General features: G+C 67.6%; 45 protein-coding genes (1 of these 45 cut by a window edge). 26 read left to right on the top strand and 19 right to left on the bottom strand.

Translation table 11 applies throughout. The annotated features are described in order from the left end of the window. The first annotated feature begins 37 nt into the window (after positions 1–37). Positions 38–394 carry a PilZ domain-containing protein gene (locus AC07NN_RS18890; protein WP_494644517.1) on the top strand — a complete coding sequence of 119 codons (357 nt, stop codon included), beginning with the start codon at positions 38–40 and terminating at the stop codon, positions 392–394. Between the two features lies 1 nt (position 395). Here AC07NN_RS18890 and AC07NN_RS18885 read toward each other — a convergent pair whose 3' ends face one another. From AC07NN_RS18885 to AC07NN_RS18875, 3 genes are read right to left on the bottom strand one after another with little or no spacing between them, the layout of a single operon-like run. Further along, positions 396–1,376 carry a transglutaminase family protein gene (locus AC07NN_RS18885; protein WP_494644513.1) on the bottom strand — a complete coding sequence of 327 codons (981 nt, stop codon included), beginning with the start codon at positions 1,374–1,376 and terminating at the stop codon, positions 396–398. Between the two features lie 9 nt (positions 1,377–1,385). After that, the gene (locus AC07NN_RS18880; RefSeq protein WP_494644511.1) at positions 1,386–2,330 is read right to left on the bottom strand and encodes an alpha-E domain-containing protein; all 945 of its coding nucleotides are present in this window, start codon (positions 2,328–2,330) and stop codon (positions 1,386–1,388) included. Further along, positions 2,327–3,850, bottom strand: a complete 1,524-nt coding sequence (locus AC07NN_RS18875; protein ID WP_494644506.1) for a circularly permuted type 2 ATP-grasp protein — start codon at positions 3,848–3,850, stop codon at positions 2,327–2,329. Before AC07NN_RS18875 ends, AC07NN_RS18880 begins: the two co-directional genes overlap by 4 nt. A gap of 270 nt (positions 3,851–4,120) precedes the next feature. On the opposite strand from AC07NN_RS18875, the gene AC07NN_RS18870 reads away from it, so the two are divergent. The 7 genes from AC07NN_RS18870 (at position 4,121) to AC07NN_RS18840 (ending at position 15,738) form a co-directional block, all read left to right on the top strand. Beyond that, positions 4,121–5,905, top strand: a complete 1,785-nt coding sequence (locus AC07NN_RS18870; RefSeq protein ID WP_494644504.1) for an autotransporter assembly complex protein TamA — start codon at positions 4,121–4,123, stop codon at positions 5,903–5,905. A 23-nt stretch (positions 5,906–5,928) separates the two neighbouring features. Next, complete coding sequence (locus tag AC07NN_RS18865) at positions 5,929–10,107, top strand: translocation/assembly module TamB domain-containing protein (protein WP_494645022.1); 4,179 nt, start codon at positions 5,929–5,931, stop codon at positions 10,105–10,107. A 100-nt stretch (positions 10,108–10,207) separates the two neighbouring features. Next, entirely contained in the window at positions 10,208–11,452 is a 1,245-nt protein-coding gene (locus tag AC07NN_RS18860; protein WP_494644500.1) for a hydrolase, read from the top strand. After that, a complete protein-coding gene (locus tag AC07NN_RS18855; protein WP_494644497.1) occupies positions 11,452–12,456 on the top strand; it encodes an arginine N-succinyltransferase in 1,005 nt (334 codons plus the stop codon). The genes AC07NN_RS18860 and AC07NN_RS18855 overlap by 1 nt, the downstream gene beginning before the upstream one ends. After that, entirely contained in the window at positions 12,453–13,907 is a 1,455-nt protein-coding gene (gene astD, locus AC07NN_RS18850; protein WP_494644492.1) for a succinylglutamate-semialdehyde dehydrogenase, read from the top strand. The genes AC07NN_RS18855 and astD overlap by 4 nt, the downstream gene beginning before the upstream one ends. Continuing rightward, a complete protein-coding gene (gene astB, locus AC07NN_RS18845) occupies positions 13,904–15,244 on the top strand; it encodes an N-succinylarginine dihydrolase (RefSeq protein ID WP_494644490.1) in 1,341 nt (446 codons plus the stop codon). Before astD ends, astB begins: the two co-directional genes overlap by 4 nt. Next, the gene (locus AC07NN_RS18840) at positions 15,241–15,738 is read left to right on the top strand and encodes a GNAT family N-acetyltransferase (RefSeq protein ID WP_494644488.1); all 498 of its coding nucleotides are present in this window, start codon (positions 15,241–15,243) and stop codon (positions 15,736–15,738) included. The genes astB and AC07NN_RS18840 overlap by 4 nt, the downstream gene beginning before the upstream one ends. On the opposite strand, the gene AC07NN_RS18835 is transcribed toward AC07NN_RS18840, so the two are convergent. Then, positions 15,735–16,535 (bottom strand): LytTR family DNA-binding domain-containing protein, encoded by an 801-nt coding sequence (locus AC07NN_RS18835; RefSeq protein WP_494644485.1) that lies wholly within the window; start codon positions 16,533–16,535, stop codon positions 15,735–15,737. The two genes, AC07NN_RS18840 and AC07NN_RS18835, sit on opposite strands and share 4 nt — an antisense overlap. A 135-nt stretch (positions 16,536–16,670) precedes the next feature. Here AC07NN_RS18835 and AC07NN_RS18830 point away from each other — a divergent pair, with 135 nt between their 5' ends. Beyond that, positions 16,671–17,888, top strand: a complete 1,218-nt coding sequence (locus AC07NN_RS18830) for an acyltransferase family protein (protein WP_494644483.1) — start codon at positions 16,671–16,673, stop codon at positions 17,886–17,888. On the opposite strand, the gene phhA is transcribed toward AC07NN_RS18830, so the two are convergent. Continuing rightward, complete coding sequence (gene phhA / locus AC07NN_RS18825; protein ID WP_494644481.1) at positions 17,843–18,727, bottom strand: phenylalanine 4-monooxygenase; 885 nt, start codon at positions 18,725–18,727, stop codon at positions 17,843–17,845. The two genes, AC07NN_RS18830 and phhA, sit on opposite strands and share 46 nt — an antisense overlap. Positions 18,728–18,808: 81 nt before the next feature. Then, the gene (gene hspQ, locus AC07NN_RS18820) at positions 18,809–19,138 is read right to left on the bottom strand and encodes a heat shock protein HspQ (protein WP_494644479.1); all 330 of its coding nucleotides are present in this window, start codon (positions 19,136–19,138) and stop codon (positions 18,809–18,811) included. Between the two features lie 175 nt (positions 19,139–19,313). On the opposite strand from hspQ, the gene AC07NN_RS18815 reads away from it, so the two are divergent. The 7 genes from AC07NN_RS18815 (at position 19,314) to guaA (ending at position 26,705) form a co-directional block, all read left to right on the top strand. Next, positions 19,314–20,423 carry a Ppx/GppA phosphatase family protein gene (locus AC07NN_RS18815; RefSeq protein WP_494644476.1) on the top strand — a complete coding sequence of 370 codons (1,110 nt, stop codon included), beginning with the start codon at positions 19,314–19,316 and terminating at the stop codon, positions 20,421–20,423. Continuing rightward, the gene (locus tag AC07NN_RS18810; RefSeq protein ID WP_494644471.1) at positions 20,420–21,130 is read left to right on the top strand and encodes an RlmE family RNA methyltransferase; all 711 of its coding nucleotides are present in this window, start codon (positions 20,420–20,422) and stop codon (positions 21,128–21,130) included. The genes AC07NN_RS18815 and AC07NN_RS18810 overlap by 4 nt, the downstream gene beginning before the upstream one ends. A 378-nt stretch (positions 21,131–21,508) precedes the next feature. Continuing rightward, on the top strand, positions 21,509–21,793 hold the full coding sequence (locus AC07NN_RS18805) for a hypothetical protein (protein ID WP_494644468.1): 285 nt from the start codon (positions 21,509–21,511) through the stop codon (positions 21,791–21,793). Positions 21,794–21,958: 165 nt separating this feature from the next. Beyond that, positions 21,959–23,422 (top strand): IMP dehydrogenase, encoded by a 1,464-nt coding sequence (gene guaB / locus AC07NN_RS18800; protein WP_494644464.1) that lies wholly within the window; start codon positions 21,959–21,961, stop codon positions 23,420–23,422. Between the two features lie 3 nt (positions 23,423–23,425). After that, on the top strand, positions 23,426–23,821 hold the full coding sequence (locus AC07NN_RS18795) for an MAPEG family protein (protein ID WP_494644461.1): 396 nt from the start codon (positions 23,426–23,428) through the stop codon (positions 23,819–23,821). Continuing rightward, positions 23,821–25,098, top strand: a complete 1,278-nt coding sequence (locus AC07NN_RS18790; RefSeq protein ID WP_494644459.1) for an RsmB/NOP family class I SAM-dependent RNA methyltransferase — start codon at positions 23,821–23,823, stop codon at positions 25,096–25,098. The genes AC07NN_RS18795 and AC07NN_RS18790 overlap by 1 nt, the downstream gene beginning before the upstream one ends. A 47-nt stretch (positions 25,099–25,145) precedes the next feature. Beyond that, positions 25,146–26,705 carry a glutamine-hydrolyzing GMP synthase gene (gene guaA / locus AC07NN_RS18785; RefSeq protein WP_494644456.1) on the top strand — a complete coding sequence of 520 codons (1,560 nt, stop codon included), beginning with the start codon at positions 25,146–25,148 and terminating at the stop codon, positions 26,703–26,705. 93 nt (positions 26,706–26,798) lie between these two features. On the opposite strand, the gene AC07NN_RS18780 is transcribed toward guaA, so the two are convergent. Together AC07NN_RS18780 and AC07NN_RS18775 are read right to left on the bottom strand one after the other, a co-directional pair. Beyond that, positions 26,799–28,145, bottom strand: a complete 1,347-nt coding sequence (locus AC07NN_RS18780; RefSeq protein WP_494644454.1) for an MFS transporter — start codon at positions 28,143–28,145, stop codon at positions 26,799–26,801. Beyond that, a complete protein-coding gene (locus AC07NN_RS18775) occupies positions 28,142–28,687 on the bottom strand; it encodes a hypothetical protein (RefSeq protein ID WP_494644451.1) in 546 nt (181 codons plus the stop codon). Before AC07NN_RS18775 ends, AC07NN_RS18780 begins: the two co-directional genes overlap by 4 nt. Positions 28,688–28,819: 132 nt before the next feature. On the opposite strand from AC07NN_RS18775, the gene AC07NN_RS18770 reads away from it, so the two are divergent. Next, a complete protein-coding gene (locus AC07NN_RS18770; protein WP_494644449.1) occupies positions 28,820–29,719 on the top strand; it encodes a LysR family transcriptional regulator in 900 nt (299 codons plus the stop codon). Here the strand turns inward: AC07NN_RS18770 and AC07NN_RS18765 are convergent. After that, a complete protein-coding gene (locus AC07NN_RS18765; protein ID WP_494644446.1) occupies positions 29,716–30,573 on the bottom strand; it encodes a CPBP family intramembrane glutamic endopeptidase in 858 nt (285 codons plus the stop codon). The genes AC07NN_RS18770 and AC07NN_RS18765 overlap by 4 nt on opposite strands. Positions 30,574–31,155: 582 nt before the next feature. On the opposite strand from AC07NN_RS18765, the gene AC07NN_RS18760 reads away from it, so the two are divergent. From AC07NN_RS18760 to AC07NN_RS18725, 8 genes are all read left to right on the top strand, one after another. Further along, positions 31,156–31,836, top strand: coding sequence for a FadR/GntR family transcriptional regulator (locus tag AC07NN_RS18760; protein ID WP_494644444.1), 681 nt, complete (start codon positions 31,156–31,158; stop codon positions 31,834–31,836). A gap of 200 nt (positions 31,837–32,036) precedes the next feature. Beyond that, positions 32,037–32,498, top strand: coding sequence for an RNA polymerase sigma factor (locus AC07NN_RS18755; RefSeq protein WP_494644442.1), 462 nt, complete (start codon positions 32,037–32,039; stop codon positions 32,496–32,498). Beyond that, positions 32,498–33,448 carry a FecR family protein gene (locus tag AC07NN_RS18750; RefSeq protein ID WP_494644439.1) on the top strand — a complete coding sequence of 317 codons (951 nt, stop codon included), beginning with the start codon at positions 32,498–32,500 and terminating at the stop codon, positions 33,446–33,448. Before AC07NN_RS18755 ends, AC07NN_RS18750 begins: the two co-directional genes overlap by 1 nt. A 107-nt stretch (positions 33,449–33,555) precedes the next feature. After that, positions 33,556–36,705 (top strand): TonB-dependent receptor, encoded by a 3,150-nt coding sequence (locus AC07NN_RS18745; RefSeq protein ID WP_494644437.1) that lies wholly within the window; start codon positions 33,556–33,558, stop codon positions 36,703–36,705. A gap of 62 nt (positions 36,706–36,767) precedes the next feature. After that, on the top strand, positions 36,768–39,659 hold the full coding sequence (locus AC07NN_RS18740; protein ID WP_494644431.1) for a glycoside hydrolase family 31 protein: 2,892 nt from the start codon (positions 36,768–36,770) through the stop codon (positions 39,657–39,659). 28 nt (positions 39,660–39,687) lie between these two features. Further along, entirely contained in the window at positions 39,688–41,529 is a 1,842-nt protein-coding gene (locus AC07NN_RS18735) for a glycoside hydrolase family 71/99 protein (protein WP_494644429.1), read from the top strand. A gap of 44 nt (positions 41,530–41,573) precedes the next feature. Further along, entirely contained in the window at positions 41,574–43,475 is a 1,902-nt protein-coding gene (gene uidA / locus AC07NN_RS18730) for a beta-glucuronidase (RefSeq protein ID WP_494644426.1), read from the top strand. A 112-nt stretch (positions 43,476–43,587) separates the two neighbouring features. Then, the gene (locus tag AC07NN_RS18725) at positions 43,588–44,370 is read left to right on the top strand and encodes a hypothetical protein (protein WP_494644424.1); all 783 of its coding nucleotides are present in this window, start codon (positions 43,588–43,590) and stop codon (positions 44,368–44,370) included. A gap of 30 nt (positions 44,371–44,400) precedes the next feature. Here AC07NN_RS18725 and AC07NN_RS18720 read toward each other — a convergent pair whose 3' ends face one another. The 10 genes from AC07NN_RS18720 to AC07NN_RS18675 form a co-directional block, all read right to left on the bottom strand. Next, positions 44,401–45,183, bottom strand: coding sequence for a glycoside hydrolase family 19 protein (locus AC07NN_RS18720; RefSeq protein WP_494644422.1), 783 nt, complete (start codon positions 45,181–45,183; stop codon positions 44,401–44,403). 4 nt (positions 45,184–45,187) lie between these two features. Beyond that, positions 45,188–47,809, bottom strand: coding sequence for a type VI secretion system ATPase TssH (gene tssH, locus AC07NN_RS18715; RefSeq protein ID WP_494644419.1), 2,622 nt, complete (start codon positions 47,807–47,809; stop codon positions 45,188–45,190). Between the two features lie 29 nt (positions 47,810–47,838). Further along, complete coding sequence (gene tssG, locus AC07NN_RS18710) at positions 47,839–48,855, bottom strand: type VI secretion system baseplate subunit TssG (protein ID WP_494644418.1); 1,017 nt, start codon at positions 48,853–48,855, stop codon at positions 47,839–47,841. Continuing rightward, positions 48,819–50,660, bottom strand: a complete 1,842-nt coding sequence (gene tssF / locus AC07NN_RS18705; protein ID WP_494644416.1) for a type VI secretion system baseplate subunit TssF — start codon at positions 50,658–50,660, stop codon at positions 48,819–48,821. The genes tssG and tssF overlap by 37 nt, the downstream gene beginning before the upstream one ends. A gap of 4 nt (positions 50,661–50,664) precedes the next feature. Beyond that, positions 50,665–51,147 (bottom strand): type VI secretion system baseplate subunit TssE, encoded by a 483-nt coding sequence (gene tssE / locus AC07NN_RS18700; RefSeq protein WP_494644414.1) that lies wholly within the window; start codon positions 51,145–51,147, stop codon positions 50,665–50,667. Between the two features lie 62 nt (positions 51,148–51,209). Further along, the gene (locus tag AC07NN_RS18695) at positions 51,210–52,004 is read right to left on the bottom strand and encodes a type VI secretion system accessory protein TagJ (protein ID WP_494644411.1); all 795 of its coding nucleotides are present in this window, start codon (positions 52,002–52,004) and stop codon (positions 51,210–51,212) included. A 23-nt stretch (positions 52,005–52,027) separates the two neighbouring features. After that, complete coding sequence (locus tag AC07NN_RS18690; protein ID WP_494644409.1) at positions 52,028–52,513, bottom strand: Hcp family type VI secretion system effector; 486 nt, start codon at positions 52,511–52,513, stop codon at positions 52,028–52,030. A gap of 54 nt (positions 52,514–52,567) precedes the next feature. After that, entirely contained in the window at positions 52,568–54,052 is a 1,485-nt protein-coding gene (gene tssC, locus AC07NN_RS18685; protein ID WP_494644405.1) for a type VI secretion system contractile sheath large subunit, read from the bottom strand. Positions 54,053–54,094: 42 nt separating this feature from the next. After that, positions 54,095–54,646, bottom strand: a complete 552-nt coding sequence (tssB, locus tag AC07NN_RS18680) for a type VI secretion system contractile sheath small subunit (protein ID WP_494644402.1) — start codon at positions 54,644–54,646, stop codon at positions 54,095–54,097. 106 nt (positions 54,647–54,752) lie between these two features. Then, complete coding sequence (locus AC07NN_RS18675; protein ID WP_494644400.1) at positions 54,753–55,739, bottom strand: type VI secretion system protein TssA; 987 nt, start codon at positions 55,737–55,739, stop codon at positions 54,753–54,755. Between the two features lie 195 nt (positions 55,740–55,934). Between AC07NN_RS18675 and AC07NN_RS18670 the strand changes: the two genes are divergently transcribed. Continuing rightward, positions 55,935–57,671, top strand: the 5' portion of a protein-coding gene (locus tag AC07NN_RS18670) for a type VI secretion system Vgr family protein (protein WP_494644398.1). The gene runs 336 nt beyond the window's last position; the window shows 1,737 of its 2,073 coding nt (coding positions 1–1,737); it begins with the start codon at positions 55,935–55,937; the stop codon falls past the right edge of the window.

The raw sequence follows: 57,671 nt of genomic DNA, 5'->3' as shown, positions 1-57,671 counted from the left end.
TAACATCGGCGCGACTCGGCGGAAGTATTGGGGACGCATGGCCATGGTGGAGCCTTCGGGCGCGGAGCGTCGCTCGCATCCCCGGATGCCGGCGGCGCGCAAGATCTACATCGTCGACGATCCGCGCTCGTGGAAGTGCTCGCTGCTGGACGTGGCCGAGAAGGGCGCGCGCCTGTCGTCGATCGGCATCGCTTCGCCGCCGGAAAAGTTCATCTTCGTCGACGCTGGCGGCCGCCGGGTGCATCTGGCGCACGTCGTCTGGCGCTCGGGCGCGGAAGTGGGCGTGCAGTTCCTGGTGACCCAGCGCATCGGCCCCCGCGCCGGCGGCGCGGCCGGGGCGCTGGAGATCGCCCGCAAGTTCGCCGCCACCCTACCGGCCGAGGCGGGCGCCTGACCTACTGCTGCTGTTGTTGCTGCTGCTGATGCAGATCCTGGCGCAGGGCCGCGTCCGGACGACGGCGGCCGCCCGCGAAGGTCGGGCGCGCCATGCGCAGGAACTCGGGCTCGGCCATCGCCGCGCGGGCCCGGCGGACGGTGACGCCCACGGCCAGCTGGCTCTCGGCGTCGCCCTTGTAGACGCCCCGTGACGGGGTGACGTCGGCATAGTCCCGACCCACGGCGACAGCCACGTGGCGCTCGCCGGCCATCATGTTGTTGGTCGGATCGAAGCCGACCCAGCGGAGGCTGGGCAGGAACACTTCGACCCAGGCATGGGTGGCATCGGGATCGGAGCGGTCGCCGGCGTCGCGGTCGGTGAACAGGTAGCCCGACACGTAGCGCGCCGGCATGCCCCAGGCCCGGCAAACCGCCAGCATGATGTGAGCGAAGTCCTGGCAGACGCCGCGCCCGGCGCTCAGCGCCATGTCGATCGGGCTGTCGGCGTCGGTGACGCCCGGCTGGTATTCGAACGCCCGGTAGATGGTCTCTGACAGGGCGCGGGCGGCGGTCAGCGGATCCTTGCGCTTCAGGGTGTCCAGGTCGTGCTCGTTGATGAAGGTCTGCAGCGCCTCGGTCATCTCGACGAAGCCATGCGGCCGCAGGAAGTCGAAGCACTCGCCGCGCACGAACTCGCTGCGCAGCCGGTCCCACTCGCCCATGTCCAGATGGTCCGGTCGCTCGGTAGGGGCTTCGGTCTCCACCGCCGAGCGGGCGATGATGGTCAGCTTGTCGTGCGGCTGCGGGACGTCGAAGTGGTAGACGGCGTTGCCGAAGCTGTCGGCGTACGAAAACACCTGGGCGGCCGGCTCCAGGTCCAGCTCGAAGCTGACCAGGCGCTGGCGCGCGGTCTTCTGGGGCTGCATCCACAGCTCCATCAGGCTTTCCCGGACGGGCTTCTCGTAGTGGTACTGGGTGACGTGGCGGATTTCGAGGAGCACTGGAAAGTCCTAAGCCGGAAGACGCGTTTCGAGCGGGTAGGCGACGAAGGTGTCGTAGATCGCTTCGTGGATGCGGGCGCACTCGTTGACGACGGTGGTCAGCAAAGGCCCGGCGCCGACGGCTTCCAACTCGTCGACATCGGCGAACTGTAGGCGCGCTTTCAGGCGGCCGGCCAGGCGTTCCGGTCCCGCGCGCTCGTTGACGGCGCCGCGGGCCATGGCGCTGAGGTGCTGTTCGATCTGGGCGGTGGCGAAGCGGATCGAGCGCGGGAAATCCTCGTCGAAGACCAGGAATTCGAGGATGTGTCGGGGCTCGATCTCGGCGGTGTAGACCCGCAGATAGGGCTCCAGGGCGCAGGCCATGCGCAGCACGCTGACCAGGGCCACGTGGTCGTCGACCTGGCCGTGGGCGGGGCTTTCGGCGAAGCAGACCTCCAGCAGGCGCGAGAGCAGCTGGGCTCGCTCCATGTAGATGCCCAGCATCATGAACCGCCAGCTCTCGCCGTGGCTCATGGTGGTGTCGGCCGCGCCCTTGAACAGGTGCAGGTCGGCGATGACATCGTGCAGGAAGTTGGCCGAGCCGTCCGAGAACTCCTTGGCGACCTTCTTGTCCGTGACCTTCAGGTACAGCAGGTTCAGTCGCTCCCAGGTCTCGGTGGTGATCTGGTCGCGAACCTGGCGGGCGTTCTCGCGGGCCTGGGCAAGGGACGAGACGACCGAGTTGGGGTCGGAGCGATCCAGCACCAGGGCCTGGGCGGCCTCGAACGATCCGACGTCCACGCCGTCGCCCGGCTCGCCGACGGCGGCCATGGCGATCCAGATCGCCTGAGCGCCGGAGTCGGTCTGGTCGAGGGTGGCGTTCAGCATCACCGACGACAGGCGCGAGAGGTGCTCGGCCCGTTCGATGTATCGGCCCAGCCAGTAGAGGCTGTCGGCAACACGCGCGAGCATCATGGGCGGGCGCTCCCGTTGCCGGCGCCATTGGAGTGGCCGTTTTCATCGGCCAGCACCCAGGTGTCCTTCGAGCCGCCGCCCTGGCTGGAGTTCACGACCAGAGAGCCGCGCTTCAGCGCCACGCGGGTGAGAGCGCCGGGCGTCACGATGGTCTTCTCGCCCGACAGGATGAACGGGCGCAGGTCGACGTGGCGCGGCTCGATCCGGCCGTCGACCAGGCAGGGCGCGGTCGAGAGCTGGATGGTCGGTTGGGCGATGTAGTTGTCGGGATCGGCCTTGATGGCGTCGGCGAAGTCGTCGCGCTCCTTCTGGCTGGCGTGCGGGCCGACCAGCATGCCGTAGCCGCCCGAGGCGCCAACGGCCTTGACCACGTACTTGTCGAGGTTCTCGAGCACGTGACCCAGCTGGCGCGGCTCGCGGCAGAGGAAGGTCTCGATATTGGGCAGGATGGCGTCCTCGCCCAGATAGTAGCGGATGATGTCGGGGACATAGGCGTAGACGGCCTTGTCGTCGGCGACGCCCGTGCCGGGGGCGTTGCAGATCACCACGTTGCCGGCGCGATAGGCGTTGAACAGGCCCGCCGCGCCCAGCGAGCTGTCGCGTCGGAAGGTGAGGGGGTCGATGAAGTCGTCGTCGACCCGGCGATAGATCACGTCGATCCGGCGGATGCCGGTCGTGGTGCGCATGTAGACCATGTTCTCGTGCACCACGAGATCGCGGCCCTCGACCAGCGGCACCCCCATCAGGCGGGCCAGGTAGGCGTGCTCGTAATAGGCGCTGTTGTAGACGCCTGGTGTCAGCACCACGACCTGCGGGTCGCCCCGCCAGTCGGCGGCCATGCTCTTCAGTGTCGAGAGCAGGAGGTCGGGATAGCGCTCCACGGGACGCACGCCAGCAGCGCGATAGGTGCCAGGGAAGGTCCGCTTGGCCGCGTCGCGATTGGCCAGCATGTACGAGACGCCTGACGGGACGCGGAGATTGTCCTCCAGCACGGCGAATTGGCCGTCCTGGCAGCGGATCAGGTCGCTGCCGCAGACATTGGCGTAGGCCTTGTGCGGCACATAGAGGTGCTGCATTTCGCGGCGATACGACGGCGCGCCCAGCACCAGCTCGCGCGGCACCACGCCGTCCATCAGGATCTGCTGATCGCCGTAGATATCGGCCAGGAACAGGTTCAGGGCCTGCAGCCGCTGGGTCAGGCCCGCTTCGATCCGCTTCCACTCGTCGGCGGGGATGATGCGCGGGAAGAGGTCGGTCGGCATCACCCGCTCGGTGGTGTTATCCGCGCCATAGACCGTGAAGGTGATGCCCTGCAGCAGGAACGACCGTTCCAGGGTGCGCTGGCGGCCCGCCAGCTCTTCCGCGCCCAGGGTCGACATGCGGCCGTGCAGAGGATCGTAGTGCTTCCGGACCTCGCCCTCGGGCGTGAACATCTCATCGTAGGCGACGCCCGGCAGGTAGGCCGCCTCCGTCATCGGAAGGGTCGGTGCGTCTTCGAGGGTCTGGGTCTTCGCCGCCACGCTTTTTTCCACGCCCTATTTCAAAGGGTTGTCTTCACTTGGGCGCGACGCCGAGGGGGCCGCGCCATCTCGACTCTAGAACGTCGCGACGGTCTCGCGCGTCGGATTCGACATCCGCCGCGTGATTGCACACGACTGCTCATCATTTGGGCGCCTTCCGCCTGCTTTGGGAAGCGCAGCTAGCGTCCTCTTCGTTGCATTTCCTGTCGTGACACGGCGCAAACCCCAGACTACAGCAGGGGCGGGGGCGCTTCGCGCGGGGAACGTGATTTGGTGCTTGGGCGGTACTCCCTGGCCTTGACCGTGGTGACGTGGCTGACGGCCTCGGTCGCCTGGGCCGACGAGCCGATGGCCCAGATCCAAGGCGTCGAGGACAGGGCCCTGCGCGACGCCATTCAGCGCGCTCTGACCGATTCCAAGAATCCCGCCCAAAGCCGCGCCGAAGCGCGTCGCCGCGCCCGCCAGGCCGGCGAGGACTCCATCGCCGTGCTGCGCGCCGAGGGCTACTATGCCTACACCGTCGAGCCCGACGTCCTGGACGGCGAGCCGCCGCGCGCGGTGGTCAAGATCACGCCAGGACCGGTCTTCACGATCGCCGACCCGCGCATCGACTGGTCCGGCGCGCCGCCCGACGAAGGCGTCCGCCAGCGCGCCGCCGCCGCCATGCGCCTTACCGTGGGCGAGCCGGGGCGTTCGGCCGATGTGGTCGGCGCGGAGGGGCGCGTGGTCGCTCAGGTCGCAAAGCTGGGCTATGCCGACGCCGCCGCCGAGCCGCGCGAAGTCATTGTCGATCACGCCGATCATACGGTTCGCCCGGCCTTCAAGATCGTGGCCGGCGAGCTGGTCCATCTCGACGGGATCGAGGTCGTCACCAAGGGGCGCACCAATCCCGCCTGGGTCGGACGCCTGGCGCCCTGGGTCAGTGGCGATGTCTACGACCCCGAGGACGTCGCCGAGCTGGAGCGCCGCCTGCGCGACACCAGCGTCTACGACTCGATCTCGGTCTCGCTGGCCGGACCCGACAAGGCGACCGCCGAGGGCTACCGGCCCGTGGTCATCACCCTGGCCGACCGCAAGTCGCGGACCATCGAACTGGGCGCCGGCTATTCGACCAGCGAGGGCGCGGGCATCGACGCGCGGTGGATCCGCTACAATCGGCTGAAGCGCGCCGACACCACCACCTACGCTCTGCGCTTCGCCAAGCTGGAGCAGCGGCTGGGGGCGGAAATCTCGCTGCCGCACTGGCGTCGTCCGCAGCAGACGCTGAAGATGAATACGTCGGTGTTCCGCAACGACACTGACGCCTACAACGAAACCGGCGCCACGGTCGGGGTCGACCTGACCAAGCGACGTCAGACGACGGCCTATCGCACCTTCGGCGTGTCGCTGGACCTGTCCCAGACCAAGGAGCAGGTCAGCCGCAACGGTTTGGTCGCCGGCCGCAAGCTGAACCTGGCCACCGTCGCGGGCCTGGCGGCCTATGCCTGGGACTTCTCGGACAACATCCTGGATCCCAAGCGCGGCTGGCGCCTCGAGACGCGGGGCGAGCCGACCTATGTGGTCGGCGATACAACTCTGCCGTACCTGAAGCTGACGACCCAGGGCTCGGCCTATCTGCCGATCGGCAAACTGGCCAGCACGGTGGTGGCCGCCCGCGTGAAGCTGGGCGCCATTCTGGGCGGTGGCATTCCCAGTGTCCCGGCCTCGCGGCGCTTCTATTCCGGCGGCGGCGGCTCGGTGCGCGGCTACGCCTATCAGGCCATTGGGCCGCGCCTGACCGATAACACGCCTCAAGGCGGTATCTCGCTGGTCGAGACCTCGTTCGAGGTGCGCCAGAAGATTACCCGGAACTGGAGCGGTGTCGCCTTCATCGACACCGGGGCCATCGGCACGGACAAGACCCCGAGAGCCGAAGACTTCCGCACCGGTGTGGGCTTCGGCGTCCGCTATGACCTGGGCTTCGGCCCCATCCGCGCCGACATCGCCGCCCCGCTGGGCCGCCGCAAGGGCGACCCGGCGTTCCAGATCTATCTCAGCATCGGGCAGAGCTTTTGAGCGGCGAGCAGGACAAGCCTGACCTGACGGAGGCCGTCGTCCACGCTGCTGAGGCGACGGGCGAGGTCGCCGTCAAGGCCGCCAAAAAGATCGGCTGGGGCGGCGCGCTGCTGATCGCCGCTGCGATCCTGGCCGGCATTCTGATCGTCATGGCCGGCGGCCTGCGCCTGGCGCCGATCACGCCGCAGGGCCGCATGTTCCTCGAGGCTCGCGCTTCGGGCCTGAAGCTGGGCCGCATCGGCAAGCTGAAGATCGAAGGCCTGTCGGGCGACATCTGGAAGGACTTCGGCGTTCGCCGCCTGACCATTTCCGACGAGAAGGGCGTCTGGCTGGAGGCTCACGACCTGCGGGTCGCCTGGCGCGCCACCGAGCTGTTCGGCCGGCGCTTTCATGCCGAGCGCATCGACGCTCGCGACGTGATCCTGCTGCGCCGCCCGACCCTGACGCCCAAGGGACCCAAGTCCAGCGCCGCGCCGGTGTCGGTCGACCTGGACGCCTTCGCCTTCCGCCTGATCACCCGGCCGGCGTTCAGCGGCAAGGACGGCGATTTCGACGTCAGGGGCGACTACGAGATGGCCCGCCTGGGCGGCCACAAGGGCAAGCTGGGCGTGGCCTCGCGCCTGCATGTCGGCGATCACCTGAACCTCGGCTTCGATCTTGGACGCGCCGAGACCCTGCACCTGAAGGCGGACGCGGTCGAAGCCAATGGCGGCGCCATCGCTGGGGCCCTGGGTCTGCCGGCCGACCGAACCTTCGACCTGAAGGCCAAGGCCGATGGCACGACCAGCCGCGCCGCCTTCAACATCGTGGCCCGCTCGGGAAACACCATCCCGTTGCAGGGCGACGGCGCCTGGAACGAGCAGGGCGGCTCGGCCCGAGGGCGGCTGGACCTGCAGGCCTCGACCCTGACCCAGCGCCTAGCCCACATGTTCGGGCCGCAGGCGGACTTCACCCTCGACGGCAGGAAGGCCACCAAGGACGGGCTTTCGGCCCTGAACCTGGCGATCAATGCCGAGAACCTGACGTTGCGAGGCCATGGTCTGGCCGATCTCGCCAAGAAGCGGACGGGTCCGGACGGCATCGCCTTCACCGCCCAGATCGGCGCGCTGAAGCGCATCGTCACGATCCCGCAGATGGGGCGCGGCGTCGCCGACGGCGTCTTCCGTCTCGAGGAGGGGGGCTTCTCGGTCCAGGGCAATGCCGACGTCGCCGATCTGGAGCTGCTGGGCTATCGCCTCAAGCGCGCCAAGGGGCCGGCGAGGGTTCGCTGGGCCAAGGGTGAGCTGGAGATCGAGGCGCAGGCGACCAGCTCGGGCGGCGGCGGCACGGGCCTGCTAGCGCTGCTGGGCCCTAGCCCCAAGGCGACCTTCGAGGGCGCGCGGGTCAAGGGCGGTCGCTTCCTGATCAAGGCCGCCCGGATCGACGCTCCGAACCTGATCGTCACCGGCAAGGGCGAGCGCGGTGTTCTGGGTGGTCTGTCCTTCGACGGTGAGATGAAGGTGGCCAGCATGGGTCCTGTGCGGCCCGGCGCGAAGGGTTCGCTGTCCGCCAAGTGGACGGCGTCGAGCTTCGCAGACCGGCCCTGGAGCTTCACGGTCGACAGCCAGGCGACGGGCTTCGCCACGGGCTATGCCGAGATCGATCGCCTGCTGGGCGCGGCGCCGAAGCTGAACGGCAAGGCCAGCTGGAACGACGGCGTCCTGACCGTTTCCGACGCCAAGCTGGACGGGACCAATGCCAATCTGCGGTCTTCGGGCAAGATGACCGTCGGCCAGGCCCTTGGCCTGGACTTCAAGCTGGACTGGACCGCTTCAGGCCCGTTCGTCGCCGGTCCGGTCGAGATCGCCGGCAAGGCGTCGGGCGATGGTCATGTCGGCGGCACGCTGGCTGCGCCGAGGGCCGAGCTCAACGCCGACTTCGACAGCATCGACCTGCCGCGCCTGCCCTTGAAGAAGGCGCACCTGACCGTGACCTTCGCGCACGGTCCCAACGCCACCGACGGCGTCGCGGCGCTGCAAGGCGACAGCGCCTATGGCCCGGCGCGCGGGCGGACGGTGTTTCGGTTCTCGCCGGGCGGTATCGAGCTGACCGAACTGGACATCGATGGTGGCGGCGCCAAGGCCAAGGGCGCCATGTCACTGCGCAACGGCTTGCCGGCGACGGCGGACCTGACCCTGGCCATCGGCCCGGGCGCGTTCCTGCCGCAGGGGCAGGTGACGGGCTCTGCCAAGCTGGTCGACGCGCCTGGCGGTGGTCCGGCTTCGGCGACGCTGGACCTGACGGCCGAGGACGTCTCCAGCGGTGGTTGGAAGGTCCGTTCGGCTCGGATTAAGGCCGAGGGACCGCTGTCGCGCCTGCCCCTGGCGATCGACGCCCGCGGCGAGGCTCCTGGTGGCCGCTGGCGTCTGAACGGCTCCGGCGAACTGGCCCAGACCGACAAGATCTACGACCTGACCCTGAACGCCGCCGGCAAGATGGGCCGCACCGACATCAAGACCCGCGAGGCGGCCAAGTTCCGCTTCGGCGACGGGCCGACCCAGGCCCGCCTGCGCCTGGCCATCGACCAGGGCCGCGCCGACATCGACGCTGACTTCGGCGGCGCTGTCGCCATGCTGAAGGCGCAGTTGACCGGCGTGACGCTCACCGCGTTCGACCCGGACCTCGACGGCGATATCGACGGATCCTTCAACCTGCACGGCCAGGGCGAGACCCTGGGCGGCGACTTCACCATGCGCCTGTCGAACGCTCGCGAGCGCGGGGCCAAGGTCGACCAGTCGATGGACGCCAAGATCCACGGCGACCTGACCGACAGCCGCCTGACCATCGTGGCCGATGGCGACAACCGCCAGGGCTTGAAGGCCGAGGCTAACCTGGTCCTGCCGGTCGAGGCCTCGGCCAAGCCGCTGCGCCTGATGGTCGACAAGAAGCGCGGCGTGCAGGGACGCTTCTCGGCCCAGGGCGAGATCAAGCCGCTGTGGGACCTGCTGCTGGGTCCCGAGCGGTCGCTGTCGGGCAAGATCAACCTGGAGGCCAACCTGGGCGGCACCCTGGCCGACCCGCGCCTGATCGGCCAGGCGACCCTGGACAACGGCGGTTTCGACGATGGCCAGACGGGTCTTCGCCTGCGTAACGTCACCTTGCGTGCGGCCCTGGCGGACAACGCCATCGATGTCAGCCAGGCGGTCGGCGAGGACGGGCAGGGCGGTTCGGTCTCGGGCGCCGGCCGGATCAGCCTGGCGCGCGACGGCGTCGGCAGCTTCAAGCTGGACATGAAGAGCTTCCGCCTGATCGACACAGACCTGGCCTCGGCCGTCGCTAGCGGCTCGGCGACGGTGAACCGCTCGGCCGACGGCAAGATCAAGCTGACCGGCGCGGTGACCCTCGATCGCGCCGACGTCTCCGCCCAGAGCAAGACCCCGGTGGGCGTCATCGCCATGGACGTGATCGAGCGCAACCGGCCGCAGGACCTGGACCAGGGCCTGCAGCGCCGCCCCGACACCGGCGGCATGATCCTGGACCTCGACCTGAAGGCGCCGCGCCGGGTGTTCGTGAAGGGGCGCGGCCTCGACGTCGAACTGTCGCTGAACGCCCACGTCGGCGGCACCTCCCTGGCCCCGGCGCTGAGCGGCGTGGCCCGCGTGGTGCGCGGCGAATACGACTTCGCCGGCAAGCGGTTCGAGTTCGACGACGATGGTGTCGTCTACCTGTCCAGCCAGCTGGACCGCATCCGCCTGGATCTGTCCGCGACCCGCGAGGACGCCTCCCTGACGGCGGTGGTGCGGATCCAGGGTACGGCCGCCAAGCCGGAGATCACCCTGACCTCCAAGCCCGAACTGCCCAGCGACGAGGTGCTCAGCCAGGTGCTGTTCGGTTCGTCCGCGGCCCAGCTCTCGCCGATCGAGGCCGCTCAGCTGGCCTCGGCCCTGGCCTCGCTGGCCGGTGGCGGCGGCTTCGACGTGATCGGCAACCTGCGCAGCTTCGCGCGGCTGGATCGCCTGGCCTTCGCCGAGAGCGCGACGGGCATGACGGTGTCGGGCGGTAAGTACGTGACCGATGACGTCTATGTCGAGATCATCGGCGGTGGCCGCGAAGGGCCGGCGGCGCAGGTCGAGTGGAGGATTCGCCGGACCCTGTCGCTGGTCTCGAGGATCGGCGGCCAAAACGACGCCAAGCTTTCCGTCCGCTGGCGAAAGGACTACTAAAGACGCAAGGCTGTTGCGCGGGCGACCGGTTACCTCCTCCGAGGTGAGCACGATTTACCCGCGGCCCTTGGTTATCGTGACTGAGGGAGGACCAGCCTATATGCGGCTCAATTCAGAAGATCGCGTGGTTCTGGATCGCATCGCGCGCGACGGCGGCCTGATCGTCGATCGCGCCGTGGATTGGTGTGCGGTGAACTCCGGAAGCCGGCACGTGACCGGCCTGGAGCGTCAAAGGCAAATTCTGCTCGACGCCGCCGCGCGTCTGCCGGCCGCGCCGATCGATGTGCCGCTGTCGCCGTCGCGAGAGATCTCGGCCGACGGCCGCGAGACCGAATTCCATCATCCGCCGTCGCTGGCCGTGGTCGTGCGGCCGGAGGCGCCGGTCCAGGTGGTGCTGACTGGCCACTACGACACGGTCTATCCCGAGACGAGCCCGTTCCAGCTGGTCCGCACCCGCCCCGACGGCGCGCTGCATGGTCCGGGTATCGCCGACATGAAGGGCGGCATTTCGGTCATGTTGGCGGCGCTGGAGGCGTTCGAAGCCCACCCGGACTCGCACAATGTCGGCTACCGCGTGCTGCTGTCGCCCGACGAGGAGATCGGCTCGATCGCCTCGGGTCCGGTGCTGGCCGAGTTCGCGCGGCAAGGCCATGTGGGCCTGACCTATGAGCCTGCGCTGGCCGACGGAGCCCTGGCCTCGGCGCGTAAGGGCTCGGGCAATTTCCACATCGTCATTCACGGCCGCGCGGCCCATGCCGGTCGCGACTTCGCCGCCGGCCGCAACGCCGTGATCGGCGCGGCGCGGGTGGCGGAGAAGCTGCACGGTCTGAACGGCCAGCGCGATGGCGTCACGGTCAATGTCTCCCGCATCGATGGCGGCGCGCCGCTGAACATGGTGCCGGACGTGGCGGTCGTTCGCTTCAATGTCCGCTTCCCGGAAGCGCAGGCGGCTGCCTGGTTCGAGGGTGAGGTGGCGCGGATCGTCGGCGAAATCGGCGACGACTTGCACGCCCACCTGCACGGCCTGATCACCCGCGGCGCCAAGCCCTTCAACGCCGCCCAACAGCAGCTGTTCGGGGCTGTGAAGGACGTCGGCGCGTTGCTCGGCCAGGACATCGCCTGGAAGCCTTCTGGCGGCGTCTGCGAGGGCAACAACCTGTTCGCTTCGGGCCTGCCCAATGTCGACACACTGGGCGTACGCGGTGGCGATATCCACAGCGAGGCCGAGCACGCCTGGCCCGAGAGCTTCGTCGAGCGCGCGCAGCTCTCGGCCCTGATCCTGATGAAACTGGCCAGCGGCGAGATCGACGCCAGAGCGATCCGCGCGGCCATGGGGGAAATTTGATGCTTGTTGTCCGCCCTGCCGGCTCGACCGACTTCGACGCCCTGATGGAGCTGGCCGTCCTATCCGGACGCGGCTTCACCAGTCTGCCGGAAGACGAGCCGACCCTGCGGTCGCGCCTGGCCCTCTCCGAGGCCAGCTTCCAGGCCGGCGTCGCCGCGCCCGAGGCCTGGTACACCCTGATGCTGGAGGACCTGGACGCCGGCGACGTGATCGGTGTGGCGGGGGTCAAGGCGGGCGTGGGTCTCAAGCGGCCGCACTTCTCGTTCCGCGTCGTCACCTTGGCCCAGTCATCGCCGACCCTGGAGAAGCGCTTCGATCACCGCGCCCTGGTGCTGGTCAACGAATGCGCCGGCTGGTCGGAGGTCGGCTCGCTGTTTCTGAAACCCGAGCGGCGCAAGGGCGGGGCCGGGCGCCTGCTGGCCCAGTCGCGCTACATGCTGATCGGTCTGGAACCGCAGCGCTTCGCCGAGATGGTGCTGGCCGAGCTGCGCGGCTGGTTCGACGAGGACGGCAGCTGCCCGTTCTGGGACCATGTCGCCGAGAAGTTCTTCCGCCTGGGCTTCGACGAGGCCGACATGATGAGCGCCTCGACCGACGGCCAGTTCATCCTGGACCTGGCGCCGCGCCATCCGATCTATGCCGAGCTGCTGCCCAAGGAGGCGCGCGAGGTTCTGGGGCGCGTCCATCGCGAGGGCGAGGCGGCGCGGGCCATGCTGGAGGCCGAGGGCTTCCGGTACGAGGGCCTGATCGACATCTTCGACGCTGGCCCCACGGTCGCGGCGCGGCGGGATGACATCAAGACCGTCCGAGAAGCGCGCCGCCTGCGCCTGAAGCTGGGCGAGGACGCGTTCGGTGAGGAGGCGCTGATCTCGACAGGCGCGATCGGCGCTTTCCGGGCCGTGCGGGCGCCGGTGCTGATCGACGGGGAGACCGCGATCGTAAGCCGCGAGGCGGCGCAGGCTCTTCGGCTTTCGGAAGGCGAAATGGTGCGGGTGAAGGCATGAGCGGCGCTCTCTACATCGACGGCAAGTGGCGTTCCGGACGCGGCGTCGAGCTGGTCTCGACCGATCCGGCGAGCGGCGAGGTCGTGTGGCGCGAGGCGACCGCCGACGCGGCCGACGTCGCCGAAGCCGTGGCCGCTGCTCGCAGGGCGTTCCCCGGCTGGGCGGATCGTCCGCGTGAGGAGCGGGTCGCAACCCTCCGTCGTTACAAGGAAATCCTGGTCGAGCGCACCGCCGCCTTTGCAGAGGCCCTGAGCCGCGAAACCGGCAAGGCGTTGTGGGAAACCAAGGCCGAACTGGGCTCGATGGCTGGCAAGGTCGACCTGTCGATAAAGGCCTATGATGAGCGGACCGGCGTCACCGAGAACGCCATGCCGTTCGGCCGGGCCGTGCTGCGCCACCGCGCCCATGGCGTCATGGCGGTGCTGGGGCCGTTCAACTTCCCGGGCCACCTGCCCAACGGTCATATCGTGCCGGCCCTGCTGGCGGGCGACACGGTGGTCTTCAAGCCTTCGGAAGAGACGCCCCTGGCCGGCCAGCTGATGGTCGAGGCGCTGGAGGCGGCCGGTGTGCCGGCGGGGGTCGTCAACCTGGTGCAGGGCGGCCGCGAGACGGGCCAGGCGCTGATCAACCAGGAGATCGACGGCCTGCTGTTTACCGGCTCGGCCGCGGCTGGGACGTTCTTCCGACGCCACTTCGCCGACCGACCGGACGTGATCCTGGCCCTGGAACTGGGCGGCAACAATCCGCTGATCGTCTGGGACGCGGGCGAGCCCGAGGCCGTGGCGTCGCTGATCGTGCAGTCAGCCTTCATCACCACCGGCCAGCGCTGCTCGTGCGCTCGGCGGCTGATCGTGCCGGACGACGCTTCCGGTCGCGCCGTGATCGAGGCGACAGCGGCGTTGGCCGACCGTCTGTCGATCGGCGCCTGGAACGGTGAGGGCGAGAGCTTCATGGGGCCGCTGATCTCGGCGCGGGCCGCCAACGCCGCTCGCGCGGTGGCCTCGACGATGGGCGGGGAGCACATTCGATCGCTGAGTTCGGTCGAGGGGCTGAGCGAGGCTTTCGTCACCCCCGGCATGGTTGACGTCACCGGCATCGATACGCCCGACGAGGAGCTGTTCGCGCCGTGGCTGCAGGTGCGCCGCGTCGCCAGCTTCGAAGATGCGCTGAAGGCCGCCAACGCCACGCGCTACGGATTGTCAGCGGGGCTTATCTCCAACGAATCAAAGCGTTGGGATCGTTTCCTGAACCGTATCCGCGCGGGTGTCGTGAACTGGAACCGGCCCACCACCGGGGCGGCGGGCTCGATGCCGTTCGGTGGGCTCGGGGCTTCTGGCAACCACCGGCCCAGCGCCTATTACGCCGCCGACTATTGCGCCTATCCGGTCGCCAGCTTCGAGGCCGAAGCCGTCCTCGACACCCTGAAGGACATCAAGGGGCTGCGCGGATGACGCACGCGGTCGAAGCCAATTGCGACGGCCTGGTCGGGCCGACCCATTCCTATGTCGGTCTCTCGCCCGGCAATCTGGCCAGCCAGAAGAACGCCGGCGAGGTCTCGAACCCGCGCGGCGCGGCGCTGGAAGGGCTCTCCAAGATGCGCCGGCTGGCCGATCTGGGCGTGCCGCAGTTCGTGCTGCCGCCGCATGAGCGCCCGGCCGTAAGTCTTCTGAAGTCGCTCGGTTTTTCAGGTTCGGAAGAGGCCGTGATCGAACGCGCCTGGAAGGATGCGCCAGCCCTGGCCGCCGCGGCCTGCTCGGCCTCGCCGATGTGGGCCGCCAACGCCGCGACCGTGACGCCCAGCGCCGACGCGGCTGACGGCCGCGTTCACTTCACGCCGGCCAACCTTCTGACCAATCTGCATCGGAGCCTGGAGGGGCCGCAGACCACCCGCGCCCTGCGGCGGCTGTTTCCGGACGAGACCCGCTTCGCCGTCCACGATCCGCTGCCGGCGCAGCCGCATTTCGCGGACGAAGGCGCGGCCAATCATGTTCGCCTCTGCGCCGACCACGGTGCGCCGGGCGTCAACCTGTTCGTCTGGGGACGCGAGGCCTGGGAGCGCTGGGATGGCAAGTTCCCGGCCCGCCAGACCCGTGAAGCCTTCGAGGCGATCCAGCGTCGCCACGGCGCGGCGCGGGCCGTCTTCCCACGGCAGGGCAAGGCGGCCATCGAGGGCGGCGCGTTCCACAACGATGTGGTCTGCGTCGGTACGCGCGAGTGTCTGTTCTTCCACGAGCGCGCCTTCGAGGACCGCGCCGGCATGGAGCGGAGTGTTCGCACCGTCGCCGGTGGTCTGTTCGAGCCGGCCTTCGTGGAGGTGTCGGAAGCCGACCTGCCGATGGCCGATCTGGTCGCTAGCTACCTCTTCAATTCGCAGCTGCTGGTGATCCCCGGCGAGGATCGGCTGGTGCTGCTGGCCCCGGCCGAGACACGCGACAACCCGCGCGCCTACGCCGTCGCCGAGAGCCTGGCGTCATCGAACGGTCCGATCGGGCGCGTCGACTATGTCGATGTCCGGCAGAGCATGCGCAATGGCGGCGGGCCGGCCTGCCTGCGGCTGCGCGTGGTGCTGACGCCAGCGGAACTGGCGGCGACCAACCCCGCCCAGCGGTTCGATGCAGACCTGCACGAGCGCCTCGCCGACTGGGTCACGCGCCGCTATCGCGATCGCCTCGCGCCGGTCGATCTGGCCGATCCGCGCCTGCTGACCGAGAGCCGTGAAGCGCTGGACGAACTGACGCGCATCCTAGACCTTGGCGGCGACTTCTATCCGTTCCAGAGGGCCGCTTGAGCTTCACGATCCGTCCCGCGACCGCCGCCGACCGCGACGCCATCGTCGCCGTGCACAAGGCCGCCGCAGGCGTCACGCCCGGCGCCCTGGCGCGCGCGCCTGAAGAGGTGACGCCGGCCTATGCCGACTACGCCATCGCCAGCGACATCTGCCTGCTGGCGGTCGGGCCCGATGGTTTCGTGTGCGGCGAGATCCACGCGCGACGCGAGACCGTCGCCCTGTTCGCCCATGTGCTGGGCGGCTTGACCGTCGCCGTGCATCCGGATCGACAAGGACAGGGTGTCGGCTCGGCGCTGTTCGAGGCGCTCTTCGCCCAGGCGCGCGCCATGGATCCGCCGATCCTGCGGATCGAGCTGGCGGCGGGCGGGGGCAATCCCGGCGCGGTGCGGCTCTACGAGCGGCTGGGCTTCCAGCACGAGGGGCGGCAACTGAAGCGCGGCCGGCTTCCGGATGGGCGCTTCGAGGACGATATCTTGATGGGGATACTGCTCTAGCCGCGCAGAGCGGCCAGAGCCTCTGGAAAGCGGCGCGAGAGCGGAACTTCGAGCGCCCCTAGTTCGACGGCGTAGTCGCCGGAGCCCTCCGGCTTCAAGCCCGTCACCGCCGCCTTGTTGACCAGCCAGGACTTGTGGCTGCGCACGAAACCGTGCTCGGAGAGGCCATCCTGGACGGCCGTCAACGACGAACGCATCAGCGGCCGGCGTTCGTCGGCGAGAACGAACTCGACATAGTTGCCGGCCGAGCGCACGGCCAGGATCTGGGCCACGGGGATACGGATCAGCCGCGCGCCGTCTTGGATGTCATAGGTCGCGGGCGGGGCGGGGGCGTGGAGCTCCGCAGGCTTTTGGCCACTGCGGCGCAGGGCCAGCCAGTAGATGATCGTGGCCAGGCCGTACGACATCATGTCCTTGCGGAACTCGTACGGGAACTCGGTCGAGATCGGGCCGAAGTCGTAGCCCTCGTGCAGCAGGAGGCCATGGCCGATCTTGCGCAGGACCACGAAGCCGGAAACGTGCAGGACGGAATACAGGAACACGGCCACCAGATGCGCCGGGGCGGCGATCCACCAGCGCGGCTGGGTTCGGATCATCCAGTAGGCCATCGCCGCGGGGATGACGAAGATGCACAGGGTGACCAGCGCGCTGCTGCCCTCCCAGATGGATGGCGCGACTACGCCCAGTCTCGGCGCGTCATGCTGGATGGTCAGGACGTTGACGACCGAGATCGCCGAGATCAGGCAGGCCCCGAGCAACCAGGCGCGACCTAGCCACAGGCGCTCTTCGCCGGTCATCCCGAAAGAGCCGCCGTTGGTCCCTGGAGCTTTTCCGGTCGTCCCAGGCAGCGGCCGCTGATCCCCCGGCGCTTGGCTGGTCGAAGCGGCGTGAGGCACGTCGTCAGCATCGCTTTTCAAGCCGGACGCCCCTTCATGACCACGACCGCCTTACCCCTCGATCGGCGCTACGACCTCGACTGGATTCGGGTCGGCGCGTTCTTCCTGCTGATCCTCTACCACACCGGCATGTTCTACGTGCCTTGGGGTTGGCATGTGAAGACGCCGCATGTCGTCGAGGGCCTGATGCCCTTCATGCTGATGACCAATCCCTGGCGCCTGACCCTGCTCTTCCTGGTCTCGGGCGCGGCGACGCGGTTCATGGCCGACAAGACGCCGGTCGGAAAGCTGACCCTGGCGCGGATCGCGCGGCTGTTGCCGCCGCTGCTGTTCGCGATGGTCGTGATCGTGCCGCCGCAGTCGTACTACGAGATCGTCGAATATATCGCCAAGCACCCCGGCGCGCCGGTGGGCGTCGAGAACTTCTGGATCCGCTACGTCACGGCCTCGGGCCATTGGTGCGGCCCCGACGGCGAGTGCCTGATTACCCCGACCTGGAACCACATGTGGTTCGTCGCCTATCTGCTGTTCTACACGCTGGTGCTGGCGGTGATGCTGATAGTCTGGAAGAGGGTCGGCGAACATACCCAGAAGGGCGCCGAGTGGCTGCTGAAGGGTCTCGGTCTCTTCGTCTGGCCGGTTCTGTTCCTGGGCATGCTGCGCGCCACGCTCTACGCCAAGTACGGCGAAACCCACGCTCTGGTCGGCGACCACTACGTGCACGCCGTCTCGTTCAGCGCCTTCCTGTTCGGCTTTGGCCTCGCGAAGTCGGAGGTCCTGCGTGATCGCTTGATCGCCGTGCGGTGGCCGGCCTTGGCCCTGGCTGTCGCCGCCTGGGCGGCTTGGAGCGTCTATGTCTGGACCTATCGCAGCGACACGGCCGTTCCGCCGGAGCAGCTGAAGCTGGCCATGCGCTTCGTCTTCGCCACGGACACCTGGTGCGCCATCGTCGCCATCCTGGGTTTTGGGGCCAAGCACCTCGCCAACAAAGGCGGCTCAACGCTGCGCTACCTGACCCTGGGTGTCTTCCCGTTCTACCTGGTGCACCAGACCCTGATCGTGGTCATGGCTCACCACCTGGCCAAGCTGGGCCTGCCCCAGGGCCTGGAAGGCGCGATCCTTGTCGTGGCGACCTTCGTCGGGTGCTTCGCGACCTACGAGATCGTGCGGCGCATCCCCGGCGTGCGGATCCTGTTCGGCCTGAAAGGTCAGCCGGCCGACGCGGTCGCCAAACGCCCGCCGGCTTTCGCATAGGCTTGGGAGCCGCGCGTGATGACGGTGTCGCCGGGAACGATCTCGGCGACACCGATGTCGCTCGCGCCGGCCATCCGCGCGTAGATCGCGCCGAAGTCGCGCAGCGTGACCTCCTGCAAGGTCTTGATCGAGTCGATCACGAAATAGACCTGCTGGAAGTCGTCGATCCGGTAGTTCGTCCGCATCACCCGCTCCAGGTCGAAGCCGATGCGGTTGGGCGAGGGATCGTCCAGGGCGAAGATCGACTCGGTGCGCGACGAGACGATGCCGGCTCCGTAGATGCGCAGGCCCGCTGGCGTGTTCATCAGGCCGAATTCCACCGTGTACCAGTAGAGGCGAGCGAGGTTCGCCAGGCGGCCCAGGCCCAGCGCGCGCTGCCCACCCTGGCCATAGGCCTGCATGTAGTCGGCGAATGTCGGGTCGGTCAGCATCGGCACGTGGCCAAAGACATCGTGGAAGATGTCCGGCTCTTGCAGATAGTCCAGCTCGTGCGGCTTGCGGATGAACTGGCCGGCCGGGAAGCGGCGGTTGGCCAGGTGGTCGAAAAAGACGTCGTCGGGTACCAAGCCCGGCACGGCGACCACGCTCCAGCCGGTCAGGCGCTGGAGTTCCTCATTGATCCGGTTGAAGTCGGGAATGCCCGTGCGGTGCAGGTCCAGCGCGTCGAGGCCGCGCAGGAACTCGTCGCAGGCGCGGCCGTGCAGCATCCGCGCCTGGCGCTCATACAGGGTGATCCAGACGTCGTGCTCGGCCTGGGAGTAGGTCTCCCAGCCCTGATCGATCGTCCAGTCGGGGCGGGCGCCCGGAGGCGGTCCGTTGCTAAAGCCATCTCCGCTCATGAGGAGACGCTACGCCCCGATTTTGGCAAAAGCTGTTCGGAGTTTGCGCTGAAAGCACGGTTCGGCGGATAGACGTTCTATCTAGTGCGAGATCCGGGGGCGAAGCTTGTACAGCCCGTGATCGAACGACTCGAAGATCACCGCGGTCTGCGGGTGGCCGACCGGTTCGCCGGTGTCATCGGGCAGCAGGTTCTGCTCCGACACATAGGCGACGTAGCTGTTGTCCTCGTTCTCGGCCAGCAGGTGGTAGAACGGCTGGTCCTTGGTCGGCCGGATGTCTTCCGGGATGGACTGCCACCACTCCTCGGTATTGGCGAACACGGGGTCGACGTCGAACACCACGCCCCGGAAGGGGAAGATGCGGTGCCGGACGACCTGGCCGATCGCGAATTTGGCGAGTCTCGAATTCATGGCGTTAACTATAGCAGGCGCACCTGACTGAATCCTGAACGTAGAGCTCAGAACGCGGAGCACAAGGCGACGCTTCCCGGGAGGCGAGCTTTCCTCCGAAACCGACAGGCTCTATGGTCGACTCGAAGTGAGATGTCGCGCGGTCGCGACGTCTGCGAGACAGGTAGTAGAGACCATGTCGGAGGCGCCGCGCGCGCCCGGCGCGCCGCAAGGCCGGCGCCGGCGGTCTCAGGACGAGTCTGCCGCGTGCTATGCGGCGCTGGACCTGGGGACCAATAACTGCCGCCTTCTGGTGGCCACGCCCACGCCGCGCGGTTTCCGCGTCGTCGAGGCCTATTCCCGCATCGTGCGTCTGGGCGAGGGCCTGTCGCAGACAGGCATGCTGTCGGACGCCGCCATGGAGCGCTCGCTGGCCGCTCTGCGGGTGTGCGCCGAGAAGATCCGCCGTCGCAAGGCGGTGCGGGTCAAGGCCGTCGCGACCCAGGCTTGCCGGGGTGCGGCCAATGGTCCCGACTTCGTGAAACGGGTGCAGGAAGAGACCGGCCTCAAGCTGCAGATCATCAGTCCGCGTGAAGAAGCCCAGCTGTCGGTGGCCGGGTGCATGAGCCTGTTCGACCGTCAGCAGGACGCGGCCTTGGTCGTCGATGTCGGCGGTGGTTCGACCGAGCTCTCCTGGGTGGATCTGAAGGGCGGCGGCCTCGACGCCAAGCCGCGTCAGTTCGCGGCCTGGAAGTTGCCGATCAAGGCATGGCTGTCGATCCCGGTGGGCGTTGTCACCCTGGCCGAGCGCTTCCCCGAGGGCGAACGCGCCGACGAGGGCTGGTTCCGGGCCATGGTCGACGACGTGAAGGGCCGCATCGAAGCTTTTCCGCATGCCGAGCCGATGCGTGAGATTTTCGCCGAGGGCAGGGCGCACCTAGTCGGCACCTCCGGTGCGATCACCAGCTTGGCCGGCCTCCACCTGGGCCTGCCGCGCTATGACCGGAACGTCGTCGACGGTCTCTGGATGAACCGCACCGACTGCGATGCGGCGTCCGAGCGCCTGCAAGCGCTGACCTCGGCCGAGCGGGCGCAGGAGCCGTGCATCGGTTCCGATCGGGCCGACCTCGTGCTGGCCGGTGCGGCGATCCTGCAGGCCGTTCAGGAGCTGTGGCCTTGTTCGCGCGTGCGTGTCGCCGACAGAGGGCTTAGAGAAGGCCTCCTGATGTCCCTGATGTCCGACCAGCAGAAGCGCCCGCGTCGGCGTCGTCGCGGCGGAGCGTCCAAGAAGCCGGTAGCCGCATGAGCGATGAAGAGCCTCCCCGCAAGCGTATGGTCAAGCCGCCAGCCGGTGGCACCGAAGGCGGTCGCGCCAAGCCCGCGCGCCTGAAGACCGCCTATGGCCGCACGCCCAGCCAGCAGGCCTGGTTGGAGCGACAGATCAACGATCCGTTCTCGGCCAAGGCTCGCGCCCTAGGCTACCGCAGCCGCGCGGCGTTCAAGATCAGCGAGATCGACGAGAAGTACCGCTTCTTCAAGAAGGGCGCGAAGGTCATCGACTTGGGCTGTGCGCCGGGGGGCTGGCTGCAGATCGCCGTCGAGCGTGGTGTCACCGATCTCGTCGGCATCGACCTGCTGCCGGTCGATCCGGTGGCGCCGGCCCACCTCCTGGAGATGGACTTCACCGCCGACGACGCGCCAGGCAAGCTCCTGGAGTTGCTGGGCGGGGAGCCGGACCTGGTGATGTCGGACATGGCGCCGAACACGGTGGGGCACCGCGAAACCGACCACCTGCGCATCGTGGGTCTGATCGAGATCGCCGCCGAATTCGCCATCGACGTGCTGAAACCCGGCGGCGCCTTCGTCGCCAAGGCTTTCCAGGGTGGGGAGACGGCCGAAGTCATCGCCCGGCTGAAGAAGCGCTTCGACAAGGTCCAGCACTACAAGCCCAAGGCCAGCCGGGCGGACAGCTCCGAGGTGTTCCTGGTCGCGACGGGGTTCAAGGGGCGGTAGGGGGCAAGCGCAAAGGCGATTCGTTAATCCAAATTAGGAATCGAATCGTTGAGCTCTGAAGTGGAATCGCTCCACAGCCTTTTATGAGCCACATTTTGTAGGTCTCTTGCGCTGGGATACCCTATTTAGGGGCTGAATCCGCGCTTGCGCGTCCTTGACTCAAATCACAAACCGCTACAAATCTTTTCACGCAGGTCTCTTCCTCTGTGAAGAAACCGCCAGGATTCGGGCCCTGGCGGTTTCAGAGTTCGAGACCTCGTGCATAACCGTTAGGCCGGAGACGCACGAGATAGGTGTGAACGGCGAGGAGCATAGCTCCTAGCTTACCAATTGCAAGTCTTCGGTCGTCTTCTGGTTCACGCCAAGGAGCGATGACCTATGACTAGAATGAAGATTGCGCATGTGCGCGAACAGAATATCGATCTTATCGTAGTCCCGCTGGATCGTAGTTTCGGCTTTAAGTCGCAACGCGATCAGCGTGGCATTATCGGCGAACTCCAAGCTCGGTCGCGTGCTGCTGGCCTCGCTGGCACCGTGGTGCCTGTCTGGGACAACGGGGGAGGGCGCATGGCTTTCATCGCCCCTCAAAACTGGCATCCCTTCTTTCGCAGCATCGGATTGGGGTGGGTGTTCGCGAACCTTAATCGCGAGTTGGCGTGGTAACGCCCTCTAGCTTTCGATCCGCTTGGCAAGGGCCGTCATCGCACAGGTGGCGGCCCTTCTCTTGTTCAAGGCCGCGCCATGGCTGCGATCTGAGATTTTGGCTAGCTGACGCCTCGACAACCGCCCCCCTCACGGCTATATCCGCGCCGCAAAATGGAGACTCCGATGGAGATTCGCGAAGGGCTCACCTTCGACGACGTTTTGCTCGAACCCGGCCCGTCCGACGTCATGCCTACTCAGGTGACGACCGAGACCCGGTTCACGCGTGAAATCAGTCTGAACATTCCGCTCGTGTCCGCCGCCATGGACACGGTGACCGAAAGCCGCCTCGCCATCGCCATGGCGCAAGCCGGCGGCCTGGGCATTCTGCATCGCAACCTCACCAACGAGGAGCAGGCCGACCAGGTTCGCGAGGTCAAGCGCTACGAAAGCGGCATGGTCATCAATCCGCTGACCATCCACCCCGACACCACCCTGGCCGAGATCCGCGAGATCACGGCCCGCCGAAAGATCTCGGGCTTCCCGGTGGTCGAGCGCGGCTCGGGCAAGCTGGTCGGCATCGTCACCAACCGCGACATGCGCTTCGAGGGCGACGCCAATGTCCCGGCCTCGGCGATCATGACTCGCGAGAACCTGATCACCGTCGCCGAAGGTGTCGATCAGGCCGAAGCCCGCGAACTGCTTCGCAAGCACAAGATCGAACGCCTGATCGTCGTCGACGAGGCCTATCGCGCCGTCGGCTTGATCACGGTGAAGGACATCGAGAAGGCCCAGGCTCACCCCCTGGCCGCCAAGGACGACAAGGGCCGCCTGCTGGTCGGCGCGGCCTCGACCGTCGGCGACGCCGGCTTCGAGCGCTCGATGGGCCTGGTGGACGCTGGCGTCGACGTCGTCGTCATCGACACCGCCCACGGCCACTCCAGCCAGGTCGCCCAAGCGGTCTCGCGCCTGAAGCGTGAAGCCAACCGCGTTCAGATCGTGGCCGGCAACATCGCCACCTACGACGCCGCCCGCGCCCTGATCGACGCCGGCGCCGACGCGGTGAAGGTGGGCATCGGCCCCGGTTCGATCTGCACCACCCGCATCGTCGCGGGCGTGGGCGTGCCGCAGCTGACCGCGATCATGGAAGCCGTGCGCGCCGGTCGCGAGAGCAACACCCCGATCATCGCCGACGGCGGCATCAAGTACTCGGGCGACCTGGCCAAGGCCATCGCCGCCGGGGCCTCGACCGCCATGATGGGCTCGATGTTCGCTGGCACCGAAGAGGCGCCGGGCGAGGTGTTCCTGTACCAGGGCCGTTCGTACAAGAGCTATCGCGGCATGGGCTCGGTGGGCGCCATGGCCCGCGGCTCGGCCGATCGCTACTTCCAGAAGGAAGTGACGGACAACTTCAAGCTCGTGCCGGAAGGCATCGAGGGCCAGACCCCGTTCAAGGGCCCGATCTCGCCGGTGCTGCACCAGCTGGTCGGCGGCCTGCGCGCGGCCATGGGCTATGTCGGCGCGCCGACCATCCCCGAACTGCAGAAACGCGCCAAGTTCGTCCGCATCACGGGCGCGGGCCTGCGTGAAAGCCACGTCCACGACGTGATGATCACGCGCGAGGCGCCGAACTATCCGAGCGCGGTCTAAGCGATGCGTATGGCCTTCGAGCTGCAGATGGTGGCGGCGGCGGTGATCCTCGGGATCATCCACCTGCTGTGGGCGGCTGCCGCCGCCCAGCCCCAGCGCGGCTTGAAGTGGAATGCGGGTCCCCGCGACGAGCCGGTCGTCCTGACCGGCGTCGCGGGGCGCCTGGAACGCGCCTTCGCCAACTTCCGCGAGACGTTTCCGTTCTTCGCGGTGCTGGTGATGATCGACTATCTGGGGGGGCGGCTCGGTGCGCTGACCGCCTATGGCGCGGTGATCTATGTGGTCGCCCGCGCCGTCTATATCCCGCTCTATGCCTTTGGCGTGCCCTATGTGCGCAGCTTGACCTGGGTCGCCTCGATGGTCGGGATCCTGATGCTCCTCGCGGCCCTGGTGGTCTGATGCGCGACGGTGGACGGGTTTCGGCGGCGATCGAGGTCTTGACCGAGATCGAGGCGCGGCATTTTCCGGCGAAGATGGCCTTGAAGCGCTGGGGCGAGACCGCGCGCTACGCCGGCTCCAAGGACCGCGCCTTCGTCTCCGGCCTGCTGCTGGACGCTCTGCGCCGCAAGCGCTCGCTGGGTTGGATGATGGGCGATACCAGCGCGCGCAGCGTCATGCTGGGCGTACTGGCCTTCGTCTGGAACTGGACGCACGAGCGTATCGCCGAGGCCGCCTCGGAAGAGCACGGCTTTGGCGCCCTGACCGATGTCGAGCGCGAACGGCTGGTCAGCCCCGTCTCGCTGGACGGCGCGCCGGCGCCCGTCGTCGGCGACTATCCCGATTGGCTGGAGGAGCGGCTGGTCCGCGCTTTCGGCGGCGATCAGGCCATCGAGATGCGGGCGCTATCCGAGCGTGCGCCGGTCGACCTGCGGATCAACACCCTGAAGACCGACGCCGAACGCGGCGCCAAGGCGGTCGCGCTGATCGGCGCCGTTCCCGCCGGCGTGCTGCCGACCGCGTTCCGCATTCCCGCGCCCGAAGCCGCCGATCGCACGCCGTCGGTCGAGGCCGTGCCCGCTTTCTCCAAGGGCTGGTTCGAGGTCCAGGACCTGGGCTCACAGATCGCCGCCGCCGTGGCGGGCGAGGTCAAGGGCAAGCAGGTGCTGGACTTCTGCGCCGGCGGGGGCGGCAAGACGCTCGCGCTCGCGGCGGCCATGGGCAACACCGGCCAGATCTTCGCCCATGACAGCGACGCCCGCCGTCTGGCCGACACCATCCGGCGCGGCCAGAGGGCAGGGGTCCGCAACCTGCAGATCCGTTCGCCGATCGAGGCCACGCCGCTGACGGGCCTGGAAGGCAAGATCGACGTCGTCTTCGTCGACGCCCCCTGCACCGGGGCCGGCACGTGGCGTCGCCACCCGGACGCCAAGTGGCGCTTGTCGCCCGACCAACTGGCCAAGCGCCAGATCGAGCAGGACTCGGTCCTGGAAGACGCCTCGACCTTCGTTAAGGCCGGCGGCCGCATGGTCTATGTCACCTGCTCGCTGCTGGTCGACGAGAACGAGGACCGCGTCGCCGGCTTCCTCGAGCGCCACCCCGAATTCACCGTCAAGCCGATCGCCCTGGACGGCGTCGAGCACGTCACGCCCGAGGGCTTTCTGCGCCTGACCCCTCATCGCGCCGGAACGGACGGTTTCTTCGCCGCCGTGCTGGAGCGTTCGTCCTACACGCCCTGATCCGACCTGACCGCCCGATCGAAACTAAGACCGCTGGAGACTTGCCGATGACCACCGAAACCCACCACCAGCGCGTCCTGATCGTCGACTTCGGCAGCCAGGTGACCCAGCTGATCGCGCGCCGGGTGCGCGAAGCCGGCGTCTATTGCGAGATCCATCCGTTCGACAAGGCTGAAGACCTCGTCGACACCTACAAGCCTACCGCCATCATCCTGTCGGGCGGCCCGGCCAGCGTGCTGGAGGACGACAGCCCCCGCATCGGCCGCAAGCTGTTCGACCTCGGCCTGCCGCTGCTGGCCATCTGCTACGGCCAGCAGCTGCTGTGCGACGTGCTGGGCGGCAAGGTCGAGGGCGGTCACGCCGGCGAGTTCGGCCGCGCCGAGTTGACCATCGGCAAGCAAAGCCCGCTGTTCGAAGGCTTGGCCGGCGTCGGCGAAATGGAAACCGTCTGGATGAGCCACGGCGACCGCGTCACCGCGATCCCGGAAGGCTTCGAGGTCGTTGGAACCTCGACCGGCGCACCGTTCGCCGCCATCGCCAATGACGCCAAGCAGATCTACGCCCTCCAGTTCCACCCGGAGGTCTATCACACGGTCAACGGCGCCAAGATCTATAAGAACTTCCTGGCCCTGGCCGGCCTGACGGGCGACTGGACCATGGCGGCGTTCCGCCAGGAGATGGTCCAGAAGATCCGCGACCAGGTCGGGACCGGCAAGGTGATCTGCGGCCTGTCGGGCGGCGTCGACAGTTCGGTGGCCGCCGTCCTGATCCACGAAGCGATCGGCGACCAGCTGACCTGCGTGTTCGTCGACACCGGCCTGCTGCGCAAGAACGAGGCCGACCAGGTCGTCACCCTGTTCCGCGACCACTACAATATCCCGCTGGTCCACGTGGACGCCGGCGACATGTTCCTGGGCGAGCTGGCCGGCGTCAGCGACCCGGAGACCAAGCGCAAGACCATCGGCCGCCTGTTCATCGAGGTCTTCGACAAGGAAGCCGCCAAGATCGATGGCGCGCAGTTCCTGGCCCAGGGCACGCTCTATCCCGACGTGGTCGAGAGCGTCTCGGCCCGTGGAGGCCCCTCGGCGGTGATCAAGAGTCACCACAATGTCGGCGGCCTGCCGGACTACATGAAGCTGAAGCTGGTCGAGCCGCTGCGCGAACTCTTCAAGGACGAAGTCCGCGCCCTGGGCGTCGAGCTGGGCCTGGCCCCGGCCTTCGTCGGCCGCCACCCGTTCCCCGGCCCGGGCCTGGCCATCCGCATCCCGGGCGAGATCACGCCCGAGAAGGTCAAGGTCCTGCAGGACGCCGACGCCATCTACCTGGAAGAGATCCGCAACGCCGGCCTCTACGACCAGATCTGGCAGGCCTTCGCCGTGCTGCTGCCCGTGAAGACGGTCGGTGTCATGGGCGACGCCCGCACTTACGAGAACGTCCTGGCCCTGCGCGCGGTCACCTCGACCGACGGCATGACCGCCGACTTCTTCGAATTCCCCTGGCCGATCCTGGGCAAGACCGCCACCCGCATCATCAACGAGGTGCGCGGCGTCAACCGGGTCGTCTACGACGTGACCAGCAAGCCGCCCGGCACGATCGAATGGGAATAGAGGTACGCTAGAAGGTTGGTGGAAGCTGGGGCGGCGGTGGTCGTGGTGGATCCGACGAGCGCGACCGGGGCAGTCCCACGGCGATAGCGATCTTCACGCCGCTTCAGGGCCGGGCGCGGGACGGTGGAATGTGCTGAGCAGGCCGGCCGCCAGGGTCAGCAGGGCGCTGATCGCCAGGCCGATCCGCGGCGCGGCGTCGAGGGTGAGGAGGCTGAACAGCAGCGTCATGATCACAACCCCAGTCGTCTGGCCTGTCAGCCGCGCCATGGACTGCAGGCCGCCCGCCGCGCCGCTGCGCTCTATCGGCGCGGACAGGAACATGTTGCGGTTGTTGGTCACCTGAAACAGGCCAAAGCCGAGGCCGCAGAGCATGACGATGGGCATGATCGTGACCGGCGCCTCGGCCAGGGGCCAGGCCGACGCCGCGAAGAGTCCCACCGAGAGCAGGGCGCAGCCGGCGGCGCACAGCAGCGCCGTAGAGGATGGCTTGGCCATCCGTCCGGCCAGGGTCGCCGATGCGGCGGCCATTAGCGGCCAGGGCGTGATGTAGAGCCCGGCCTCCAGAGGGCTGAGGCCCAGACCGTGCTGGAGATAGAAGGGGAGGGCGACGAGGCCCGCGCCCTGTCCGATGAAACAGCAGACCGAGGCGGCTGCCGAGCGCCGGAACGAAGGCCCGCGAAGGAGGTCGAGCGGCAGGAGCGGAACGTCTTGCTGGACATCACGCCGGATCAGCAGCGAGAGGGCGATCGCTCCGCCAGCAAAGGCGACAAAGGCGACTGCTGGGGCCTTCAGGAGTGTCTCGGCGCCGACGATGAGCAGGCCAAAGCCGCTCAAGCTCAGGGCCACGCTGACCCGGTCGATGGGACGAGACGAACCTGACGCACGGGGAAGGGCGGTTGCCGCGCCGAGCACGAGCAGGCCCAGCGGCAGGTTGATGGCGAAGAGCCAGGGCCAGCTTGCCAGAGACAGCACAAGCGCGCCGACCGTTGGGCCGGCGGCGGAGGTGAGCGCGACCACGAGCGCGTTCCAGCCGATGGCGACGCCCAGCCTGTGCGCGGGGACGACGGTGCGCAGCAGCGCCACGCCCAGCGACATCACCGCGGCCGCGCCCAGGCCCTGAACGAAGCGCGCCGTGATCAGCCAGGTCAGGCTCGGCGCCGTCGCGCAGAACACGGACGCCAGGGTGAACAGCGCCACGCCGACGATAAACACCCGGCGATGGCCCAGGCTCTCGCCCAGCGCCCCGCACGGCAGGAGCGCGATGACGAGACCCGCCTGGTAGGCCGTGACGACCAGGACCGCCGAGGCGGGCGAGACGCGCAGGTCGCGGGCCAGGGTCGGGAGGGCGACGTTGACGATCGAGGCGTCCAGCACCACGAGCATCAGCGCCGTCAGGACCGAGGCGATCGCCAGGGCAGGCAGGCGGGCGCCGGCGGTCATCGCTGGGCGACCCGAAACGCCCCGTCCTCCTCGACGTAGCGCGTGATCCGGCCTTCTTGTTTGTCCTCCACCTGCAGGTCGCGCTCGGTGAAGCGGAACAACAGGGCGGGGCCGGCCTTGCAGTGCGTGTCGTGGATGTCACTCGGCAGGTAGGCCATGACCATGCCCGGACGGACCAGGGTGGCGTCGCGCTTGACGAGGCGGACCTGCTCGTCCGGATCGAGATGTCGCGCATAGCTGCCCATCTCGGACTCGCCGCTCTGGACGCCGTAGAGCACCCAACTGCGCCCATGGTCGTGAGGCCGCCGATAGAGGCTTTCCGCTTCGGTATGGGCCAGGAGCACGAAGCCATGGTCTGGATCGCGGTAGAGCTCTCGGCTGGCCGGCTTTTCGTTCAGCAGCGAGGCCAGCCAGTCTTCCGTCGGCGCGGCCTGAAGAAGCGCACGCAGGTGGCCACGGCAGTCGGCGATCAGGTCGCTTGAAAGCGGCCCCCAGCTGGCCCGGACATCGGCGACGAAGGTCTGGAGCGAGTTCCTGTACATCGGCTTTCCTTTCGCGCCGAAGGGCGGCGTTCAATGAAAGCTAGCGACAGACGATATGTGGCGGAACGCGCACGGTTTTCACAAAGTCATTGCGTTTGACGCCATATCTCGTGGACGTGGTAGGCTCTGGAAATGCAGATCCCTGACCTGAACCTGCTGGTGACGCTGGATATGCTGCTGGCCGAAGGCAGCGTCACGCGGGCCGCCAAACGCCTTCAACTCAGCCCCTCGGCCATGAGCCGCGCGTTGGCGCGCCTTCGCGAGGTGACCGGCGACCCGCTGCTAGTGCGGGCGGGGCGCGAGCTGGTCGCGACGCCGAGGGCCATGGAGCTTCGAGAGCGGGTCGCCCAGCTGGTCCAGGACGCCCAGACCGTGCTGCGGCCAGTCGAAACCCTCGACCTTGGACAGGTGAGGCGCGCCTTCACCCTGCGCACGAGCGAGGGCTTCGTGGAGACCTTCGGTCCTGCCTTGATCGAAAGGCTGGCGGTCGAGGCGCCTGGCGTCCAACTGCGCTTCGTCCAGAAGCCGGACAAGGACAGCAAGCCGCTGCGCGACGGCTTGATCGATCTGGAGACGGGCGTCGTGGAAGACGACACCGGGCCGGAATTACGGACCCAGGTCCTGTTCCACGACCGCTATGTCGGCGTGGTGCGCCAGGGGCACGTGCTGGCGACAGGGGCGATGACGCCGAAGCGCTATGCGACCGAGCGCCATGTGGCGGTGTCGCGCGACGCGCTCGCCAAGGGCCTGATCGACGATGCTTTGGCCCAGGACGGGATCGTGCGCGAGGTCGCCACGGTCGTGGGGGGCTTCGCCACGGCGATCTCGCTCGCGCGGTCGTCGGGACTGGTCGCCACCGTGCCGGAACGCCATACGCAAGGGCTGCGGGAAGGGCTGGTCAGCTTCGAGCTTCCCATACCGGTCACCACCTTTCCGGTGTCGCTGCTCTGGCACCCGCGCATGGAGGCCGACCCGGCGCATCGCTGGTTGCGCGGGCGGGTGCGGGAGGTCTGCGCCGATCCGGCGATCTAGACCTTCTCGCGATCGGCCGCGTTCCACGGGCGCAGGAAGCGCACGAGGCAGGCCAGCAGCACCAAGAGCGTGAGAAGGCCAGGAAGGCTGGCCTCGAGGCCGAAGGCGCCGCCGGTGAGCCAGGTTGGCGCGTTGCGCAGGTGCGGGATCAGCAGGGCGGGCTCGCTCTCACCGCTGACGCCAAAACCCAGGATCACGCCCTGCATGACATTGGCCATGAAGTGAAGGCCGATCGGCATGGCCAGGCTTCGCGTACGCACGAAGGCCAACCCGAAAAGCATCGAGGCCAGGAAGATGTTGCAACCGGCCCAGACCTTGGTGGCGCCCTCCATACCCGGGTTGTTGAGATGGGTAAGAACGAAGAGGAGGGCGGTCAGCACTTGAGCCGGCCAGACGCCAAGCCCATCGATAAGACGTTGGAAGAGCACGCCTCGAAACAGCAGTTCCTCGGCCAGCGCCACCGCGAGCATGAGCGCGATCGCGTTGGCGAGCGTCTGAGGCGCCGAGGTCGAGAGTTCGAACCTTACGAGACCGGTGGCGGCGAGGCCCAGCGCTGGAAGCGCCATCAGCAGGCCGCCCAACACCGCGCCGGTCGCAAAGCCCGTGATCCAGCGCCCGTCCATGGCGCCGATGACCTCGGTCACGGGCTTGCGGCGCAGGATCTGGACCACCAGGGTCGCGATCGCGATCAATGCGAACTGCTCCCAGAGCGTCACCTCGCGCTTGAAATGTGCGGCGGCGAGGATGGCTGGGAACAGAAGGATCGCGAGAACAAGAAAGAAGCCAGCCAACCACCACCCGTTACGGAGCTTTCGATCGCGGTTCACGAACGCAAGGCTGATCCAGGTCGGCATGGTGGGGTCCACCTTCAGGCTGGCCGTTTGGCTTGATGGGCTCGCCGCACGATAGGCGATCGACCAGAATCCTGAAGCCGCACTGTACGCAAGGCGTCATTGCGTGCAGCGCTTCTGATCACCGTCGTTCCCTGCGGACTGAGAGGTCCGAGTGCGGACCAAGACCCACTGTCAGCTCTCGGCGCAGCTCTATCGGCGTTGGCTCGTCGCGAGCCGGACGTTGATCACCAGGTCGCTGCTTCACGCCTTTGGGAGGCAAAATATTCAATGTTTTCAGAGTTTACCGGGCCTGTCGGAGGCACGCCCCGAGCGGCCCATCTGCCCGCCCTGCCAATTCGACTTCCAAGAATATGAACCGCCGCACCTTGACAGGGTCGATGTTACCGATAACTCCTCTGGCCAATTGGCCAAGAGGTCAGGCCACTTTGTCGAGGTAAGCCTGTGTCCAGGATCGTAGACGCCAAGGTCATCGTGACCTTCCCCATGGGGCCGCGCATCGATCCACTCGTCTTTTCCGGGAGCCGGCCGATGGCGCCGGTTCAGCGACGCCGGCCTCGCGCGTCGCATGGGCTGGCCGACGTCTTGGCCGAAAGGATCAGGACCGGCCTCTACCCGGCCGGCGGCTGGATGCCCGCCGAACTGGAGCTGCTCTACGAATTCCGCGTGAGCCGGATCGTGCTTCGCGAGGCGATGATCGTCCTGGAGTGCCGCGGCCTGATCGAGGTCCATCACGGCCGTGGGATCAGGATCCTCGAACAGTCGGACGCGGGGCGACAGTTCGATGGCGCCGTCGACGCGATCGACATGCTGGAGGCCTGCCGCCTGTTTGAAGGCGAAGCCGCCGCCTGTGTCGCCAGCCGGGCCGACCTGACTGTGCTGGACCGGTTCGAGCTCAGCGAGCGTCGGGTCACCCTGCACGACTGCCACGGCTTCCATGTCACCCTGGCCGAGGCGACCGGCAATCCGGCGATCGCCCAGTGCGTCAAGCGCCTCTGGAGCCTGGCCTTGTCGCGGCCGAGCATCAGCGGGGTCTTCGGCGCCGCGCTCTTCAATGCCGGCCAGGACATGGGCGCCCTGCAGCGGGAACTTCTGAAGCGGATCGGGCAGAGGGCGCCCGATACGGCCCGTCGCGCCGCCCAGGACCTGTTCGGCGCCTATGTCGACGCCGTGCTCGACCACGAAGAGCGCGAGCGGGTTCGCCGTGAACTGGTCGAAAGCCAGCAACGCCGTCTCGACTGGATACGAAGGCGGATGGCCGGCTGAGACCGCGTTCGCCGCCACGGTCGCGGACGCGTGGAGAACCCATGCCGGCGGGGCCGGCCTTACTCCCCGGCGGCGTCCCGCCTGGGGCCTTTCGGGCTGCGCGAAACTTTTTTGAGAATTCCGTGTCCGGGTTTCGCGCGGGCGTCGTCTATCATTGTGGACGCTTGAGGAAACCGCTCCCGATGAACCCGCTGAGGGACATGCTCGACAAGGCGCGCCGCATGGTGCTCCGACGGGGCGCGTCGGTGGACGAAGCGGACGATATCGTCCAGGAGGCCTTCGCGCGGGTGGAAGCCTTTGCGCGGGCGCACGAAGTCCGTTCCCAGGAGGCGGTTCTGGTCACGACGGCCGTCAATATCGTTCAGGATCGCCGGCGGCGGCGGGCGCGCTCGCCGTTCGAGGTGGACGTGGCCGACATCACCGCGATCCCGGACGCCGGCCCGTTGCCCGACGACGTTTTGCGCGCCCGCGAGCGTCTTCGCCGAGCGTCGGCCGGGCTTGATCGTCTTTCGCCGGACATCCGCCGCGTGCTTCTCGCCCATCGTCTCGAAGGCCTCTCCTATCCGGAGATCGCCCGTCGCGAAGGCCTGACCGTTTCAGCGGTGGAGAAGCGCGTGGCGCGCGCCGTTCACTTCCTGGCGCAATGGATGGACGGCTGGTGATGTCGACGACCTCCAAGATCATCAGCGATATCGATCTGGCGGAAGCGGCCGCCTGGCTGTCGCGCCTGCAGAACGAACGCACGCCCGCGCTCGAGGCCGCCTTCAAGGACTGGCTGCAGGAGGCTGAGCATGCGCGGGCGTTCGCGCAGGTCACCGACGTCTGGGAGGTCATCCCCGGCGCTGCGATGCTCCAGCGCGCCAACACGCCCACGAAGGCGCCGCGCAAGCGGTCGCGGGCGTGGGTTCTCGCGCCCGTCGGCCTTGCGGCGGCCTGCGCCGCCCTGGTGATCGGCGTGCAGGTGACCCGAGCGCCTGCCTACAGCACGGTCGTCGGCCAGCAGCAGAACCTGACGCTGCGCGACGGCACGCGCGTGGCCATGAACACCGACAGCCATATGCGCGTCGAGTACTCCACGGACGAACGCCGGGTTCGCCTTGAGCGCGGCGAGGCCCTGTTCGACGTGGCGCACAATCCCCAGCGCCCCTTCATCGTCGAGGTGGGCGACGATCTGATCCGCGCCGTCGGGACGAAGTTCGACGTGCGGCGTGAGCGGGGGCAGACGACCGTGGTTCTTCTGGAAGGCCGCGTCGTCATCAGCCGCAAGCGCTCGGGCGACCAGGCGCCGGTCCAGATCGCGACGCTGAATCCCGGCGAACGCCTGACCGTGAGCACGGGCCTCCAGGTCGCCGTCGATCGGCCGAAGGTCGAGGCCGCCACGGCCTGGCGTCGTGGCGAGGTGATGTTCGACGACACCGACCTCGCCGCCGCCGTCGCGGAGTTCAATCGCTATGGCCCGACCCGCGTGGTGGTGTCCGATGCGGAGCTGAAGTCGCTTCGGGTGTCCGGCGTCTTTGAAGCGCAGGACGCGCCGGAATTCGCTCGCGCCATCGCCGAGCTGCATCATTTGCGCCTGGACCGGAAAGGCGATGAGATCATTCTGAGCCGCTGAAGCGTCGCCTTGGATTTTTTTGACACTTCGATGTCCGGATCGCGCCGACCCGACGTCTGGGAGTCAGGACCGCAAAGAAGCGGCCGGGGGAAACTCAGGAAAGACTGATGTCGTCGCAGTTCAGAGATGCTTTGCTCGGCGCGGGCGCGCTCGCCGCGCTTTTGGCCGCGCCGGTCGCGGCCCACGCCCAGGTCACCTACGATTACAATCTGCCGGCTCAGCCGCTGGCCGACACGCTGCGCGCGATCGGCAGCAAGGCTTCCGTCAATGTCGCGTTCGCGCCGGACACCGTGCGCAACCGCAAGGCCCCCGCGCTTCGGGGAAGCTACTCGCCGCGCGTCGCGCTGGATCGCGTCCTGGCCGGCTCCGGACTGACCGTGCGGGTCACCAGCGGCGGTTCGTTCCTGGTGGAAGCAGCGCCCGCGGCCCTGGAGGCCGCCGCCGCGCCGGGAAAGTCCGAGGAGGTCGCCTCAACCGTCGCTGAGGTCGTGGTCACCGGCAGCCGCGTCATCACCGATGGCTCCAAGGCGCCGACGCCGATCACTGTGGCGCTTGCCCAGGAGATCGAGGCGACCACGCCGGGCAGCCTGCCCGATGGCCTGGTCAAGCTGCCGGTGTTCATGGACAACGAGACGCCCCAGCGTCCCGGCGATGGCCGGCGCAATGACGGCGGCAACGTCCTCAACATCCACTCGCTGGGCGTCACGCGCACCCTGATCCTGCTCGACGGCGTCCGCATGGCGCCGACCAACGCCGTGGGCTCGGTGTCGATCGACACCATCCCGCAGATGCTGGTCGACCGCGTGGAAACGGTGACGGGCGGGGCGTCGGCGGTCTACGGCTCCGACGCGGTCGCCGGCGTCGTCAACTTCGTGCTCAACAAGAAGTTCTCCGGCGTGCGGCTCAGCGCACAGTCGGGCATTTCCAGCCGCAACGACGTCCCGTCCAAGAAGTTCGGGGCCGCCTGGGGAACGAACCTCCTGGACGGTCGCGGCCACCTGATGATCTCGGCCGAATACTATCAACGGGACAATCTGGCGGTGTTCGACCGCCCGTACGGCAAGGGCCTCTACCTGCTGCAGGGCGCGGGCACGGCCACCAACCCCTATGTCACGGCGGCCAACGTCCACCGTTCGGATTCCGCGTTCGGCGGCAAGGTCCAGTCGTGCGGCGGCACGGTGTCGCTCTGCACGGCGCTGGGCCAGCAGTTCGTCGGCAATTCGGTCCTCGGGGCCTTTGACGCCGGCGCAACCTCGAAGACCGCAGGCCAGAGCCTGGGTGGCGACGGAGCCTACAGCAAGTACAGCGACGCCCTGGTCGCCCAGAAGCGCCAAGCCTATTTCGGCCGCTTCGACTACGAGGTGAACCCCAAGCTGCGCGCCTTCGCCCAGGGCAGCTGGTCGCGCGCGCAGTCGGAAGGCTGGCACTTCGCCGACAAGATCACGCCGGTCGCGACGCCGGGCCTGACGCCCTCCACGGCTGGGGTCTTCTTCAAGAACAACCCATTCCTGTCGGCCAGCGCCCAAACGGCGCTGAACAACCTCGGCGCCACCAATTTCACCGCCGCCAACACGTTCAGTCTCGGCAGCTATATCGACCTCGGGCGCGAGAACACTGCCGGCACCAAGGCGCGCAACGACTACTATTCGGTGATGGCGGGTCTCGATGGCGAGGTCGGGACGTTCGACTGGAACCTCTATCTGTCGCGCGGGCAGAGCGATCAGCTCACGACCAGCCGCAACAACGTCAACCAGCAGAAACAGTTCGCGGCCAGCGACGCCGTGCTCGTGAACGGCGCCATCCGCTGCTTCGCATCGACCTCGACCGACCCGGCGATCGCCGCTCGCTATGCCAACTGCGTGCCGCTCAATCCGTTCGGGCCGAGCAATATTACCCAGGAGATGTTCGACTACTTCACGGAGGACACCTCGTACCTGCTGACCAACCGCGTCGACAGCATCGGGGGCGCGATCAGCGGCGAGGTGTTCGACGGCTGGGCTGGTCCGATCACCGTCGGGATCTCCGGCGAAGCGCGCTGGAACAAGCTCGACATCTCCGGCGACCACTCGACCGAGGCCACGGCCCGGGTCGACTGCGCCGGCCTGCGCATCTGCAACACCAGCACCACCGCGCCGACCTATGTCTGGGCCGCGCCGGTTCTCGCAGGCGTCAGCGCCAAGAGCAACGTCTGGGAGATCGCCGCCGAAGCCGAGGCGCCGCTTATCCACGACAAGCTGCTGTTCCAGGACCTGACTCTGAACCTGGCCGGCCGCCACACGGACTACAGCACTTCGGGCGCGGTCAACACCTGGAAGGCGGGCCTGGTCTGGCAAGTGATCCGCGACATCCGCCTGCGAGGTGCGACCTCGCTCGATATCCGGGCGCCGACGCTCTACGACCTGTTCACCCCGACCCAGATCACGGTTGGCAGCTTCACCGACATTCGCCTGATCAACGGCAGCTTCGTGACCGTGGCCAACAAGGTCGCGAACCTGATCACCGAGGGCAATCCCGACCTGAAGCCTGAAAAGGCCCGCACCTGGACCGGGGGCGTCGTGCTCCAGCCGCGCTTCATTCCGCAGCTGACCTTGCAGGCGGACTATTATTCGATCGAGATGAAGAACGCGATCGGGGCGATCGGCGGCGGGACCGATGCGGTCAAGCGCATCTGCGAGAACTCCGGCGGCGCGCACCCCTATTGCGCCCTGTACACGCGGCCCAATCCCTTCTCGAACACCACCGCCGACAACTTCCCCACCGCCGTTCGCACGATCAGCATCAACGCGGCGCAGCGGCGCGTGAAGGGCTGGGACTTCGAAGGCAACTACCGCTCCGGGCCCTTCATGCTGCGGGCTCTGGCCACCTATCAGCCGGTCAACGAGACGGTGGCGTTCGAAGGCCAGGCGGTCGGTGAGCGGGTCGCGCCCGAGTGGAAGGTCTCGGCCTTCGCTGGCTACACCAGCAGCCGGGTCAGCGCCCGACTGCAGCACACCTGGTTCTCGTCCTACGACCGTGGGACGGGCTATCAGGACGCTCGCTACATCGATGCGATGAGCACGACCGACGCCAGCGTCCAGTTCACGGTGAAGACCGGCAACGGCATCAAGCTCATGCCGTTCGTCAGCGTCCAGAACCTGTTCGACAACCATCCGCAGATCGCGCCGATCAACACCGGGATCGGCATCCAGTACCCGACCGTCTCGGGCTACGACATCATCGGGCGCTACTACACGTTCGGTGTGCGGGCCAGCTTCTAACGTCATGTGTTGAAGGAAGGGCGCGGCCTTGGCCGCGCCCGACGTTGGGGGCGGAGATACCCATGAAAAAGGCCCTGCTGGCGGCGTTTTGCCTGCTCGGTTCCGCCAGCGCGCCCGTGCTGGCCCACGCCGGAAGCTATCGCACGATCCCGGGCGGCGTGGTGGTCACGCCGTCGTCGGGCGCGATGGGCCGCGTCGAGCTGTCCGTGCACGGGGAGGGTCTTATCCATGTGGTGGCCCGCCCTCGAAACACCACGCAGTTGCCGAAGCCAGCGCCCAGCCTGATCGCGCCGAACCCGCCGAGTGCGGGCAAGTTCAAGGTCGGTGCCAAGGCCGGCCATGTCCGTATTGTCGCCCGCCGGTCGACGGCCGATGTCGATCTCGAGACGGGCCTGGTCCGCTTCTACAGCCCGGCTGGAAAGGAACTGCTGGCGGAGTCCGGCCAGCCCGCCTTCAAGGCTGTCACAGTCGGCGGCCAGTCGTTCCTGAAGGTCTCGCAGCAGTTCAACCGCGATACGGACGAGAGCGTCTATGGCCTGGGTCAACACCAGTACGGCCAGATGGACTATGTCGGCCAGGACGTGGAACTGCAGCAGCACAACACGGACATCGCGTCGCCGTTTCTCGTCTCGACGCGCGGCTACGGCCTGCTGTGGGACAACAACGGCATCTCCCGTTTCGGAACGCCCGAACCCTACAAGAAGGTCGGGGAGGGGATGCCGGTCGTCTCGAACGGCAAGCCCGGGTTCACCGCCGAGTACTTCATCGACGGCAAGTCCGTCCTGGTCCGGCAGGAGCCGACGGTCGACTACCAATACATCCGCGACAAGGTCCGCTGGCCGGACGCGGCGCGCGCGACGCTCGCCAAGGCCGACGGCGGCCAGAACCCCCAGGGCGTCGCGACCCAGTGCCAGAAGGTGGTCTGGAGCGGCGCCGTCACGCCGGCGGTCGGCGGTGACAACAAGTTCGAACTGTACGCGTCCGGCTATTTCAAGTTGTGGGTGGATGGCAAGCTGATCCTCGACCGTTGGCGAGTCAGCTGGAACCCCTGGTACGAGAAGTTCCAGATCCCGATGACAGCCGGCAGGCCGGCGAACATCCGCATCGAGTGGGCGCCGAACAACGGCTACATCGCGCTCTACCAGAGCGACCCGTTGCCCGCGCCGGATCGCAGATCCGTCTGGATGACCAGCGATGTCGCGCGGGCCAAGGAATACTGGTTCGTGCCTGGCGGCGACATTGATGGCGCCATCGCCGGCTACCGCCAACTGACCGGTAAGTCGGAGATGCTGCCTAAGTGGGCCTATGGCTTCTGGCAGTCGAAGCAGCGTTACGAAACCCAGCAGGAGCTGCTGGACGTGCTCGCGAAGTATCGCGCGCTGAAAATCCCGATCGACAACATGGTCCTCGATTGGCGCTACTGGGCCGACGACGCCTGGGGCAGCCACGCGTTCGACCCGGCCCGCTTCCCCGATCCGAAGGGCATGGTCGACAAGGTCCACGACGCCAACGCCCAGGTCATGATCTCGGTGTGGCCGAAGTTCTATCCGCGGACCCAGAACTTCAAGGAGCTGGCGGGCAAAGGCCACGTCTACGGTTACATGCTGGAGCAGGGTTGGAAGGACTGGGTGGCGCCTGGCTACAACAGCACCTTCTACGATCCCTATTCCCAGGAAGCGCGGGACATCTACTGGCGGCAGATCGAGGAGAACCTCGGGATCAAGGGCTTCGACGCGTGGTGGGCCGACGCCAGCGAGCCCAACATGCACTCCAACATCTCGACCGAGGAGTGGACCAAGACCCTTGGGGCCAACGCCATCGGCCCGGGGGCGGCGTACTTCAACAGCTATCCGCTGCTGCATTCACAGTCGTTCGCCGACGGCTGGCGTCGCTTCAAGCCGGACGTGCGCGGCTTCGTGCTCAGCCGGTCCGGTTTCGCCGGCATCCAGCGCAATGGCGTCGCGATCTGGTCGGGCGACGTTGGCAGCACGTGGCCGGACCTTCGCAACCAGATCTCGGCGGGCGTCAACGCCTCGATGGCCGGCATCCCGAACTGGACCCACGACATCGGCGGTTTCACGGCCGAGGACCGCTACACGACGAAGTCGCCTAAGCCGGAAGACCTGGACGAGTGGCGCGAGCTCAATGCGCGGTGGTTCCAGTTCGGCGCCTTCAGTCCGCTGTTCCGCAGCCACGGCGAAGGCCCGCCCCGCGAGATCTTCAACATCGCCCCAGAGGGCTCGCCGTTGCGCGGGTCGATGGTCTGGTACGACCGGCTGCGCTATCGGCTGATACCCTACATCTACACGCTGGCGGCCGACACCTATCTCAAGGACGGCAGCATCATGCGTGCGCTGGCCGCCGACTTTCCTGACGACCTGACGGCCCGAGGCAAGGACGACGAGTACCTGTTCGGGCGCGAATTCCTTGTGGCGCCAGTGGTCGAGTACAAGGCGCGCGCCAGGCTGGTCTACCTTCCCAAGGGCGCGGCCTGGTACGACTTCTACAGCGGTCGCCGGTACGAAGGCGGCGTCTCCCAGACCGTCGACGCGCCGTACGAGCGGATGCCGCTGTTCGTCCGCGCCGGATCGATCATCCCCATGGGGCCGGTCACGCAGTACGTGGACGAGCGGCGCGACGCGCCCTTGACGGTGACCGTCTATATCGGCGCCGACGGCGCCTTCTCGCTCTACGAGGATGATGGCCGGAGCCAGCAGTACAAGACCGGCGCCTACAGCCGGATCCCGCTCCGCTACAGCGAGCGCGAGCAAACCCTGACGATCGGCGCGCGCCAGGGCGGCGCCTGGAAGGGCATGCCCGCCACCCGCACGATCCGGATCAAGTGGGTCAGCGAAGGCGACCCCGTTACCGACGACGATCGCTACGACCGCGAGGTCGTCTACGCCGGACGAGCACTCGTGCTGCGGCGTCCCGCCAAGTCCCAGTCCCACTAGCTTGCTGACGATGCATGAGGTTCGATCCTTGACCCGCAATCCTCTCCGTCTTCTCGGCATCGGCGTGCTTTCCGCGATCGCCCTTTCGGCGACCACCGTGGCCTCGGGCCCGGCGCGAGCGGCCGACGGCTCGACCGCGAAGCTGGTCTTCGTCGATTACCACGTGCCGCGCTTCACCCGGCTGCACGACGGCGCCAATGGCGTGTGGCAGTTCGCTGGGGAGTCCATGGCGACGCGGCTGCGCGGGACGGGCGTCAACTACAATCCCGACCTGATCGACGACGCCGGCCGGAACCAGATCGCCGCCATCGCCTATCCGCTGGCCGGCATGCAGTCGGAACTGGATCCCGACTATCTGGAGTACCAGGTGCTGTCGGCGAAATGGGCGCGCATCGACGGCTTCATGGTCGAGTGGGGCCATCAGGACCACGCCGGCAACGCCACGCTTCTGGCCTTGGCGCAGATGGCGCGGAAGCACGGCCTCAAGGTCGGCGTCAATTGGTGCGTGTCCTGGGCCAAGCAGGGCATGCCGGCCGGGTCCGACCGTGAGGCCTATCTCGCGCGGCTCGACGCCGCGGCCGACTACATCCAGAAGGCGCTCTACGCCGAACCCAGCGCCGCCCGCGTGGGCGAGCGGCCGGTGCTGATGATCTTCGGCGGGGACCTGAAGGACGACGAATTCCACCGCCTGGTCCAGCGTTTCCCGAGCGGGTCGGACGCGCCGATCCTGCTCCGTCAGGGCATGATCGGCGGCGGCCTGGTCGACGGGCGGATGGCGATGAAGCCCGCCGAAGCCGACTGGTTCAGCAGCGCCAAGGGGTTCGGGCCGGATGTCGGCGGCGTCTTCGGCTGGGTGCCCGCGCGCCTGCGTTACACGACCGAACCCGACGCCCAGTTCGACCGTTACGCCACGACCGAGGACGTCCCAACCTATCTGGAGGCGCTGCTCTCCCTGCCGTCGCCGGATCGCCCGTTCCTGCGTATGACCAGCGCCACGCCGGGCTTCGACAACCGGCCGGCGGCGGGCTGGATCAAGAACGACTTGAGCCACCTGCCGCGTAGTCAGGAGACCGTCTACGACGCGATGTGGCGCTTCAACCTGGCGCATCGCACGCGGTTCGACTGGGTGCTCATCCCGACCTGGAACGACTGGACCGAAGGCTCCCAGATCGAGCCGTCGGTCGAGGATCGCGGCGCGGCGCTGGCGATGACCGAGCGCAACATCGCCGCGCTGAAGGACGTCGCGTCGACGCCGGACGGGCAGGGGCTTCCGCTACGCCTGTTCAAGCTGCGCAAGGGCTGGGAGCGCGTCAGCCTGATCGGCGGCGTCGCGCCGGACAAGGCTGCGGCGCTCGATGCGATCGCCCAGGCGATCAGCCATCGCGAGACCGAGCGCGCGGCGCGGATGGCGGAGGGCGCCGAACGAGACCTGGCCGAGGCGAACGCCAAACTGCCGCGCTCGCAACGCCTCGTCCTGCGCGCGGGGAAGGAACTGGCGGTCGTGAAGGCCGATCCAAAGGCCACCTCATTCTCGCTGCCCGTTGTCACCGCCGCGACGCTGCGCGGGAACTACTACGACGCCGCCCTCGAGTTCGACTATCGGACCTCCGCCGAAACGGCCATCACCATCAGGACCGCGACCGACCGCACGCGCTCGGCCCAGGGCGATTTCGGCGTTGTCGCCCAGATCAAGTCGAAGGCGGGCTCGGAGTGGAAGCGGGCGCGGGTCAGGATCTACGCCCAGAACGCCAAGTTCGAGCGCGGCCTTCCGAACGGCGCCGACCTTGCCTTCACCGCCTCGCAGCCGGTCGAGTTGCGCAATGTCGCGATGAAGGTCGAGGTCTACAAAAAGCCGTCGCCGGGCCGCTGAGCGCCGCGCCTTCCCGAAATTCGAACATCCCAGGAGACCGGCGCATGGCCGATGAGACCAAGAGCGGCGTCACCCGCCGGGGGATCGCTGGAGCGGCGGCTCTGACCCTGGCCGCCATCAAGGGCGAAGCGGCGCGGGCGACGACCAAGCCTGCCAGCGCCGGAGCGCCGGGGATCCTCTATCCGCACGAAAGCGCGTCGCGCTCCACGCGCGTCCTGGGCGGAACGTGGCGCTTCAAGACTGATCCCGCCGATGTTGGAGAAGGGCAGGGCTGGCAGAAAGGCCTTGCGGACTACCGCCTGATCCCGGTGCCCAGCAGTTGGAACGACATCTTCGACGATGTCCGCAACTATGTCGGCTCGGCCTGGTACGAGACGCAGTTTCGGGTCGACAAGGGCTGGCGCGGCCAGCGCATTCATCTGCGCTTCGGCTCGGTGAACTACACCGCCAAGGTCTGGCTGAACGGCAAGCTTGTCGGCGACCACGTCGGCGGCCATCTGCCGTTCGCCTTCGAGGTCACCGACAAGATCGCGCCGGACGGAGAGAACCGCCTGACGGTGCTGGTCGAGAACAAGCTGCGCGTGGATCGCGTGCCGGCCGCGCCGGATGTCTCGAAGGTCCACATCCATAGCCCGAGCTATCCGCAGACGACCTACGACTTCTTCCCCTATGCCGGCATCCACCGACCGGTGCAGCTGTTCACGACGCCTGACGTCCATCTGGCCGACATCACCGTGCGCACCAGCCTGGACGGGCAGGTCTCGGTGGAACTCCAGGCCAATATCGCCTGGTCCGGGACCGCGACGGTTTTCGTCGACGACGGCAAGGGCGCGGCGCGGGCCAGTATCGCCATCAAGGGCGGCAAGGGCTCGGGCGTCGTGTCGGTGAAGAACCCACGGCTCTGGAGCCCCGAGGATCCGCACCTCTATGCCCTGACGGTTCGCCTGGCCGAGGACGAGTACGCCTTCAAGATCGGTATCCGCACGGTGGCCGTACGCGACGACGCGCTGCTGCTGAACGGCAAGCCGGTGTTCCTGCGCGGCTTTGGCAAGCACGAGGACTTCCCGATCCACGGCCGGGGCCTGGACGTTCCGTCGATCGTCCGGGACTTCGAACTGCTGAAATGGATCGGCGCCAACAGCTTCCGCACCTCGCACTATCCCTACAGTGAAGAGGCGATGATGCTGGCCGACGAATACGGTCTGCTGGTCATCGCCGAGACCTCGGCGGTCAGCGTGGTGTTCATGGATCCGCCGGCGGCGATCGAAGCCCGACGCCGCCAACTGGTCGCGGAAATCGAGGCCCTGATCCAGCGCGACAAGAACCACCCTTGCGTGATCATGTGGTCGGTGGCCAACGAGCCCCTGCTCAAGCCGTTCTCCACCAACGATCCCGAACCGGCCGGCGCACTGGAGGTCGGCACGCGTTTCTTCGCACCGCTATTCGACCTGACGCGCAAGCTGGACGCCACGCGGCCCGCGGTCCTGGTCAGCACCCAGGGCGGGCCGATGGACTGGCAGGCCCTGGGCGACATCATCTGCATCAACTCCTACAATGGCTGGTACGAGGTCTCTGGCCAGATCGAGGAGGCCCGCGAGACGCTGCAGGCGGTCATCGCCCGGCTGCGGGCCCGCCATCCGGGCAAGCCGCTGATGTTCACCGAGTTCGGCGCCGACGCCGTTGCGGGCATGCACGCCCAGCCGCCGGAGATGTGGACCGAAGAGTTCCAGGCCGACCTGATCGAGATGTACATCCGGACGGCCGAGACCTATCCCTTCGTGATCGGCACGCACCCGTGGGCTTTCGCCGACTTCCGCACCTCGCAGAGCATCACGCGGGTCGGCGCGTTGAACCATAAGGGCTTCTTCACCCGCGACCGCCGACCCAAGCTCGCCGCCCACCGCGCGCGGGAACTCTGGAGCCGCCCGCCGCGTCGTCCCGGATAGGGCGCGCCGCGGGCGCCAAGTCGCTCACCCTAGAGCTGCGCCTCGACAAGCTCCACCACGAAGGTAGAATGTGAAAATCCGGGCTTGAATGGCCTGGAGGAGGGGCAACGACATGGCGCTTCTGGGGATCATCGACGGCACGGGTCCCTTCCGGGACACCACCTATGAAGCCGCCATGCGGTGTTCGTTCTGCCGGCAGATGGCGGACACCAAGGGGCTCAAGGTTCACTATCTCCGAGGCCCTTCCGGCGATGGCGTCTCCACCTGGAGCCGCGCCCGCCAGATCGTCGACTGGGCGCGGCAGGAAAGAGCCAAGTCTCCGGACACGCCGCTTTACCTGGCCGGCTACAGCCGCGGCGCCTGGGGGGTCACCATGGCCGCCGAATGGCTCAGCGAACAGCGCATCCCCGTCCGGGCGATGTTCCTGTTCGACCCCGTCAGGATGCAGGCCTTCCCCGGCGGGCAGTCGGTGCCGGCCAATGTCGGCCGCGTCCATATCGTCCGCCGCCGGCACGATGCCCAGATGATGGACAGGTACGACTGGCAATCGTCGGTTTTCGACGGAAGCATGAACCCGGTGCGCGCCTGGTGGGGCGTGACCAGCCTGAACACCCTTGGCCGGCCCGGAAGCGAAGCGTCCTATCTGGGCTCGCACGGCGCGCTGGGCGGGGTCGGTTGGCAAGGCCTGCGCGAGGATCTGATGTGCCAGCCGCAGGTGGCCACCTTCATGAACAAGGCGTTCGAGGTGGAAAAGCTGCCGATCAGCATTCGGTCGATCAACTTTCCCAGCACGTTCGAGGGCCTCGGGACGGACTACGAAAAGATCAAGGCCAAGGTGCTGTCGGGCTACGAGTTCGCCCGCTCGGAATTGAGGGCGTTTATCGACGCCCTGTGACACCCGGTCTTCCGATCGTCAGGCCGATGGTCAAGGCTGTCGGGGCGCGAAGGCCTGTTTGGCCACTTCGAGCAATTGCCGACGCTCGGCCAGGCCCTTCAGCGCCTTGCCGTTGACCCCTCGGGTGACTGCCGTCGCATCGTCGCGATCGGCCGGGTCGTTCAGCCGGCGCTGCTTCCAGAAGGCCACGGCGATCCGCGCGGCGATATCGGCCTCGGCGGCGCGCTCGGGCGTCTTCTCCAGGTCCAGCCCCTTCACCGAGATCAGCCCGCTCATTTCGCGATAGTTGCCGCGACCGGTCAATTGGATGAAGCCGCGCCCTCGGTAGCGATAGCCGTCGCCTGGCTCCTTGTTGCCGGTGGCCTTGGCGTAGACGAGGTTGGCGAAAGCCTCGCCGGTCGTGTCGCTGGCCAGGAGCTCCGCGGCCTGCTTTTCGTCCTTGAGCACCGAGAAGGTGGCGAGCGCCGCGGCCGGCTTGTAGCGAAGGCTTTCGACCAGACGCGTGAAGCGCAGGCACTCGTGGGCCAGCTGCGAGACGAAATGGGTGACGCGCAACAGGGTCTTGATGTCGGCGCCGCGCCGGTGGCGTTCCAGCGCGGCGGCGTAGTCGGCCAGGGTCTCGGCGCTGGTCTGGCTGCTGGCCAGAGGCCGAAGCTTGGACAGGGTGATCGTGCACATCGCGTCCAGCTCGGCGGCCGTCGGCATACGGCTCATTATCTGGCGCGTGGCCGGCGGTGTCGCCACGCACAGGGGCGCGCAGACACCCGTCGGCGGTGTGCTGGGCGTGTATCTCTGGACGGGCGGGCTGGCCATTCTCCTACCCGAATGTGTAGGCGAAGCCGCCCGGCGCGGCCTCCACCGCGATCGACTGCACCGGCGCGCCGTTCATCTGCCTGTTCAAGAGCTCGACCGACATTTCCGGCAACATGGTGTTGGTCAGGATGGCGTCGATGACCCGCCCGCCGGAGGCGACTTCGTTGCACCGCGAGACGATGAGGTCGACCACCGCGTCGCTGTAGCTCAAGACGATGCCGTGGTTCTCGGCCACACGCTTCTTGATGCGGTCGAGCTGCAGCCGGACGATGCCCTGCAGCATGGTCGGGGATAGCGGATAATAGGGCAGGACCACCAGGCGGCCGAGCAGGGCGGGTGGGAAGACCTTGAGCAGCTCGGGCCTGAGGGTCTGGGCCAGGGCGTCGGGTTCGGGCCGCAGCTCCTCGTCTTCCGACAGCTGGGTGATCAGGTCGGTGCCGACATTGGAGGTCAGCAGGATCAGGGTGTTCTTGAAGTCGATGAACCGCCCCTCGCTGTCGTCCATGTAGCCCTTGTCGAACACCTGGAAGAACATCTCGTGGACGTCCGGATGGGCCTTTTCGACCTCGTCGAGCAGGACGACGCTGTAGGGCCGCCGCCGCACGGCTTCGGTCAGGACCCCGCCCTGGCCATAGCCGACATAGCCTGCCGGCGCGCCCTTCAGGGTCGAGACGGTATGGGCCTCCTGGAACTCGCTCATATTGATGACGATCAGGCTGTCGTCGCCGGAATAGAGCAGCTCCGCCAGGGCATGAGCGGTCTCGGTCTTGCCCACGCCTGAGGGGCCGCAGAGCATGAACACCCCGACGGGCTTGCTGGGATTGTCCAGGCCCGCGCGGCTGGTCTGGATACGCTTGGCCAGGGCCTCCATGGCGTGTCCTTGACCGACCACCCGGGTCTTCAACTGGTCGGCGATGGTCAAGACCGAGGCGATCTCGTCCTTGACCATCCGTCCGATCGGGATGCCGGTCCAGTCGCCGACCACGGCGGCCACGGCGTTGGCGTCGACCTCGCCGAACACCATCGGCGCATCGCCCGCCGCGGCGGCATGGGCGGCGATCGCCGCCTTCAGATCGTCGGTTCCGGCGGCCCCGTTGGCGATCAACGCCGCGCGTGCGGCGACGACAGCCTCGAGCGCGGTCTTTTCGGCCGCCCACTGGGCGTTCTGGACCTCAAGCGCCTGGCGGGCCTCCACCAGTTTCTCGCCAAGCTCGTCGATGCGCGCGGCGGGCCCGTAGTGCCCCTCCGCCTCGCGTCGTGCGATCTCCAGTTCGGTCTCGAGAAGCTCGACCCTGCGCCGGGCGCTTTCGACAGGCGCGGGGGTGGCGTGCTGCGACACGGCCACGCGCGCACAGGCGGTGTCGAGCAGGCTGACCGCCTTGTCGGGCAGCTGGCGGGCCGGAACGTAGCGCTGCGAGAGCTTGACGGCCGCTTCCACGGCCTCGTCCAGGACGACCACGCCGTGATGCTTCTCCATCATCGGGGCGACCGACCGGATCATGGCCACGGCCGGCGCGGTGTCCGGTTCGCCGACATTGACCGTCTGGAAGCGGCGGGTGAGGGCGGGGTCCTTCTCGAAATACTGGCGATACTCGGCCCAGGTGGTCGCGCCGATCGTGCGCAGGCGCCCTCGCGCCAGGGCGGGCTTGAGCAGATTGGCCGCGTCGCCAACCCCGGCCTGGCCACCGGCGCCGATCAGGGTGTGGGCCTCGTCGATGAAGAGGATGATCGGGGTCGCCGAGGATTCCACCTCGTCGATCACCTGCCGCAGACGCTTTTCGAACTCGCCCTTCACGCTGGCGCCGGCCTGGAGCAGACCGATGTCGAGGGCGCGGAGGGTGACGCCCTGCAGTGCGGGCGGCACATCGCCGTCGACAATGCGGCGTGCGAAGCCCTCGACCACTGCGGTCTTGCCTACGCCCGCCTCGCCGGTGAGGATCGGGTTGTTCTGGCGACGGCGCAGGAGAATATCCACCACCTGGCGGATTTCGGCGTCGCGACCGACGATGCGGTCGATCTCCCCCTGGCGGGCCTTTTCGGTGAGATCGATCGAGAACCGCGCCAAGGCCTCGCCCTGACCGAGCGGACCGGCCGCCTGGCCGTCGGCGCCCGCCTGCGGGATGGCCGCGCTGGCTGTCTCCTGCGCGGTCTCGCTCGAGCCGGCGACAATACGGTCGAAGTCGTCCCCCAGCGCACCGACCTCGACCTTGCGCCACTCGGCCGACATCGCCACCAGCGCGTTGCGCAGGACCGGCGTCTTCAGGGCCGCATAGAGGAGATGTCCCGAGCGCACCTTGGCCGCGCCAAACTGCAGGGACGCGTAGAGCCAGCCCTTCTCGGTGGCCTCCTCCACGGCCGGGGAGAAGTCCGAGATCGAGGTCGCCCCACGCGGGAGGGCGTCCAGGGCGGCCAGGACGTCACGGGCCAGCACCGCGTCGTCGAGGCGAAAGCGCGCCCGGATCCGCGCCAGATCGCCACCAGCCTCCTGCAGGAGCACATGGATCCAGTGCGCCAGTTCGACATAGGGATTGCCGCGCATGCGGCAGAAACCCGTCGCGGTCTCCAGGGCCTTCAGGGCCGTTGGGTTCAAACGGCCAAAGAGCGCCGCCCTGCTGATCTCCGCCACTCTGATCCCCCTCGTCCCTAGGTTTGCCTTCAGGCCGCCTGCGCCACGCGCCGCAGCCTCGCGTCCGTCCTGACGCCGTCGCCTCCGGGCGCCAGCCAGGTCGACCATCCCAGTCGACCCGCTCCTCCCAGCTGGGCGCCGGGCGCCTGATCCTCGTCGATCTCAAGTTCTAGCTCCCAGGATAGGTGTCCCGGGCAAAAGGCCTCGATCGCCTCGGCCGCCAGGGCGAAGCGTTCGCCCGTCGGCAGGAGGGCCTCGTACTCGCTGGCGTTCTTGACCCGCACGGTCAGCCGTATGGTGTCATCGGCCACCCGCACGCGGGCGCCCAATACCGCGCCCTGGCCCAGCCCCACGCCGCCGCGCCCATCTAACCGGACCTGGTCGGCGGGCTCGATATCGCGCCAGCGCCCGACGAACTCGCGCACCTTCACCGGCGCGCCGAGGATGTGCGACACCGCGTCCTGCAGGGCCGCGGTGTTGCGTCGGCCGGCGAACACCCCGGCGTAGAACCGCCGATGGGCCTGGCTGAAAGCCTGCCGGGCTTCGGCGCCGTCACGTGCGCCCGACAGGGCGTCGATATAGCCGGCGAAACGGTCGTCGTCGGGGCGGTCGGCCTGGGCGGCCGGCTGGCTGTCGGCCCAGGCCCGGTAGAAGAACTGCAGCATGCGATTGCTGATCAGGTCGAGAAAGTCGCCGAACGGCGTGGTGGCGGAAAAGCGCCGCTCGTAGGCCGCATACTCGGTCAGGTGCAGCGGCAAGGGGCCCATCGGCCCGGTCAGGCCAAGGAAGTACCCGCGCACCCGATAGACGCCGCGTGGGGTCGGCTCGACCCCCTCCAGCGTAGCGGCTGGAAAGTCCAGGGTCGGGGCATGGGCCAGGCGCATGACGTCCTGGGCCGGCTGGCGCGCGCGTCCGATGCGCGGCCGGTCGCGCGCACGGGCTTCGGCCTCCCTGGCCAAGGCGAAGAATCCGTATTTCCGGATGCTCGCCGCGGCCGATTGCAGGAAGGTCAGATGGTCGGTCTCTGACTCAGTCTCGGCGGCCAATGGGCGAACTCTCCTTGCTCGGGACTTTCGAAACGGGTCTCGATGAAGCTGTTTACGGGCGCGAATTCCGACAGGAACCGATCCAGGATCGAGGAGAACAGGAACATGCGGTTGTTCTCGAACGCCGCATCGTCCAGTCGCAGGGTCAGGGCCAGTCCGCGGACGAAAGCGTGACGATCCGCTCCGGCCAACCGGCGGGTCACCGGCCGGGCCTTCAAGCTCAGCACGCCGTCGAGCTGGCGGCGCAGCAGCGGATCATCGGACCTGGCGTAGAGCGCCAGGTGATCGCGCAGCGCCGCGGCATTGCGCGCGGGATCGCCGCCCGCGAAGGCGGTGTAGTTCGGCGTCAGGTGGGCGATGATCCGCCAGGCTGCGTCGGACAGCCCCATCGGCGGCCTCGGCCGGGTCGGGCTACGAACGAAGACCGCCTCGGAAACCGGTGCGTCGGTGACCGACAACACCCCGCCGCGCCCCCCGACGCGAAGCAGTTCGGGGAGTTCGCGATTGGTTGCCAGCGCCCGGATCGCCAGGGCGCGCACCTGGCCCGTTCGGGTCGGATCGCCCGGCGCGCTCAAGCTGACCCAGGTCTCGCTGCCCAGATATTCGTCGCGCCCGCGAAGGCGCTGCTCCTTGGTCGACAGGCGTCGCAGCCGCAGGCGGCTGGAATAGAACAAGGCCTGGCGATCATACAGGAGACTACCGAGGGCATAGAGCGGCGCCACCGGTCGAGCCTGGCCCTTGTCGTCGTGGGCGACGACATCGAGCAACCGATAGACCTCGTAGTCTAGCGGCCGTGTCCGGTCGGGCATGACCAAGTGCTCGTGGGTGTGGGGATCGACGCTCGTGCGCCCGAGTTGCAGCTCGAAGAGATTGATCACCGGCGCGCAGTAGAGGCGCAGGGACTCGGCCGACACCGCGCCGGCCAGGTTCACCGCCGCGCGCGAGAACAGGATGACGATCTCGCATTGCCTGTCACAACCAGCCATGGCCTGGCGCAGGCCTTCCAGGCGCACGAACAGAAACCGCTCCGGACAGGCGCAGTATTCGGTCAGGAGGCGATAGCCGCGGAACGAGCGGCCATCGTCCGGCAGCAGGGCGCTGTCGCTGTCGAAGCCATGGGGCTGGGGCAGGGAAAGCCGATCGCCACCCGAGCCCTGGCCGACACAGGCGACGGCGTCGCCGAGGATCTGGCGGTAGAGCTCTCCGGGGATGGCCTCGGAGCCGTGCAGATAAAGCGGCAGGCTGTCGAGCGGCAGGCTTCCGAGCGGGGCCTCGCCCGTGGCCTCGAACACCAGCTTCAACCCGGCCTCGGCCCGCACGCCGGCGCGCGCGGCGTAGGGCCCTACGGCCAGACGCGACGGGAGGTACTCGGCCTGGGCCAGCCGCACCGGCCAGAGGTCGACCGCCTGGCCCGTCCGGAAGCGGCAGGGCGTGTCATGGCCGCGTACGGCGATGGTCAGTTCGGTATGCCGTTCGACCCGGGCGCCGGCGGCCAGGCCCGGGTCGGCGCCGTTCGGTGAGAAGCCGACGACCGCCATCGCGGGGGTCGGCGAGACATAGCTGGGCTGAATGGCGCTCAGCAGCTGCTGGGTGAACTCGGGAAACTGGTCTTCGAGCTTCAGCTGAACGCGTGCGGACAAAAAGGCCACGCCCTCGAGCAGGCGCTCGACATGGGGATCTGGCTCGTCCGGAAACTTCGGTCCCAGCCGGCCGGCGACCCCTTCGTTCTGCTCGCCGAACTCTCTCGCGGTTTCGCGCAGATAGGTCAGTTCCTCGTTGTAAGCGGCCAGCAGGCGAGGATCCATCGTCCTAGTCCCGCACCTTGACCGCTCCGGTATCGGCTTCCACGTCGGTGAGCAGTCGGACCTGAGCCGCGCCGGTGCTGCCTCTAACCTCGCCTTCGATCACATAGGTCACCGCGTTCTCGCGCTCGCCCGCCGCGCGGGCGCGCACGACGAGCGAGGCCTTGTCCATGCGCGGTTCGAACGCCTCGACGGCGGTGCGGATGTCGCGGGCCCGCGCCTCGATCGCCCAGTCCGACACCGACTGCCCGGCCAGATCCGGCACGCCATAGTTCAGCACCGAGGACGCCACTTGCGGAAAGGGCTGCAAGTCGATCGACGCCCCGAGATTGGTGGTGTTGAGCAGCCAGGCCATTTCACGACGCACCGTCGCGCGCAGCGCGCTCTCGCCGAACCGCTCGATATTGGGCACGGTGTAGAAGCGCAGGGTGCTCGGCACGAACGCCGTCGAGCTTTGACCGCGCTCCTCGTCTTCGAGATGGTCGGACAAGCCACGAGGCGCTTCGCCGCTGATCAGCTTGTCCAGGAGGGTAGGGGTGAACCGGGGCGCCACTAGGCCAGGTCCCGCATCGAAAGACGGCGAAGGGACAGGATCGGCGCCTCTCGGCCATCGCTGAAAGCCAGCAGCTTCTGACCCGCGCCCAGATCGCCGTACGGCGTCGAACGCCAGGCCGTCTCGCGCGCCAGCCGCAATGTCCCGGCCTCCTGAGCCACGCCGGGATAACGCGTCGGCAGGAAGGCCGCGATCGACTGACCCGAACGCAGTTCCAGGCGCGCCGGCAGCCAGGCCAGATCGCGCAGGTCCTGGGGCCCGTCGCTCTCGATCGCCGCGAGGGCCTCGAAGGGCACAATGCCCCACTCGCCCGCGATCAGCGCCTCGAGACAGGGGCCAAAACGCGGGTCGGCGTCGGCGACCCAGTCGAAGTCGCGGCCTTCGTCCTCCCCGGGCGTATCGGCGGCGGCGTCGAAGGCCGCGTCGCGCAAGGATCGCGCCGTGTCCAGGTCCCCCGCCGCCCAGGCGGTGAGGCCCTGGGCGAGGTCGTCGACCCAAGGCGCGGACAGGATCAGGACCTTGACAGGTCGGCGGCCAGCGAAGGCCTCCTCGCGTTGACGCTCGCCGGCGATCAGCTGATTGCACAGCACCGCCAGCATCTCGGCCTCGGGGTTGAGGCTGGCCAGAGCCTTTGCCTGCGCGACAGCCTTGTCCCATTCGCCGCAGAGCATCATCAGCTGCAGCAGGAACATGCGGGCGGCCGTGTCCGCGGGGTTGCCGCGCACACGTTCCACCAACACCGCCCGCGCGCCATCAAGGTCGCCGGCGGCGAGCCGCTCGTCGGCTGCCAACATCGAAAGCCCCCGAAGCTGAGCGCCTAGATCGACTTGCCGGCCGCCAGGTCGTAGCCGAACTCGGAGGGCGCGCCAGCCCCGCCGGACGCCGTCTGCGGCGTGTAGATGACCTTGAAGGTCTTGAAGTTCAGCGCGACCTGTTCGAGCAGCAGGGGCGAGCCCTGATCACTATGGGCCTGGATCGACGAGACCAGGATGTCGGTCAGCTCGATCTTGAAATATTCCAGCTGGTCGCCCCCGGCCTTACGAACCACCAGGGTGCCCTTCTTGACGTGATCGCCCTTGGCGCACGACTTCATCAGGATCGGCGTCGAGGAGTCCACGCGCTTGAAGATCGTGATGTCGCTGACCTGCACCTTGCCCGCGCCCGACCCGGCGCCGTAGTGGCCCGTGCCGGCGTTCTGCATGCCCCACGACCAGTTCAGGACTTCGATCTCGTCCTTGTGCTTGCTGTCGGTGGACTCGCCCTTGATACCTTCGAGTTTCAGAAACGCATCAACCTGAGCCATGATCATCTCCGTTGCCTGGCCCCCCACGGGCCGGGTGAGTGTGACGGTGAACGCTTACTGACCTGCGCTCCGCAGCTTCGACACCATGCTCAGGGCGACATCCATGCCCTCGAACTGGTAGTGCGGCACAAGCTTGAAAGTGCCCCGATAGAAGCCGGGGTTGTCCTCGTCGGGCACGACCTGAATGTCGGCCTCCTTCAACGGACGGCGCGCCTTGACCTCGTCGGTCGAGTTCTCCGGATTGCCGTCGACATACTGCATGATCCAGCTCTGCAGATCCTTCTGCAGCTGGGCTTCCTCGCGCGTCGACCCCACCCAGTCGCGGACGATGCACTTCAGGTAGTGAGCGAAGCGGCTGGCCGCGAAGATGTAGGGCAGGCGTGCCGACAGGTTGGCGTTGGCGGTGGCGTCGCTGTCGGTGTAGCGGGCGGGCGCATGCACGGTCTGGCCACCGACGAAAGTCGCCTGATCGGTGTTCTTGCGATGCAGCAGGGCCATGAAGCCGGCCTTGGACAGCTCGCCCTCGCGGCGGTCGCTGATGGCGATTTCCGTCGGGCACTTGAAGTCGACCCCGCCCTCGTCCGTCGGGAAGGCGGCGGTCGGCAAGCCCTCGACGGTGCCCCCGGATTCCACGCCCCGGATGCGCGTGCACCAGCCGTGGGTCTTGAACGAGTCGGTGATGCGCACGGCCAGGGCGTAGGCGGCGTTCACCCACAGGTGCTTGTCGTGGTCCCCGCCCGTCTGCTCCTCGAAGCCGAACTCCTCGACCGGCTCACCCTTGGCGCCATAGGTCGGACGCCCAAGGAACCGCGGCATGGTCAGGGACAGGTATCGGCTGTCGGTCGAGGCGCGGAACGAGTTCCAGCCGCTGTAGTCCTGAGCCTCGAACTGTTTGGCGATGTCGCGCGGGTTGGACAGTTCCTGCCAGCTGTCCATGCCCAGGATCGAGGGCGCGGCGGCGGCGATGAACGGGGTATGGGCGGCCGCGCCGATCTGGGTCAGGGCCTTCATCAGGTCGATGTCGGGGCCGCTGTGATCGAAATAGTAATCGCAGACCACCGCGCCATAGGGCTGGCCGCCCAGGACGCCGAATTCCTCTTCGTAGATCTTCTTGAAGAGCGGGCTCTGGTCCCAGCCCGCGCCGCGATACTGGCGTAGTGACTTGCGGGCCTCTTCCTTGGAGATGTTCATCACCCGGATCGACAGGTCCTTGCCGGTCGGCGTGTTGCCCACCAGGTACCACAGCCCGCGCCAAGCCGATTCCAGGGCCTGGAAGTCGGGATGATGGATGATCTTGTTGACCTGCTCGGTCAGCTTCTTGTCGATCGCCGCGCGGATGGCGTCGACGGTCTCGAAGACATCGTCCTTGATGATCTTGTCGTCGGACAGCGCCTGCTCGGCCAGGGTGCGGACCGCGTTCTGGATCAAGGCGTGCCGGTCGGGCGTGGGCCGGAAGTCTCGCTGGAGAAGTTCCGCGAAATTATCGACAGTGACCACTTCGGCCGCGCCGGCGGTCTTCTGTTCGAACTGCTGCGCCATGTCGTGGGCCTTTCGGAAGTGCGTGACGCTTGAAGGGGACGGCTATTCGGGCGCCTTGTCGGCGGTGTCGGCCTGAGCCTTTTCCGCGGCAGCCTTGTCGGCGGCGGCTTTTTCGGCCGCGAGCGTCTCCATCAGCTCCTTGTTCTGCAGGATCTTGTCGAGAAGGTTCTGGGCGGCGTCCTTGCCGTCCATGTACAGCATCAGGTCGTTCAGCTGCTTGCGCGCGTCGAGCAGGGTCTTGAGCGCGGGGATCTTCTCGGCGATCGCGCCGGGCGAGAAGTCGTCCAGCTTTCTGAAATCCAGACCGACGGCCAGCTTGCCGTCGCCGGTCAGGGTGTTTTCGACGTTGAACTGAGCCCGGGGCGCGATCTCGCGCATCTTCTGCTCGAAATTGTCGATCGAGACGTCTTCGAAAGCGCGCTTGTCGAGCGAGGGCTTTTCCTTCGACGACGCTCCCGACAGATCGCTCATCACCCCCATGATGAAGGGCAACTCGACGGTCTGCCGAGCGTTGCCGGTCGCGACCTCGTATTCGATGTGAACGCGAGGGGCGCGATTCTCCTTGATGAAGCGCTGACCGCTCTTGGTATTCATGTTGTCCCCCTTCTTCGCGGCCCGCTCAAAGAATGCTGGTCCACGAACGCCGCTCTTCAACCGTAGATCAACAATCGGCGTTTCTCAAAGCCTTCAATTGTCGTCGCTACTCGTTTTCACGTTGCGAGAGCACGCGTCTGGCGTCGCCCAGGCTGTCGGGTGCGATATCCTGCAGCACGGTCAGGAAATCGAGATTCACCCAGGCGCGCGCGCGCTTGAGGACCAGCGGCACCGGACTGCTGGGCTCCTGCCGCGCATAGTAGGCGCAGATGGCGTCCAGGGCCTTGATCACGTCGTCTCGGCTGCGAATGGCGCTCGGCGCGCCGGCCGCCGCAGCGGGAGCCGGCGTCGTGACGGGCGCGGCCGCGGCGGGTTCATCAGCGGCCTCGGTCGCCGCCTCGGCGCCGAGGAAGGGCGCGATGGCGCGTTTCATCCGCCGCAGGCTTTCGTAGAGCTGTCCAAAATCGGGGCGGTCGGCCGAGGATTCAGTATGCGCTCCGAACTGGGCGTCGCACTCGGCCATCGCCGCGGCGATGGCGTCCAGCGATGCGGCTGCTTCGGCCAGTCTGGCCGCGCCATCACTCTCCATGATCCGCGAGAAACCGACGTCGCTGCCCGCGTCGGCCCCCGCCAGACGTTCCAGGTCGGCCGCCGCGAAGGATCCGTGACGCGGATCGCGCAGCAGCGGGGTCGCCTCGAAGGCGCTGAGGAAGGCGCGGCGTTGGCCAAGCTCCGCGCAGCGTGACTTGCGCCCCTGGGCGCCCACATCTTCGATGGTCGGATAGACTTGGTCCCAGGCGCTCAACAGGCCCGCGAGCAGGCGCGTCCCGTCGACGACCTGTTCCAGGTCGCCCAACCGCGCGCCCGCGCGGCACACATACACCGCCAGCCAGAGATCCTTGGACTGACCGAGCAGGCCGACGATCTTCTCGGTGACCGTGCGCCAGTTGGGCTCTTCTTCCTGGAAGTCCAGGCGCTGGATGGCCTCGAAGAGATCGTCGATCGCCCGGCGATCGCGGTCATCGGCCAGATCCACGCCAGCTGGAGCATCCGGCGAGATCGGCGCTAGCAAGGCCTCCACATCGATCCGCATCCGTCGCCCCCGCAACCATCCGCGCCAAGGGCGTCGCGTCTCGCACGGCCCGCCTTTTCGCCGTGAAGCTTAGGCTCGGACGTGTTTGTTGCGCAACCTGCCACTTTGAGTTGGCCCGCAGCTTGATGAACGGCGTTCTGTCGGTGCAATGTCCTTTTGGGGCCGTCGCGACGGCGAGGGGGCGCACCGGGGATCATGGCGCAATCATTCAGTCAGGCGGGGCGTCTTGCCTCGGTGACGGTGGAGTCGTTGAGCGACAAGCTGGCGCTGGAACGGTTCACGCTGGCCAGCCGGCTGAGCGAGCCCTTCACCCTGACCCTCGACGTCCTGGCGCTCGAGCCGATCGACTTCGCGCCCGTCCTCTACAAACCCGTGACCATCGCCATGGCGGCCAAGAGCCAAGTGGCGCGCCCCTTTCACGGGTTACTCTATCAGGTCGAGCGTCACGACGACGACCAGACGGCCGTCCGCTATCAACTGACCGTTCGGCCCTGGCTCTATGCGCTGCACGCCCGCAGCGATGTCCGGATCTTCCAGGACAAGTCCGCCCGCGAGATTATCGAAGCCGTCTTCGCCGACGCGGGCTTCGCCGACTACGACTTTTCGTCGCTGGAAGGCGTGCTGGCCCGCCGGGAATATTGCGTCCAGTACCGGGAAACCGATTTCGCCTTCGTCGCGCGCCTGCTGGAGGACGAAGGCCTTTACTACTATTTCCGTCACGAGGCTGGCCGCCATGTGATGGTCATCTGCGATGGTCCGTCCGGCCATCACGCACCGCCCAACACGCCCTCGGTGGACTATGTCTCCAACAGCGGCGATCGCGGACGGCGCAAGCTCAACATCTGGCGCTGGTCCGAGCGCCTCTCCACGGCGGTCTCGGCCGTGGACGTGGGCGAGCACCATTTCCTGCATCCGCGCGAGCGCAACGCCGGCGCCGCCCGACCGGCCGATCAGGGCCCGGCCAACCCCGGCGCGGCCTTCTACGATTTCCCGGCCGGCGTAGGCGCGCTGTCCGAAGGCGCGGTGGTCAAGCCGGGAAAGCTGGGCGCCGAGAGCCGGCGCGAGGCCGAGATCCGTCTGCAGGGCCTGCGGGCCGAGCATCAGCGGTTCCTGGGCGAGGGCGATAGCTTCGAGATCGGAGCCGGCGACAAGCTGACCCTGGTGCGCCATCCCCAGGCGCGGCTGAACGGCGACTATCTGCTCGTCGGCGTCACCCACGTCTTTGCCGGGGAGTCCTATGGATCGGGGGAGGGCGATGATCACGTCCTCGAGGTCCATATCGAGGCGGTTCCGTTCGCCCATCGCTGGCGTCCGCTTCGGGTGACACCACGGCCGATGGTCGGCGGCCCGCAGACCGCGCGCGTCGTCGGCCCTCTGAAGGATCCGGGACCGACCGACGACACCATCCATACCGACGCCTACGGTCGCGTGAAGGTTCAGTTCTTCTGGGATCGGGACGGCAAGTGGCTGCAGAACAGCTCGTGCTGGGTGCGCGTCTCGCAGGGCTGGGCGGACGGCGGCTTCGGGTCCGTGATGTTGCCTCGGATCGGCCAGGAGGTGATCGTCGACTTCCTCGACGGCGACCCGGACCGGCCGATCATCACCGGCCGCGTCTACAACGCCGACAAGATGCACCCCTACGTCTTGCCCGATCGCAAGACGGTCTCGACGATCAAGTCCCGCACCGTTGGCAAGGCCGGGAGCTATCCGGAGGCCGAAGAGCCGCCCAAGGCCGGCGAGCCCGGCTTCAACGAACTGCGGTTCGAGGACGCCGGCGGCAAGGAAGAGGTCTTCCTCCATGCCCAGCGCGATCGACGCACGTGGGTGCGGCTCGATCATGAAGAGAAGATCGGCCGCGACCAGAAGCAGCGGGTCGGCCGCGACCGCACCGCCGTCGTCCATCGCCACGAAGGCCTGGAGGTCGAGACCGGC

The organism is Caulobacter sp. GW821-FHT09H08 (assembly GCF_059415885.1).
Note: the sequence above shows the minus strand (reverse complement) of the source record. Positions and strands in the feature narration are given on the sequence as shown.

Coding starts and splice junctions, on each gene's coding strand:
- guaB (WP_494644464.1), top strand. CDS start 21,959: ATGGAGATTCGCGAAGGGCTCACCTTCGACGACGTTTTGCTCGAACCC.
- uidA (WP_494644426.1), top strand. CDS start 41,574: ATGGCCGATGAGACCAAGAGCGGCGTCACCCGCCGGGGGATCGCTGGA.
- AC07NN_RS18755 (WP_494644442.1), top strand. CDS start 32,037: ATGCTCGACAAGGCGCGCCGCATGGTGCTCCGACGGGGCGCGTCGGTG.
- AC07NN_RS18815 (WP_494644476.1), top strand. CDS start 19,314: ATGTCGGAGGCGCCGCGCGCGCCCGGCGCGCCGCAAGGCCGGCGCCGG.
- AC07NN_RS18790 (WP_494644459.1), top strand. CDS start 23,821: ATGCGCGACGGTGGACGGGTTTCGGCGGCGATCGAGGTCTTGACCGAG.
- AC07NN_RS18835 (WP_494644485.1), bottom strand. CDS start 16,535: ATGACCGGCGAAGAGCGCCTGTGGCTAGGTCGCGCCTGGTTGCTCGGG.
- AC07NN_RS18795 (WP_494644461.1), top strand. CDS start 23,426: ATGCGTATGGCCTTCGAGCTGCAGATGGTGGCGGCGGCGGTGATCCTC.
- AC07NN_RS18695 (WP_494644411.1), bottom strand. CDS start 52,004: ATGTTGGCAGCCGACGAGCGGCTCGCCGCCGGCGACCTTGATGGCGCG.
- AC07NN_RS18805 (WP_494644468.1), top strand. CDS start 21,509: ATGACTAGAATGAAGATTGCGCATGTGCGCGAACAGAATATCGATCTT.
- AC07NN_RS18725 (WP_494644424.1), top strand. CDS start 43,588: ATGGCGCTTCTGGGGATCATCGACGGCACGGGTCCCTTCCGGGACACC.
- AC07NN_RS18770 (WP_494644449.1), top strand. CDS start 28,820: ATGCAGATCCCTGACCTGAACCTGCTGGTGACGCTGGATATGCTGCTG.
- astD (WP_494644492.1), top strand. CDS start 12,453: ATGAGCGGCGCTCTCTACATCGACGGCAAGTGGCGTTCCGGACGCGGC.
- phhA (WP_494644481.1), bottom strand. CDS start 18,727: ATGAGCGGAGATGGCTTTAGCAACGGACCGCCTCCGGGCGCCCGCCCC.
- AC07NN_RS18880 (WP_494644511.1), bottom strand. CDS start 2,330: ATGATGCTCGCGCGTGTTGCCGACAGCCTCTACTGGCTGGGCCGATAC.
- AC07NN_RS18750 (WP_494644439.1), top strand. CDS start 32,498: ATGTCGACGACCTCCAAGATCATCAGCGATATCGATCTGGCGGAAGCG.
- AC07NN_RS18780 (WP_494644454.1), bottom strand. CDS start 28,145: ATGACCGCCGGCGCCCGCCTGCCTGCCCTGGCGATCGCCTCGGTCCTG.
- tssF (WP_494644416.1), bottom strand. CDS start 50,660: ATGGATCCTCGCCTGCTGGCCGCTTACAACGAGGAACTGACCTATCTG.
- AC07NN_RS18765 (WP_494644446.1), bottom strand. CDS start 30,573: ATGCCGACCTGGATCAGCCTTGCGTTCGTGAACCGCGATCGAAAGCTC.
- AC07NN_RS18740 (WP_494644431.1), top strand. CDS start 36,768: ATGAAAAAGGCCCTGCTGGCGGCGTTTTGCCTGCTCGGTTCCGCCAGC.
- AC07NN_RS18675 (WP_494644400.1), bottom strand. CDS start 55,739: ATGCGGATCGATGTGGAGGCCTTGCTAGCGCCGATCTCGCCGGATGCT.
- AC07NN_RS18690 (WP_494644409.1), bottom strand. CDS start 52,513: ATGGCTCAGGTTGATGCGTTTCTGAAACTCGAAGGTATCAAGGGCGAG.
- AC07NN_RS18855 (WP_494644497.1), top strand. CDS start 11,452: ATGCTTGTTGTCCGCCCTGCCGGCTCGACCGACTTCGACGCCCTGATG.
- tssB (WP_494644402.1), bottom strand. CDS start 54,646: ATGAATACCAAGAGCGGTCAGCGCTTCATCAAGGAGAATCGCGCCCCT.
- AC07NN_RS18830 (WP_494644483.1), top strand. CDS start 16,671: ATGACCACGACCGCCTTACCCCTCGATCGGCGCTACGACCTCGACTGG.
- hspQ (WP_494644479.1), bottom strand. CDS start 19,138: ATGAATTCGAGACTCGCCAAATTCGCGATCGGCCAGGTCGTCCGGCAC.
- AC07NN_RS18860 (WP_494644500.1), top strand. CDS start 10,208: ATGCGGCTCAATTCAGAAGATCGCGTGGTTCTGGATCGCATCGCGCGC.
- AC07NN_RS18775 (WP_494644451.1), bottom strand. CDS start 28,687: ATGTACAGGAACTCGCTCCAGACCTTCGTCGCCGATGTCCGGGCCAGC.
- astB (WP_494644490.1), top strand. CDS start 13,904: ATGACGCACGCGGTCGAAGCCAATTGCGACGGCCTGGTCGGGCCGACC.
- AC07NN_RS18720 (WP_494644422.1), bottom strand. CDS start 45,183: ATGGCCAGCCCGCCCGTCCAGAGATACACGCCCAGCACACCGCCGACG.
- guaA (WP_494644456.1), top strand. CDS start 25,146: ATGACCACCGAAACCCACCACCAGCGCGTCCTGATCGTCGACTTCGGC.
- AC07NN_RS18745 (WP_494644437.1), top strand. CDS start 33,556: ATGTCGTCGCAGTTCAGAGATGCTTTGCTCGGCGCGGGCGCGCTCGCC.
- tssC (WP_494644405.1), bottom strand. CDS start 54,052: ATGGCGCAGCAGTTCGAACAGAAGACCGCCGGCGCGGCCGAAGTGGTC.
- AC07NN_RS18890 (WP_494644517.1), top strand. CDS start 38: ATGGCCATGGTGGAGCCTTCGGGCGCGGAGCGTCGCTCGCATCCCCGG.
- AC07NN_RS18810 (WP_494644471.1), top strand. CDS start 20,420: ATGAGCGATGAAGAGCCTCCCCGCAAGCGTATGGTCAAGCCGCCAGCC.